This window comes from Microbulbifer pacificus (genome assembly GCF_033723955.1).
GTDB lineage: Bacteria > Pseudomonadota > Gammaproteobacteria > Pseudomonadales > Cellvibrionaceae > Microbulbifer > Microbulbifer pacificus.
Map to the genome: position 1 here is coordinate 1,322,501 of NZ_CP137555.1, position 57,671 is coordinate 1,380,171.

47 protein-coding genes (2 of these 47 running past the window's edge) are annotated in these 57,671 nt (G+C 59.0%); 16 read left to right on the top strand and 31 right to left on the bottom strand.

The window, feature by feature from the left end; all coding sequences use genetic code 11:
* From ilvC to R5R33_RS05955, 3 genes are all read right to left on the bottom strand, one after another.
* Positions 1 to 929: the 5' portion of a ketol-acid reductoisomerase gene (gene ilvC, locus R5R33_RS05945; protein ID WP_318955122.1), read on the bottom strand. 97 nt of this gene lie to the left of the window's left edge; only the first 929 of its 1,026 coding nucleotides appear in the window; its start codon is at positions 927 to 929; its stop codon lies off the left edge, out of view.
* Between the two features lie 83 nt (positions 930 to 1,012).
* On the bottom strand, positions 1,013 to 1,504 hold the full coding sequence (ilvN, locus tag R5R33_RS05950; protein WP_318955123.1) for an acetolactate synthase small subunit: 492 nt from the start codon (positions 1,502 to 1,504) through the stop codon (positions 1,013 to 1,015).
* Between the two features lie 15 nt (positions 1,505 to 1,519).
* On the bottom strand, positions 1,520 to 3,256 hold the full coding sequence (locus tag R5R33_RS05955; protein ID WP_318955124.1) for an acetolactate synthase 3 large subunit: 1,737 nt from the start codon (positions 3,254 to 3,256) through the stop codon (positions 1,520 to 1,522).
* Between the two features lie 576 nt (positions 3,257 to 3,832).
* Here R5R33_RS05955 and R5R33_RS05960 point away from each other — a divergent pair.
* A complete protein-coding gene (locus R5R33_RS05960) occupies positions 3,833 to 4,330 on the top strand; it encodes a DUF4124 domain-containing protein (RefSeq protein WP_318955125.1) in 498 nt (165 codons plus the stop codon).
* A gap of 8 nt (positions 4,331 to 4,338) precedes the next feature.
* Here the strand turns inward: R5R33_RS05960 and R5R33_RS05965 are convergent, their stop codons facing one another.
* From R5R33_RS05965 to rluD, 5 genes are all read right to left on the bottom strand, one after another.
* Positions 4,339 to 7,455, bottom strand: coding sequence for an efflux RND transporter permease subunit (locus tag R5R33_RS05965; protein WP_318955126.1), 3,117 nt, complete (start codon positions 7,453 to 7,455; stop codon positions 4,339 to 4,341).
* A 29-nt stretch (positions 7,456 to 7,484) separates the two neighbouring features.
* A complete protein-coding gene (locus tag R5R33_RS05970; RefSeq protein WP_318955127.1) occupies positions 7,485 to 8,684 on the bottom strand; it encodes an efflux RND transporter periplasmic adaptor subunit in 1,200 nt (399 codons plus the stop codon).
* 57 nt (positions 8,685 to 8,741) lie between these two features.
* A complete protein-coding gene (gene clpB / locus R5R33_RS05975) occupies positions 8,742 to 11,348 on the bottom strand; it encodes an ATP-dependent chaperone ClpB (protein WP_318955128.1) in 2,607 nt (868 codons plus the stop codon).
* Between the two features lie 212 nt (positions 11,349 to 11,560).
* A complete protein-coding gene (pgeF, locus tag R5R33_RS05980) occupies positions 11,561 to 12,322 on the bottom strand; it encodes a peptidoglycan editing factor PgeF (protein ID WP_318955129.1) in 762 nt (253 codons plus the stop codon).
* A 35-nt stretch (positions 12,323 to 12,357) separates the two neighbouring features.
* Positions 12,358 to 13,323 (bottom strand): 23S rRNA pseudouridine(1911/1915/1917) synthase RluD, encoded by a 966-nt coding sequence (rluD, locus tag R5R33_RS05985; RefSeq protein ID WP_318955130.1) that lies wholly within the window; start codon positions 13,321 to 13,323, stop codon positions 12,358 to 12,360.
* 124 nt (positions 13,324 to 13,447) lie between these two features.
* On the opposite strand from rluD, the gene R5R33_RS05990 reads away from it, so the two are divergent.
* Entirely contained in the window at positions 13,448 to 14,392 is a 945-nt protein-coding gene (locus tag R5R33_RS05990) for an outer membrane protein assembly factor BamD (protein ID WP_318955131.1), read from the top strand.
* 93 nt (positions 14,393 to 14,485) lie between these two features.
* On the opposite strand, the gene R5R33_RS05995 is transcribed toward R5R33_RS05990, so the two are convergent.
* Positions 14,486 to 16,114 carry an NAD+ synthase gene (locus R5R33_RS05995; RefSeq protein WP_318955132.1) on the bottom strand — a complete coding sequence of 543 codons (1,629 nt, stop codon included), beginning with the start codon at positions 16,112 to 16,114 and terminating at the stop codon, positions 14,486 to 14,488.
* Between the two features lie 102 nt (positions 16,115 to 16,216).
* Between R5R33_RS05995 and R5R33_RS06000 the strand changes: the two genes are divergently transcribed.
* The 3 genes from R5R33_RS06000 (at position 16,217) to R5R33_RS06010 (ending at position 20,026) form a co-directional block, all read left to right on the top strand.
* Positions 16,217 to 17,896: a sensor histidine kinase gene (locus R5R33_RS06000; protein WP_318955133.1), complete on the top strand. Its 1,680-nt coding sequence runs from the start codon at positions 16,217 to 16,219 to the stop codon at positions 17,894 to 17,896.
* A 44-nt stretch (positions 17,897 to 17,940) separates the two neighbouring features.
* A complete protein-coding gene (locus R5R33_RS06005) occupies positions 17,941 to 19,359 on the top strand; it encodes a sigma-54-dependent transcriptional regulator (protein WP_318955134.1) in 1,419 nt (472 codons plus the stop codon).
* Positions 19,360 to 19,456: 97 nt separating this feature from the next.
* Positions 19,457 to 20,026, top strand: a complete 570-nt coding sequence (locus tag R5R33_RS06010) for a GspH/FimT family protein (RefSeq protein ID WP_318955135.1) — start codon at positions 19,457 to 19,459, stop codon at positions 20,024 to 20,026.
* Between the two features lies 1 nt (position 20,027).
* Here the strand turns inward: R5R33_RS06010 and R5R33_RS06015 are convergent, their stop codons facing one another.
* The 12 genes from R5R33_RS06015 to murJ form a co-directional block, all read right to left on the bottom strand.
* Positions 20,028 to 20,483 (bottom strand): type IV pilin protein, encoded by a 456-nt coding sequence (locus R5R33_RS06015; RefSeq protein ID WP_318955136.1) that lies wholly within the window; start codon positions 20,481 to 20,483, stop codon positions 20,028 to 20,030.
* Positions 20,484 to 20,558: 75 nt separating this feature from the next.
* Positions 20,559 to 23,636 (bottom strand): PilC/PilY family type IV pilus protein, encoded by a 3,078-nt coding sequence (locus tag R5R33_RS06020; protein ID WP_318955137.1) that lies wholly within the window; start codon positions 23,634 to 23,636, stop codon positions 20,559 to 20,561.
* 9 nt (positions 23,637 to 23,645) lie between these two features.
* Positions 23,646 to 24,197 (bottom strand): pilus assembly PilX family protein, encoded by a 552-nt coding sequence (locus R5R33_RS06025; protein ID WP_318955138.1) that lies wholly within the window; start codon positions 24,195 to 24,197, stop codon positions 23,646 to 23,648.
* Entirely contained in the window at positions 24,197 to 25,279 is a 1,083-nt protein-coding gene (locus R5R33_RS06030) for a PilW family protein (protein WP_318955704.1), read from the bottom strand. Before R5R33_RS06030 ends, R5R33_RS06025 begins: the two co-directional genes overlap by 1 nt.
* Positions 25,280 to 25,281: 2 nt before the next feature.
* Positions 25,282 to 25,749 (bottom strand): type IV pilus modification protein PilV, encoded by a 468-nt coding sequence (gene pilV / locus R5R33_RS06035; RefSeq protein WP_318955139.1) that lies wholly within the window; start codon positions 25,747 to 25,749, stop codon positions 25,282 to 25,284.
* An 8-nt stretch (positions 25,750 to 25,757) separates the two neighbouring features.
* Complete coding sequence (locus tag R5R33_RS06040) at positions 25,758 to 26,264, bottom strand: GspH/FimT family pseudopilin (protein ID WP_318955140.1); 507 nt, start codon at positions 26,262 to 26,264, stop codon at positions 25,758 to 25,760.
* 184 nt (positions 26,265 to 26,448) lie between these two features.
* Positions 26,449 to 27,384, bottom strand: coding sequence for a 4-hydroxy-3-methylbut-2-enyl diphosphate reductase (gene ispH / locus R5R33_RS06045; RefSeq protein WP_318955141.1), 936 nt, complete (start codon positions 27,382 to 27,384; stop codon positions 26,449 to 26,451).
* 17 nt (positions 27,385 to 27,401) lie between these two features.
* Entirely contained in the window at positions 27,402 to 27,842 is a 441-nt protein-coding gene (locus R5R33_RS06050) for an FKBP-type peptidyl-prolyl cis-trans isomerase (protein ID WP_318955142.1), read from the bottom strand.
* A gap of 47 nt (positions 27,843 to 27,889) precedes the next feature.
* Positions 27,890 to 28,408 (bottom strand): signal peptidase II, encoded by a 519-nt coding sequence (gene lspA / locus R5R33_RS06055; protein ID WP_318955143.1) that lies wholly within the window; start codon positions 28,406 to 28,408, stop codon positions 27,890 to 27,892.
* Positions 28,401 to 31,205 carry an isoleucine--tRNA ligase gene (ileS, locus tag R5R33_RS06060; RefSeq protein ID WP_318955144.1) on the bottom strand — a complete coding sequence of 935 codons (2,805 nt, stop codon included), beginning with the start codon at positions 31,203 to 31,205 and terminating at the stop codon, positions 28,401 to 28,403. The genes lspA and ileS overlap by 8 nt, the downstream gene beginning before the upstream one ends.
* Before the next feature lie 430 nt (positions 31,206 to 31,635).
* Complete coding sequence (gene ribF / locus R5R33_RS06065; protein ID WP_318955145.1) at positions 31,636 to 32,613, bottom strand: bifunctional riboflavin kinase/FAD synthetase; 978 nt, start codon at positions 32,611 to 32,613, stop codon at positions 31,636 to 31,638.
* Positions 32,614 to 32,710: 97 nt separating this feature from the next.
* Positions 32,711 to 34,261, bottom strand: a complete 1,551-nt coding sequence (gene murJ, locus R5R33_RS06070) for a murein biosynthesis integral membrane protein MurJ (RefSeq protein ID WP_318955705.1) — start codon at positions 34,259 to 34,261, stop codon at positions 32,711 to 32,713.
* A 314-nt stretch (positions 34,262 to 34,575) separates the two neighbouring features.
* On the opposite strand from murJ, the gene R5R33_RS06075 reads away from it, so the two are divergent.
* The 5 genes from R5R33_RS06075 (at position 34,576) to rpsT (ending at position 39,071) form a co-directional block, all read left to right on the top strand.
* On the top strand, positions 34,576 to 34,716 hold the full coding sequence (locus tag R5R33_RS06075; RefSeq protein WP_318955146.1) for a hypothetical protein: 141 nt from the start codon (positions 34,576 to 34,578) through the stop codon (positions 34,714 to 34,716).
* Positions 34,717 to 34,920: 204 nt separating this feature from the next.
* The gene (locus R5R33_RS06080; RefSeq protein WP_318955147.1) at positions 34,921 to 35,631 is read left to right on the top strand and encodes an OmpA family protein; all 711 of its coding nucleotides are present in this window, start codon (positions 34,921 to 34,923) and stop codon (positions 35,629 to 35,631) included.
* A 234-nt stretch (positions 35,632 to 35,865) separates the two neighbouring features.
* The gene (gene pdsR, locus R5R33_RS06085; RefSeq protein WP_318955148.1) at positions 35,866 to 36,558 is read left to right on the top strand and encodes a proteobacterial dedicated sortase system response regulator; all 693 of its coding nucleotides are present in this window, start codon (positions 35,866 to 35,868) and stop codon (positions 36,556 to 36,558) included.
* Between the two features lie 20 nt (positions 36,559 to 36,578).
* Positions 36,579 to 38,645 (top strand): ATP-binding protein, encoded by a 2,067-nt coding sequence (locus tag R5R33_RS06090; protein WP_318955149.1) that lies wholly within the window; start codon positions 36,579 to 36,581, stop codon positions 38,643 to 38,645.
* A gap of 159 nt (positions 38,646 to 38,804) precedes the next feature.
* Positions 38,805 to 39,071, top strand: coding sequence for a 30S ribosomal protein S20 (rpsT, locus tag R5R33_RS06095; RefSeq protein WP_318955150.1), 267 nt, complete (start codon positions 38,805 to 38,807; stop codon positions 39,069 to 39,071).
* Positions 39,072 to 39,284: 213 nt separating this feature from the next.
* Here rpsT and proB read toward each other — a convergent pair whose 3' ends face one another.
* The 4 genes from proB to rplU all read right to left on the bottom strand — a co-directional run bounded on the left by proB (position 39,285) and on the right by rplU (position 42,400).
* Positions 39,285 to 40,418, bottom strand: a complete 1,134-nt coding sequence (gene proB, locus R5R33_RS06100) for a glutamate 5-kinase (RefSeq protein ID WP_318955151.1) — start codon at positions 40,416 to 40,418, stop codon at positions 39,285 to 39,287.
* 73 nt (positions 40,419 to 40,491) lie between these two features.
* Positions 40,492 to 41,694, bottom strand: coding sequence for an Obg family GTPase CgtA (gene cgtA / locus R5R33_RS06105; protein ID WP_318955152.1), 1,203 nt, complete (start codon positions 41,692 to 41,694; stop codon positions 40,492 to 40,494).
* A gap of 119 nt (positions 41,695 to 41,813) precedes the next feature.
* Positions 41,814 to 42,071, bottom strand: coding sequence for a 50S ribosomal protein L27 (gene rpmA / locus R5R33_RS06110; RefSeq protein WP_318955153.1), 258 nt, complete (start codon positions 42,069 to 42,071; stop codon positions 41,814 to 41,816).
* Between the two features lie 17 nt (positions 42,072 to 42,088).
* The gene (gene rplU, locus R5R33_RS06115; RefSeq protein WP_318955154.1) at positions 42,089 to 42,400 is read right to left on the bottom strand and encodes a 50S ribosomal protein L21; all 312 of its coding nucleotides are present in this window, start codon (positions 42,398 to 42,400) and stop codon (positions 42,089 to 42,091) included.
* Positions 42,401 to 42,713: 313 nt separating this feature from the next.
* Here rplU and ispB point away from each other — a divergent pair, with 313 nt between their 5' ends.
* Entirely contained in the window at positions 42,714 to 43,676 is a 963-nt protein-coding gene (ispB, locus tag R5R33_RS06120) for an octaprenyl diphosphate synthase (RefSeq protein WP_318955155.1), read from the top strand.
* A 405-nt stretch (positions 43,677 to 44,081) separates the two neighbouring features.
* Here ispB and R5R33_RS06125 read toward each other — a convergent pair whose 3' ends face one another.
* Positions 44,082 to 45,431, bottom strand: a complete 1,350-nt coding sequence (locus tag R5R33_RS06125; protein WP_318955156.1) for a phosphohexomutase domain-containing protein — start codon at positions 45,429 to 45,431, stop codon at positions 44,082 to 44,084.
* Between the two features lies 1 nt (position 45,432).
* Positions 45,433 to 46,269 carry a UTP--glucose-1-phosphate uridylyltransferase GalU gene (gene galU / locus R5R33_RS06130; protein ID WP_318955157.1) on the bottom strand — a complete coding sequence of 279 codons (837 nt, stop codon included), beginning with the start codon at positions 46,267 to 46,269 and terminating at the stop codon, positions 45,433 to 45,435.
* Positions 46,270 to 46,541: 272 nt separating this feature from the next.
* Here galU and fabA point away from each other — a divergent pair, with 272 nt between their 5' ends.
* Both fabA and fabB read left to right on the top strand, forming a co-directional pair.
* Positions 46,542 to 47,066 carry a 3-hydroxyacyl-[acyl-carrier-protein] dehydratase FabA gene (gene fabA, locus R5R33_RS06135; protein WP_318955158.1) on the top strand — a complete coding sequence of 175 codons (525 nt, stop codon included), beginning with the start codon at positions 46,542 to 46,544 and terminating at the stop codon, positions 47,064 to 47,066.
* Between the two features lie 60 nt (positions 47,067 to 47,126).
* Positions 47,127 to 48,350 carry a beta-ketoacyl-ACP synthase I gene (gene fabB, locus R5R33_RS06140; protein ID WP_318955159.1) on the top strand — a complete coding sequence of 408 codons (1,224 nt, stop codon included), beginning with the start codon at positions 47,127 to 47,129 and terminating at the stop codon, positions 48,348 to 48,350.
* Positions 48,351 to 48,437: 87 nt separating this feature from the next.
* On the opposite strand, the gene R5R33_RS06145 is transcribed toward fabB, so the two are convergent.
* From R5R33_RS06145 to R5R33_RS06160, 4 genes are all read right to left on the bottom strand, one after another.
* Complete coding sequence (locus R5R33_RS06145; protein WP_318955160.1) at positions 48,438 to 49,310, bottom strand: sugar nucleotide-binding protein; 873 nt, start codon at positions 49,308 to 49,310, stop codon at positions 48,438 to 48,440.
* 17 nt (positions 49,311 to 49,327) lie between these two features.
* Positions 49,328 to 49,906 (bottom strand): single-stranded DNA-binding protein, encoded by a 579-nt coding sequence (gene ssb / locus R5R33_RS06150; protein WP_318955161.1) that lies wholly within the window; start codon positions 49,904 to 49,906, stop codon positions 49,328 to 49,330.
* A gap of 199 nt (positions 49,907 to 50,105) precedes the next feature.
* On the bottom strand, positions 50,106 to 51,278 hold the full coding sequence (locus R5R33_RS06155; RefSeq protein ID WP_318955162.1) for an MFS transporter: 1,173 nt from the start codon (positions 51,276 to 51,278) through the stop codon (positions 50,106 to 50,108).
* A 127-nt stretch (positions 51,279 to 51,405) separates the two neighbouring features.
* Positions 51,406 to 52,809: a mannose-1-phosphate guanylyltransferase/mannose-6-phosphate isomerase gene (locus R5R33_RS06160; protein WP_318955706.1), complete on the bottom strand. Its 1,404-nt coding sequence runs from the start codon at positions 52,807 to 52,809 to the stop codon at positions 51,406 to 51,408.
* 139 nt (positions 52,810 to 52,948) lie between these two features.
* Between R5R33_RS06160 and uvrA the strand changes: the two genes are divergently transcribed.
* The 3 genes from uvrA to R5R33_RS06175 form a co-directional block, all read left to right on the top strand.
* Positions 52,949 to 55,783, top strand: coding sequence for an excinuclease ABC subunit UvrA (uvrA, locus tag R5R33_RS06165; RefSeq protein ID WP_318955163.1), 2,835 nt, complete (start codon positions 52,949 to 52,951; stop codon positions 55,781 to 55,783).
* A 412-nt stretch (positions 55,784 to 56,195) separates the two neighbouring features.
* On the top strand, positions 56,196 to 56,966 hold the full coding sequence (locus R5R33_RS06170) for a CheR family methyltransferase (RefSeq protein WP_318955164.1): 771 nt from the start codon (positions 56,196 to 56,198) through the stop codon (positions 56,964 to 56,966).
* Positions 56,963 to 57,671, top strand: the start of a protein-coding gene (locus R5R33_RS06175; RefSeq protein WP_318955165.1) for a non-ribosomal peptide synthetase. Its footprint extends 5,087 nt past the window's final position; only the first 709 of its 5,796 coding nucleotides appear in the window; it begins with the start codon at positions 56,963 to 56,965; the stop codon falls past the right edge of the window. Before R5R33_RS06170 ends, R5R33_RS06175 begins: the two co-directional genes overlap by 4 nt.

Consider the following 57,671-nt stretch of genomic DNA (forward strand, 5'->3'; position numbering starts at 1 on the left):
CTGCCAATGCGACGCTCAGCTTTCAGGCGGGGCTGACCTGCGAGGGACTCCAGCATGAAGTCTTTGGCGAATTTACCGGTCTGAATATCCTTCAGAACGCGTTTCATTTCTGCCTTGGTTTCTTCGGTAACAATGCGCGGGCCGGTGACGTAGTCGCCGTACTCTGCAGTATTGGAGATAGAGTAGCGCATATCCGCGATGCCACCCTGATACATCAGGTCGACGATCAGCTTAAGCTCGTGCAGACATTCGAAGTACGCCATTTCTGGTGCGTAGCCCGCCTCGGTCAGGGTTTCGAAGCCAGCCTGCACCAGCGCGGAAACACCACCACAGAGTACTGCCTGCTCACCGAACAGATCGGTTTCGGTTTCTTCGCGGAAGTTGGTTTCGATAATTCCAGAGCGACCGCCGCCGTTGGCGGAGGCATAGGACAATGCCAACTCTTTAGCGTTGCCGGAGGCGTTCTGGTATACGGCGATCAGGGTCGGAACACCGCCCCCTTCCATGTAGGTAGAGCGTACGGTGTGACCCGGGCCTTTCGGGGCGATCATGATCACGTCCACGTCTTGCGGCGGCTGGATCAGTTCGAAGTGGATGTTAAAACCGTGCGCGAACGCCAGGGCGGCGCCGGCTTTCAGGTTCGGAGCGACCTGCTCGCGGTAAACCGCAGCCTGGTATTCATCCGGGGTCAGGATCATCACCACGTCGGCATCTTTAACCGCGTCGGCCACTTCAGCAACACGCAGACCAGCCTTCTCAGCCTTTGCCCAGGATGCGGAACCCTTGCGCAGACCGACAACCACATTATTCACACCGGAATCTTTCAGGTTGTTCGCATGGGCATGCCCCTGGGAACCATAGCCTACGATGGCAACAGTTTTGGACTTGATCAGAGAGAGGTCACAATCTTTATCGTAATAAACGTGCATAACTTACTTCCTGCTTTAAGTACTTTAAAAGGTCATTCCGCGCTGCTTTTTCAGCACAGATGAATTCACTGTGGGTCCGACGTTCAAATACTGAGAACTTTCTCGCCGCGGGCGATTCCCGAGACACCGGTGCGAACCACTTCCATAATGGTGTGCTCTCCCAGCGCCTGTAAAAAAGCATCCAGTTTGTCGCTGGTACCGGCCACCTGTACCGTGTACATATTGCTGGTGACATCGACGATCTGGCCGCGGAAGATATCCACACTGCGTTTGACTTCATCCCGCTGGGCACCGGTCGCACGCACTTTAACCAGCAACAACTCGCGCTCAATGTGCGAACCTTCGGTGAGGTCCACCAGCTTCACCACATCGATCAACTTGTTCAGATTCTTGGTGATCTGTTCGATCTTATGGTCATCCCCAATGGTGGTCAGCGTCAGACGCGACAGGGTTGCATCCTCGGTAGGCGCCACAGTGAGGCTTTCAATGTTGTAGCCTCGCTGGGAAAACAGGCCCACTACCCGCGACAACGCACCGGGTTCGTTCTCCATCAGAACTGAAATGATTCTGCGCATTTTGTCTACCTCCCTTTACGTCCGTTCCGTCTTGCTGAGCCACATATCCCGCATGGAGCCATTCGGCATTACCTGCATGGGATAGACGTGCTCGGACGGATCGACGTAAACGTCGATAAACACGGTGCGATCCTTGATCGCGAAGGCCTCGGCCAGCTTGCCGTGCAGCTCATCGCGATGCTCGATCTTCATACCCAGATGGCCGTACGCTTCGGCCAGCTTGATGAAGTCCGGCAGGGACTCTTCATACACGCTGTTGGACAGACGGCCTTCGTACTGCATTTCCTGCCACTGCTTCACCATACCCAATGCCTGGTTGTTCAGACACAGAATCTTTACCGGCAAACGGTACTGGGTCGCAGTGGACAGCTCCTGGATACACATCTGGATACTGCCTTCCCCGGTAACGCACACAACTTCGGAATCCGGGAATGCCATTTTCACCCCCAGTGCCGCCGGCAGGCCGAAACCCATGGTGCCGAGGCCACCGGAGTTGATCCAGCGACGGGGCTTGTCGAACAGATAGTACTGCGCGGCAAACATCTGGTGCTGACCGACATCGGAGGTTACGTACGCATCCCCCTTGGTTATCTCGTGCACCGCACGGATCACTTCCTGCGGCATGATCATGTCGCCATCGGTGCGGTAACGAGAGGCCGTGTAGAGACCATGGCGCTCGCGCCAGTCGTCGATCTGGCGCCACCAGTCGACAATGGCAGACTGGTCCGGCATTTCCCGGGAAGCCTTGAGCATTTCCAGCATTTCTTTCAAAACAGACTGCACTGTGCCCACAATTGGTACATCGGCAGTGATGGTTTTGGAAATGGATGCAGGATCCACATCGATGTGGATAACTTTGGCACCGGGGCAAAATTTCCCTGGGGTATTGGTAACCCGGTCATCAAAGCGCGCGCCCACCGCAAGAATCACGTCCGCGTGATGCATTGCGGTATTCGCCTCGAAGGTACCGTGCATGCCGAGCATGCCGAGGAAGCGCTTGTCGGTACCAGGATAGGCACCGAGCCCCATCAGAGTATTGGTTACCGGGAAGTTCAGGTACTGCGCAAGCGCGGTCAGCAGATCCGCACCATCCCCCTGCACCACACCACCGCCGGCATAAATAACCGGGCGCTTGGCGGACAACAGCAGCGCAACCGCCTTGCGGATCTGGCCGGTGTGGCCTTTACCCGCCGGGGTATAGGAGCGCATGCGGAGTTTTTCCGGATATTTGTACGGAAAACGATCCACCGGGTTGGTGACATCCTTGGGGATATCGATCACTACCGGACCGGGGCGGCCAGTGGAAGCGATATAGAAAGCCTTCTTTACGACTTCAGGAATGTCTTCTGCATTCTTGACCAGGAAACTGTGCTTCACGATCGGCCGCGAGCAACCGACCATGTCGGTTTCCTGGAATGCATCCTCACCAATTTTGTCGGAAGGCACCTGACCGGAAATCACCACCATCGGGATGGAATCCATGTAGGCGGTGGCGATGCCGGTGATGGCATTGGTGGCACCGGGGCCGGAGGTCACCAGCACCACACCGGTCTTGCCGGTAGCGCGGGCATAGCCGTCCGCAGCGTGCGTGGCGCCCTGTTCGTGACGCACCAGCACATGCTTGATGCCCTTCTGACGAAAGATGGCATCGTAAATATGCAGTGCCGAACCGCCGGGGTAACCGAATATCAGGTCTACCCCTTCATCCTGCAGCGCGCGAACCAACATATCGCCGCCGGAGAGTAATTCCACTTGAGCCCCCTCAAAATTTCCCAATTCTTAGGACCTGCATCATCCACAGGCCACAGAAAACCATATAGCGCGAAAGCCAGACGGCGATTCTAAAGGAAAAGCGTGATAAATATCAGCCTTAAACGCAGATTTAGCCCGTTTTTTAGGATAGCTTCACGGGAACACCAAATTGCGCGGAACCCGACCGGCAGAAATCATAAGAGAGATACCGGGGTGCAGGTTCCAAGGCCTCCAGATGGGGAGGGCCTCCTCGACAGGAGGTGGTGGGCGCTTAACCCACCGGAGAGCGCATGCGCACCACAGGGGTGTTGTGGTGGCATCTACTTAGCCGAGTGAACAACAAATTGTCCAGCTTGAGCCTTGAGTGTCAATAGAAGATGAGAGTTTTGCTCCATTATGGAGCAGTGTTTTGAGCACAGTTCAGACTTTAAGCCTGGATCCTGTAGAACAAACTGTTAACCTCGTCGCGAGTTATCCCCCGCAGCCCGTTACAATCGGGACTTACAAGTTGCGCGCAATACGGTAGTGTTAGCCTCTGCGGGCACAATACAGAAAACAACACAAGGCAGTTCTTTCATGCGCAGCGTCATCGCAACCCTCGTCCTCGGCATAGGATTGGCGGCAACGGTTCAGGCCGACGGCATCTACAAATGGGTGGATGAAAACGGGGTAGTACACTTTGGCTCGCAACCGCCGAAGCAGGAACAGGTGGAAGTCGTCAAGCCACCCAAGTCCGACCGCTTTAAGCAGTGGCAGCAGGAGCAGAATGCACTGGTAGCCGAGCGCAAACTGGCCACTGGCGCAGAAGCGGGTGATAGCGACAATTCGGAAAGTACACCCGCATCGCAGTCGAAAACCGACGAAGATCAATCGGCAAAGCAAGCGGATGCCCGTGCCGCAGAGATGGCAGCCCGCGATCTGCGTTGTCGCAATGCCCAGGCCCGCCTGCAGGAACTCCAGTCGCGCCCACGGGTGCGCGAAGTGGATGCAAAAGGAAACTACCGCGTGCTTCCAGAGGAAGAGCGCCAGCAGCGTATCCGGCAGACCAAAGACCTGCTGCAGAACGACTGTTAAGACCGGAATTACTCTGTTGCCGGTGGGCCTCCAGTGCCCGCCGCTCCCTCACTCACAGAACTCTCGCTCCGCTTCTCCCGCGCATAATCCCGTCCCAACAATAGATACATTGCCGGCACCACAAACAGGGTAAACATGGTGCCGATGGTCATTCCCGAGGCCACCACAAGCCCCATGGCAAAACGCGCCCCGCCGCCGGGCCCCGCGGCAATAAGCAGCGGGACCATGGCGAGCACCAGCGAAGCGGTGGTCATCAGTATGGGTCGCAGGCGGATACTGGATGCCTCCTCGATGGCCTCTCGCTTACTCCTGCCCTGCAACTGCAACTGGTTGGCAAATTCCACGATCAAAATGCCGTGCTTGGAGATCACACCGATCAGGGTGACCAATCCCACCTGGGTATAGATATTCAGGGTGGTGAGACCGAGACTCACGAAGATCATCGCCCCGCATACACTCATGGGCACGGTAACCAGCATGATCAACGGGTCCCGCCAGGATTCGAACTGGGCCGCCAGCACCAGATAGATCACGATCAGGGCGAAGAAAAAAGTCACCAGTAGGTCAGAGCCCTCATTTTTGAACTGCCGCGACTGCCCCGAATAGTCCGTGGAATATTCTCGCGGCAAAATCTCCTTCGCCGCATTTTCTAGAATACCCAGCGCCTCACCGAGGGGCACCCCGGGGCGCGGGACCCCGGCAATGGTCACCGCGTTTAATTGCTGGAACCGCTTCAATTGTTGGGGCTCTACCGTTTCCTCCAGTCGTACCAACGTAGATAGCGGCACAAGGGTGCCGTCCCCGGCGCGGATGTAATACTGCTCCAACTGATCGCCGGTGAGGCGCTCCGCGCGCACCACCTGTGGGATCACCTTGTAGCTGCGGTTTTCCAGAGAAAAGCGATTGGTATAGCCCCCCGACAGCATCCCCCCGAGTTCCCGGGCCAGGTCGGCCATGGTGACACCGATGGAGGCCGCCTTGTCCCGGTCAATGACCACCGATAACCGCGGTTTATCCAGTTTCAGATCCGCGTCGAGAAAGATAAACCGCTTGCTGGCCAGCGCCCGCCCCATGATGTCATCGGCAAAGCTCGCCAGGGTGGAGACCGGTTCGGTGGTGCCAATGACAAACTCTACCGGCAACCGCCCCCCCGCTGTCGGCAGACTGGGCGGGACAAAGGTGGCAATTTTCAGACCGGCGATCTGCGAAACCTCATCGTTGATCACCGCCTGCATTTCCTGGGTATTCTTGTCGCGCTTATTCCAGGACGACAGCACGAAGCCGGCAATAGCACTGTTACTGCTGTTGCCAACGCCCCCCACGCCATTCAACAAAAACAGGTTCTCCACCTCCGGGTGCCGGTCGCGCACACCGTTGATTTCCTCGGTGTACTGCTCCATGTAATCCAGCGTGGCAAACGAATCACCACTGGCGATACCAAGTACGAAACCGCGATCCTCCTTGGGCTCAAGCTCACTGGGCGAGGTGGCAAACAAAAAATAGCAACTCACCAGCACGATCAAACCGAAGACTAGAATCACCAGCCGTTCATCCAGAGCCCGATGCAGCCACCGCGCGTACCCTGTCTCCAGCCGATGCAACTGCCGCGACAGCCAGACCTCGAGGCGGTTGCTGCGCTCCCCGTCCTTCGCCCGCAACACCTTTGCCGCCATCATCGGCGACAGGGTCAGCGCCACCACACCGGAAAGCAGCACCGCACCAGCAAGTGAAAACGCAAACTCCACGAACAGCGTGCCGGTGAGCCCGCCGAGAAAACCAATCGGGAGATACACGGCGATCAGTGTGGTGGTCATGGCCACGATGGGCCAGGCCAACTCGCGCGCGCCTTTTATGGCCGCATCCTGTGGCGTCATGCCCTCTTCAATATGTCGGTGGACGTTTTCCAGCACGATAATTGCATCGTCCACCACAATGCCGATGGCGAGCACCATCGCCAGCAGGGTCAACAGGTTGATGGAGAAGCCCATCAACAACATCAGGAACAGCGCCCCCACCATGGACAGGGGTACCGCAACCGCCGGGATGATTACGCTGCGCAGGGAGCCGAGAAAAAGGTAGATGACCAGAATGACGATCAGCACCGCCTCGACAATGGTTTTCACCACCTCGTTGATGGAATCCTGGATATATTCGGTGCTGTCGTAAGGAATTTCCCCCAGCATGCCTTCCGGTAATTGCGGGAAAATTTCACCATCCAGCTTGTCACGCACATCCGCAATCACATCCAGTGTGTTCGCATCCGGCGCCACTTCCACCGCGACAAAGGTTGCCGAACGCCCATTAAAGGTGACCGAGGTGTCGTAAGATTCCGACCCCAGCTCGACCTCCGCCACATCCTCCAGGCGCACCAACTGATCGCCATCGGCGCGCACCACCAGCTTGCGAAATGCATACTCAGAAAAGATATCCGTATCCGCGCGGATATCCATTGCTACTCGCGTACCCTTGGTACTGCCCACGGCAGCCAGTACATTATTCTGGCGCAACGCACTGGTGATATCCCCGGCCGTCACCCCCTGCGCCGCCATCTCGGCCGGCTTCAGCCATATACGCATGGCGAAGGTACGATTGCCCAGCAGCCGCGCGCGTTGTACACCGGCAATGGTGGACAGTTTGGGCTGCACCACGCGGGTGATGTAGTCGGTGATCTGGTTGTTAGTGAGAATCTCCGAGGAAAAGGACAGGTACATGGCGGCAATGGTTTGCCCTACCGCCAGATCCACCGTGGAGTCTTCCGATTCCAGTGGCAATTCGTTGCGCAGTTTGTTGACCTTGGCTACCACCTGGGTGAGCACTTCGTTGGGGTCGTAATCCAGACGCACATAGGCCTGGATTACAGAAATGCCCTGAATACTGGTAGAGACGATGTAGTCGAGGCCATCGGCGCTGGCGATTTCCTGCTCCAGCGGTGTGGTGATAAACCCCTGTACCAGATCCGAATCCGCCCCCACGTACACGGTGCTCACGGTGATCACCGCATTTTCCAGTTTTGGATACTGGCGTACGTTCAATTCGGAACTGGAACGCAGCCCCAGCAGGAAAATAAACAGGCTGACCACGCAGGCCAACACCGGTTTGTGAATGAAGATATCGGTAAATTTCACCCGGCGTCCCTGCCTGCGATGTTCATGCGCTAACTGTTGTCGGGTTTGGGGGCCAATTGATCCGGTGGCGGGTTGTCATTGTTGATGATGACTCCGCCCTCGTTGCGCAGTTTCAACAGACCGGTCGTCGCCACCTGCTCCCCCGCCTGTACACCTTCGATAATCTCAATCAGGTCACCACGCTCCTCGCCGGTCTTTACAAAGCGCTTGACCGCGACCCACTCTGGTTGCGGCTGGGGCTGCGCACCCTTTCCGTCTTTCTGACCTCCTCGGCCTCGTTGCTGATCTTTGTTCTGCGATTTTCGGATCACAAATACGGCATTGCCATAAGGCGCAAAACTGATGGCAGTGCGGGGTACCACCAGCACGCTGCGAAATTTCTCCACCTTTACCGCGACATCGGCAAACATACCGGGGCGCAGCTTGCGCTTGGCATTCTCCAGTGTCGCCTGCAGGAGGAAAGTGCGATTGCGTGGATCGATGGCAGGATCTATGGCAGTGATGCGCCCCTGGAAAACCTGTTCGGGGATGGCCGCTGCGGTGAGTTCAACGCCCTGCCCCTCCCTGACCCGGGAAAAATCCCGCTCCGATAGCGAGAAATCCACAAAGATGGGCTGCAGTTGCTGCAGGGAAACCACCGCATCTCCGGGCGCCACATTCTGCCCGAGGTCGACCTGGCGTATGCCCAGCTGGCCGGAGAAAGGCGCGGTGATGATGCGTTCATTGATGGTGGCGCGCTGCACGCTGAGATTGGCAACGACCTGATCGAGAATGGCCTGGGCCTGATCCAGTTCCCGCAGCGTGGCCACACCTTTTTTATACAGTTCGGCAATCCGTTTGTAGTCACGCTCCGCCAGCCGGTGCTCCGCTTCCAGCACTTCGATCTGCGCGGTTTCCGGCGCCGCAGCGAGCTCTGCCAGCACCGCGCCCCTGTCGACCGATTGGCCGGATTCAAAATAAATGGCTTTGACTTCGCCCTGGGCTTGGGTGGTGACGTTGACACCATTCACCGCGCGCAGGCTGCCTACGGCACTGAGTCGGGTCTGCCAGCGCTGCTGTTCAACGCGGGCGGTGGTGACGGTGGCGGGCGGCAGCGACATGTTGTCCATATGCTGGTTCATCATGTAGCGGCCGAAAAATTTGAAGCCAAAGATACCGCCAAACACGACAAGGCAGCCCAGCAGCATCCACAACATGCGCCGGTTAAACAGCTGCCTTGCCAGTGTCATACATCAATTCCATTGAAACCTGCCCATCCGTGGGACTCAGGTACTACCGATACGGTGCTACCTGTTGAATACCGCTTTGTCTCCTTCCAGTGTCGCGTGGATAGTATCGCCGGGGGCAAATTTTCCGGAGAGTACATCCTGGGCCAGCGGGTTTTCCAGCCACATCTGGATGGCGCGTTTCAGCGGGCGCGCGCCGTAGACGGGATCGAAACCGACGTCTGCCAGCTTGTTCAACAGTTCCTCGGAAACGTCCAGTTTCAGATCGCGATCCGCCAGGCGTTTGCGCAGGTTCTGCAGCTGGATTTCGGCAATGGAGCGGACTTCCGCACGATTCAGCGGGTGGAATACCACCACCTCGTCGATACGGTTGATCAGTTCCGGTCGGAAATGCTCGCCCACCACATTCATTACCGCGGCTTTCATCTGACGATAGTGGATCTCACTGTCGATCTCGTCGTCATCACGCGCGCTGGCATACTTCTGGATCAGGTCCGATCCAAGGTTAGAGGTCATCACCACCACGGTGTTACGGAAATCGACCGTGCGACCCTGGCCGTCGGTGAGTCGACCATCTTCCAGCACCTGCAGCAGGATGTTGAACACATCCGGGTGTGCCTTTTCCACCTCATCCAGCAGCAGCACAGAGTAGGGTCGGCGCCGCACCGCTTCGGTGAGATAGCCGCCCTCCTCGTAACCGACATAGCCGGGTGGAGCACCAATCAGGCGGGCAACAGAGTGCTTCTCCATAAACTCCGACATGTCGATGCGCACCATGGCGTCTTCGGTATCGAACAGGAAACCCGCCAGCGCCTTGCACAGTTCGGTCTTGCCCACACCGGTGGGACCGAGGAACAGGAAGGAACCGTTCGGGCGATTGGGGTCGGACAACCCAGCGCGGGAGCGGCGCACCGCGTTCGACACGGCTTCCACCGCCTCATCCTGACCGATAACGCGGTGGTGCAGCGCATCTTCCATCTTCAGCAGCTTTTCGCGCTCGCCTTCCAGCATTTTCGATACCGGGATTCCGGTCCAGCGGGAAACCACCTCCGCCACTTCCTCATCGGTAACGCGGTTGCGCAGCAACTGGTTTTCACTGGTATCGGAGGTATCCGAGGCAATCTTCAGCTGCTTTTCCAGCTGCGGAATCACACCGTATTGGATTTCCGACATGCGGGTGAGATCGCCGGCGCGGCGCGCAGCGTCCATATCCAGCTTGGCCTGTTCCAGCTTGTTCTTGATATCCGCACTGCCGGCGAGCTTGGCTTTTTCCGCTTTCCAGATTTCCTCCAGGTCCGCGTACTCTTTCTCGATCTTGTCGATATCCTCTTCCAGCTTCTGCAGGCGCTTTTTCGCGGCTTCGTCGTCCTTGTCTTTTTTAACCGCTTCGCGCTCGATCTTGAGCTGGATCAGGCGGCGCTCGAGTTTGTCCATCTCCTCCGGCTTGGAGTCGATTTCCATACGGATACGGCTCGCGGCCTCGTCGATCAGGTCGATGGCCTTGTCCGGCAGCTGGCGGTCGGTGATGTAGCGCTGGGACAGTTTGGTGGCGGCAATGATTGCGGAGTCGGTAATGTCCACACCGTGGTGGACTTCATAGCGCTCCTTCAATCCGCGCAGGATGGCAATGGTGTCCTCTTCGGTGGGTTCATCGACCAGCACCTTCTGGAAACGCCGCTCCAGCGCCGCATCCTTTTCGATGTACTGGCGGTATTCGTTGAGCGTGGTCGCGCCAACGCAGTGCAACTCACCGCGGGCCAGTGCGGGCTTCAGCATATTGCCCGCATCCATCGCGCCCTCGGCCTTACCCGCGCCGACCATGGTGTGCAGCTCGTCGATAAACAGGATGACGCGTCCTTCCTGCTTGGACAGTTCGTTCAGCACCGCCTTCAGGCGCTCCTCGAACTCACCGCGGAATTTCGCTCCTGCCAACAGCGAGCCCAAGTCCAGCGACAGCAGACGTTTGTCTTTCAGTCCCTCCGGCACCTCGCCATTGACGATACGTTGGGCGAGGCCCTCGACGATGGCGGTCTTACCCACGCCGGGTTCGCCGATTAGCACCGGGTTGTTCTTGGTGCGGCGCTGCAGCACCTGGATGGTGCGGCGAATTTCATCGTCACGGCCGATCACCGGGTCGAGCTTGCCCGCCTCGGCGCGGGCGGTTAAATCCATGGTGTATTTGTCGAGCGCCTGACGCGCCTCTTCGGCCTGCGGGTCATTGACCTTTTCGCTACCGCGCACTTTGGTAATGGCATCCTGCAGGTGTTTTAGATCACCGTGGGCATTCAGGATTTTCGACACTTCACCGGCGGCGGGGTCGAAGGCGGCGAGCAATACGGTTTCGCTGGCGATATAACTGTCGCCATTTTTCTGGGCCTTTTTATCCGCCAGGTTGAACAGGCGCATCAGCTCCTGCGACATGCCTACATCGCCGGTGGGAGTGCTGACGGTGGGCAGGTGGTCGAGGCGTTTGGCCAAGTCATTGCGCAGGCCGTTAATATTGAAGCCGGCCTGGTTCAAAAACGCGGTGGTACTGCCATTGGATTGATCCAACAGCGCCTGCAATAAATGTTCGGGATAAATCTGGTTGTGGTCGCGGCCAACGGCGATGGATTGTGCGTCGGCAATAGCGGCCTGCAGTGGGTTGGTCATCCGATCGATGCGCATTGTGCTTATACCCTCTCCTGATCATTGACGCGCCGGACAAGAAAAGAGACGACGCGCGGTAATGCAATGACGAATACAGTCTAGTGCTGATCAGTAATTTGCGGGCTCTCGGCGGGTTTTCAAGCTTAACGCGCTTGATCGAGATCAATAGGATCTTAAGTTGGTCCGGTGGCGGCCAAGCACTGGACCTGCTTAAGAAGAATAATCAGGGATCACTCGAACCAGATTAAAGTAGCCATGCGCCCGGTATCCCTATCGCGACGATAAGAGAAAAACTCAGAATCCTCGGTAACGGTACAGCGGTCACCACCAAAAACCTGGGTCACCCCCAACTCCGCAAGCTCCGCACGCCCAAGGGCATAGATATCCGCCAGGAAATGCAGCGGCTTTTGAGAATGGGGCACGAAACATCTGGCAATGGCCTCCGCATGGGCCTCGCTCATGGACGACTCGAATGCCGCCTCCAGCACATCCACCCCGCACTCGAATGCCTCAGGGCCGATGGCCGGGCCGAGCCACACCAGCAGATCTTCCGGCGCACTCCCCATGGCGCGAATGGTCTCGCGGATCACCCCGCCGGTCAGCCCGCGCCAGCCCGCATGAATGGCCGCCACTTCGGAACCTTCGCGATTGCACACCAGCAGTGGCAGACAGTCCGCGGTCATCACCGCACACACGACACCCGCTTCACTGGTGTAACTCGCATCCGCGGTACGAACCATGCCATCGCTGTGGGCGACCACCGCCTTGTCACTGTGAATCTGCTCCAGCCACTGGGGCTCGCTGGGCAGATTCAGCTCCCGCTTGAGCTGTGCGCGATTCGCCGCTACCGCTTCCGGCGCATCCCCCACATGGTCCGCCAGATTGAACGCCTCATAGCCGCCGGTACTTTGACCGCCGCGGCGCAGAGTGACAAAGGCGTGCACCCCGGCAGGAGCGGGCCAGTCGGGCTTGAGGTAGTGATCGGCAGCCATGGGATGTCCTGTGCAATAAGCGGTGTATGTAAACGTTATAGCGGGTGAGCGGCGCTGTCCGCGCGCAGTAGCGCCAACAAGTGCAGCATATCTTCCGGCATCGGCCTCACCCAGTGCATGGGTTCACCGGTTTCCGGGTGGAACAGTGCGAGCTCCGCCGCATGCAAGGCCTGGCGAGGGAATTGCTGCAGTGCCCGAATAAGCTCCGGATCGGCACCGGTTGGCAGTTTGCCGCGAGTGCAATAAAGCGTGTCCCCCACCAGAGGGTGGCGGATATGTGCCATATGTACACGGATCTGGTGGGTGCGACCAGTTTCCAGCTGACAGCGCACCAGGGTGTGTGCGCGGAAGCGCTCCTGCAGCCGGAAATGAGTGATCGCTTCCTTACCGCCCTGATTAAGTACTGCCATCTTCAGACGGTTGGTACGGTGCCGTCCCATCGGCGCATTTACCTTGCCGCCGCCACTCAGGTTGCCCTGCACTATCGCGTCATACAGACGGGTCACCGTGCGCTCCTTGAGCTGGTCCACCAGATCGGCCTGGGCTTGCAGGGTCTTGGCCACCACCATCAGGCCGCTGGTGTCCTTGTCCAGGCGGTGCACGATGCCGGCTCGGGGAATGTTCTGTTGCCCTGGGCAATGGGCCAGCAGGCCGTTCAGCAGGGTGCCGTCCGGGTTGCCGGCGGCGGGGTGAACCACCAGTCCGGCGGGTTTGTTGATGACCAGGATGGCGTCGTCTTCATAGACGATATCCAGTGCCATATCCTGTGCCACCCACTCACCCTGAGGCTCCAGTTCGGCGCGCAGGCTCAGCTTTTCACCGCCAAACAGCTTGTCCTTGGGCTTGGCGGTGCGGCCATCCACGGTGAGTTGGCCGCCTTTTATCCAGGCCTGCAGTCGCGCCCGGGAATAGTCAGGGATCAAATCCGCTGCGGCCTGGTCAAACCTGTGCCCGGCGTACTCCGCGGGGACTTCGATATCGAGTTGTATTTGATTGCTCATCTGAGAGGGTCTAATACTTTGGGCTGGCGGGGCGCTGTGGTTAAATAGCTGCCCTTCAGCCCCCGGTGATTTTTGGGCGGCTAGTTTAATAAGGTTGAGACAAATAATGATAGAGCGAGGGGCAATGCAGTCGTGGAATAAGCAGGCCTGGAAAACGCTGTTACTGGCAATGCTGGCGGTTTTCGTGGCCTCGTGCGCCAGCACCGACGAAGAGGAAGAGGGCCTGCCCTCCGGCAATCGCACCGAACAGGCCTTCTACGAAGCGGCACAGCGGCAGCTCAGATCCAGTCAGTGGGAGATGGCGATCAAGAACCTGCGGGCGCTGGAAGACAACTTTCCCTTCGGCAACTACGCCGAACAGGCCCAGCTGGAGCTGATTTACGCCTACTACCGCGACTATCAGAACGACGCCGCCATCTCTGCGGCAGACCGTTTTATCCGCCTGCACCCGCAGCACCGCAATGTGGACTACGCCTATTACATGAAAGGGCTGGCCTCTTTCACCGAGGGCAGCGGTCTGTTCGAGCGATTCCTGCCTACAGACATGACCCGCCGCGATCCGGGCTCTGCCCGCGAATCCTTCGCTTATTTCGCCCAGCTGATGGCGCGCTACCCCGACAGCCGCTATGCCCCGGATGCGCAGAAGCGCATGATCCACCTGCGCAACCTGCTGGCGCGCTACGAAATCAACGTGGCCAACTACTACTTCAAGCGCGGTGCCTACCTGGCTTCTGCCAACCGCGGCCGCTTTGTGGTGGAGAACTTCCAGCAGACCCCGGCGGTGCCGGACGCGCTGGCGGTCATGGTGCAGTCCTACCACCTGCTGGAGATGTCGCAGCTGGAGAACACTTCACTCGAGGTACTGCGCACCAACTACCCTGACCATCCCGCCTTCGAGAAGGACGGCAGCTTCAACTACAAATACTACGCCGGTGCCAAGGGCCGCAGCCTGGTCCACCGCGTGACCCTCGGCCTGTTCGAGAAGTCCGACCCGCGCGGCTTTGACAGCCGCGAGATCTACAACGCCGAATACCGTCCGGAAACGGCACCGCTGCCGCCCGAGCTGTAAGCCTCGGCGACAGGCAAACAAAAAGGCCCCGCTGTGGAAGCAGCGGGGCCTTTTTGTTTTGGGCAATCTCGTTGCCTGCGCAATCTGCCGGGGTTACTCCCCGGCCTTCCAGCCATTGGTGATGGGATATCGGCGGTCACGGCCGAAACCGCGCTCGGAAATCCGTACCCCCACGGCCGCCTGCCGGCGCTTGTATTCATTGCGATCCACCAATCGCACCACCCGCGTCACGGTTTCACTGTCGAATCCCAGCGCGATGATATCCGCGGCACTGTGGTCGAGATCGATATATTGTCGCAGGATCTCATCCAGTATCTCGTAGGGTGGCAGGCTGTCGGAGTCCACCTGATCCGGCGCCAGCTCCGCACTGGGCTCGCGGGTGATAACGGTTTCCGGAATCACATCGGACACCGTGTTGCGGTAGCGGGACAATTCGTAGACCAGAATCTTGGGCACATCCTTCAGCGCGTTGTAGCCGCCAACCATGTCCCCGTACAGGGTGGCGTAGCCCACAGACATCTCGCTCTTGTTGCCAGTGGTCAGCACCATAAAGCCCTTCTTGTTGGAGATGGCCATCAGCAGCATGCCGCGCGAGCGCGCCTGGAGGTTTTCCTCGGTGGTATCGCGCTCGCTACCGGCAAACTCACTCGCCAGCGCCGTCATCGCCGCGTCGAAAATACCCTCGATGCTGATGACGCGGTAGTGGATTCCCATGCGCTTGGCCTGATCCGCCGCGTCATTCTTCGACAGATCCGAGGTGTAGCGGAACGGCATCATCACCGCCTCCACCCGATCCGGGCCCAGTGCATCAACCGCAATGGCCAGGGTCAGGGCCGAGTCGATACCGCCGGACAACCCTAGTACTACGCCCTTGAATCCATTCTTGTTCACATAGTCGCGCACTCCCAGCACCAGCGCCTGATACACGGAGGCGAGTTCCTCCAGGGGTGCCGCGTCATTGCCCTGCACCAGGGACACGTCGTCGCCATCGACCTGCACGGTCACCGGCAACAGGCTCTCCACGAACTCGGGCGCCCGCGCGCGCAGCTCGCCATGCTTGTCCACCGCGAAGGAGCCGCCGTCGAACACCAGTTCATCCTGGCCGCCCACGGTATTGACGTAGACGATCGGCATTTTTCCCGCCTGGGCCTGGCGCCCCAGCAGCGCCAAGCGCTCCTCCGCCTTGCCGCGATGGAAGGGAGACGCGTTGATATTGAGCATCAACTTGGCCCCCGCGCGCTCCGCCTGTACCACCGGCTCCGGGTGCCAGATGTCCTCACAGATGGTGATGGCCGTGGGAATACCTTTTATATCCACCACACACGGTTGGTCCCCGGGCACGAAGTAGCGCAGCTCGTCGAACACCTGGTAGTTGGGGAGCTTCTGCTTGGCGTATTCCGCCACCAGTTCGCCATCCCGGATCAGCCCGGCCATGTTGAGCACCCGGCCAGCCACTACCCGCGGATAACCGATCAGCACCGCACAGGGCAGCGCGGCCTGCTTGAGCTTTTCCAGCGCGGCGTCGATGCGCTTTTGCATACTGGGGCGCAGCAGCAAATCTTCCGGTGGATAACCGCACAGGGTCAGCTCCGGAAACAGCACCAGGTCGGCCTCGTGCTCGCGGTGGGCTCTGCGGGCGACCTCGACCACCTGGTCGGTATTGCCGGGGATATCCCCCACCAGCAGATTGATTTGCGCCAGCACTAGCTGCAAAGTAGACATCGTTTTACCCCGTTGGACTGAGGCGGCTATTGTAGCCACGCCACCCGGGGGCACAACATCTGCCCGAAAACAGTCCCACTCACCCGCAAATGAGAATAAAAAGTGAGCAGCCCCCCTCTGGCCAGCACAGCGCCGAAAGACGTACCGCAAAAAGTGCCACAAGATGCGGCAGCACGCAGCAGTGCCACCGCTCAGCCATATTCCACCCTCAATGGCCCGCGCCTGCGACAGCGCGACCTGCTGAAAATCTACGCCTGGTACCGGGTCGCCATCGCCTTGGTACTGCTCGGGCTGTTCGCCTCGGGCATCAGCCGCGGAGCCGTTGGCACCCTGCACCCCGCGCTCTACCTGAATACAGCCATTATCTATGCGGTGCTCACCGTCGCCTGGCTGCTGTTTCTCTACCCGGGCGGCTTCCAGACCACCCCATTGCGCATCGGCAGCATTCTCGGTAGCGACATTCTCGCGTTTCTGCTGCTGATTCAGGCCAGCGGCGGACTCAATTCCGGTGTCGGCTACCTGATGCTCACGACCTGTGCCATAGGTTCGCTGTTGCTTGACCGGCGCATGGGCGCCTTCCTGGCCGCGATTGCCAGTATCGCGGTCATCGGCCAACAGCTGTTCGGCATTCTGGTGGGCCACGCGGATACCCAGGATATCGTCTCCGCCGGAAGCCTCGGTATCCTGCTGTTTACCTGTGTGACCGCCCTGCAATATCTCTCCACCCATATCCGCCTCGCCAACCAGAAAGCAGAGCAGGAGCGCCGGCAGGCACAGCACCTGCAGCGGCTGACCCAGCAGATTGTTGCTCAGATGCGCACCGGGGTACTGGTGCTGGACGGCGATAACCGACCGGAACTGGTCAACCGCGCGGCGCAGCAGTTACTGGGAATGAAATGGGGGAAAGCCGGTGAACTGGGCGCGGAACTGCAAAAGGCACTGGATGCGCTGAAGTCAAAGACCGATAGAAACAGCCGCATCATCAGGGGCGCCGGGCATAACGAGCTGCGCGCAAGCATCACTACCCTGGCAAACGACAACCGCACCAGCTCGCTGGTATTTCTTGAAGACAACCGCAAGCTGGTGCAACAGGCCCAGCAGCTGAAGCTCGCCTCGCTCGGGCGTCTCACCGGCTCCATTGCGCATGAAATACGCAACCCGCTCTCTGCCATCAGTCACGCCGCGGAACTCCTGGGGGAGTCCTCCGGTATTTCAGGGGAAGACAAACAGCTGACCGAAATCATCTGCCGCCACAGCCAGCGGGTAAACCAGATTGTAGAGAATGTCATGCAGCTCTCGCGCCGCCGTGTAACGGAACCGCAAAGAATGGATTTGTGCCGGTGGGCGGAAGACTTCCTGCAGGATTACCGCGCCGGTTCCGCACAGCAAACAGAAATTGTCCTCACCCTGCCCCCGGCATCGGTGTATGCACGTTTCGACCCGGACCAAATGGCGCAGGTCGTGACCAATCTCTGTAACAATGCTGTGCGACACTCACGGATTGCCACGGGGCGAGCCGATGCAGAACTTGCGATCCGCTACAACCGTGAGCGCGAGTGCGCCGAGCTTGATGTACTCGATCTGGGCACTGGTGTTCCCGAAGAGCACAAAGAGCAGATGTTCGAGCCATTTTTCACTACCGAAATCTCTGGCGCAGGCCTCGGGCTGTATATCGCCAGAGAATTATGCGAATCCAATCGCGCCAATCTTTATTACTGTCGCGGTCAAGACAGCCGCAGCTGCTTCAGAGTAGAATTTGCCCACGCCGAACAGATTTTCTGATAGCCACTAAACCAATAAGCTCGATAACAATAAGCTCGATCGCTATGGCCGACCGACAACCCATTGCCCTGGTGGTGGATGACGAGCCCGACATCTGCAACCTGATTTCAATGACCCTGCAACGCATGGACGTGCGCGCGGATATCGCCATGTCTGTTGCCGAGGCGCGGCGTCGCCTTGCGGAAAAACATTACGATTTCTGCCTCACTGATATGCGCTTACCGGACGGTGACGGCCTGCAGGTCGTGGAAGCCATTCAGGAACTACCCGCCGATCGCGCACTCCCGGTCGCCGTCATCACCGCCCACGGCAATATGGATACGGCCATTGCCGCGCTCAAACTCGGCGCTTTCGATTTTGTTAGTAAACCCGTCAATTTGGAGCGCCTGCGCAACCTCGTGCAGCTGGCACTGCGCCTCAACGAAGGTCGCTTTCTGGCACGCCAGGAATTCCCGGCGCTGTTTCAAGGCCAGTCGGATGCCATCCAGGCACTCCGGGTACAGATTGAAAAAATTGCACGCAGCGATGCACCGGTGCATATCACCGGCGAGGCGGGCTCAGGCAAGGAACTGGCCGCAAGGTGCATCCACGATCAGGGCCCCCGCTGTAATCGCGCGTTCGTCCCGGTGCACTGCGCAACCATCCCCGCCGAACAACTTGAGCCGCTGCTGTTTGGCGGCCCGATACAATCCGAGCGTGCCTCGGGGCTGCTGCAGACCGCAAACGGCGGCACTCTCTACTTCGATGATGTGACAGAGCTGCCGCAGGATATTCAGGTCAAACTGTTGCGCGCCATTCAGGAAAAAGGCTTTCGCTCTGCTGCCACCGGTGAAAATATAAAGCTGGACATTCGTATACTGACAGGTTCACGCAAACCGCTCACCGACGAAGTCCGCGCAGGCCGTTTTCGCAGCGACCTTTACTATCTGATCAATGTCATCGAACTCGCCATACCACCACTGCGCGAGAGACGCGAAGATATCCCGCTGTTAACACGCAATGTGTTGCGGCGTATAAGCAGCGAATCCCGAGGTGCGGCAGCAAAGGCATCCCAGGATGCCGTCCTCGCCCTGCAGACCTATTCCTTTCCGGGCAATCTGCGGGAGCTGGAAAATATACTCGAGCGCGCTGTCACCCTGGGGGAGAGCAGTACACTCTATGCGCGGGATCTTGTCATTCCTGCGGCGTCGCCAATTCCCTGCAATACGGGCACAAGGCAAAATGATCTTTCCCCATTGATTCCGCCCAGTGTATCCACAGGTACTCTCCTTGCGGCTTACCCCGGACAGTTTTCCTCTTCAGACTTTGAAACACTGGATGACTTCTTACAATCCATCGAACGGGAAGCGATTGAAAGCGCCCTCGGTGAAACCGGCGGGAACAAGACTGCAGCGGCGGAGAAGCTGGGAATCAGTTTTCGCTCCCTGCGCTACCGGCTGAAAAAGCTCAATATGGAAGAGTAAAAAACTGGCATTTAGTACGAAAGTACTGTAATGCCGTGTGATTGGCTTTTGAAGCTCAATCTGTATGCTGGTGTAAATTGTAAAAGGAATTTACACCATGCAAATACAACGCGGAATCACTTTGATAGAGCTAATCTTGGCTCTCGCGATACTGGCCATAATTTCATCTATCGCAATTCCCGGTATGGCCGATTTTTTTAAGCGCTATCGCTATGAATCCATCCGACACCATCTGTTTGACTTAATCGCACTTGGTCGTGGAAAAGCGTACGGCTACGGAAAAATTTATACTCTCTGCCCTCGCGGTGTGGGAGATACCTGCGATTCGAGCTGGGAGCAAGGAGCAATACTTTTTATAGATAATAACGGGGACGGCAGCAGAGATACCGATGATGTGATTGAGCGAGTATTACCGGCACTACCAAATGGCGCATCGCTGACCTGGAACAGTTTCGGCAATAAAAATTACCTTCAGTACCGCCCGAATGGTCGCACGCGCTCACAGAGTGGAAATTTTTCATTTTGCCCACCAGGAGATACAGCGGCAAACGGGTGGATCATTGTACTAAATGCGAGCGGTCGCCCTTATTTCGGCAAGGACCGCAACGGCGATGGTATCGTAGAAAACGGAAGCGGCCAGAATCTTACCTGCACCGCTGGTCAGTAAATCAACTACAGGTCTTGTTCCAGCAAAGGTCGCTTGCCTCTGTCAGATTTCCATCTCCATCTCGGTCCCAGACCTTTTCGCCACTGGATGACAACTGCAAAACTCCATCTCCAGCCTGACTACCTTTGGGCTGAGCCTGCAATGTGTAGGATGAATCGTCCGCAGCGGTGATTATCAAGTTATAGGCCTTGTTGTTACCATCCAGTGGTGACTCAGTGGGGAAAATTTGCGGAGCACCGGTATCTGCGTCAGCAGCAGCTGCCTCTTTATATGTACCATTTTCGGTAAAATGCCGCTCCATTGCCTGTGCCAGACCTAAAAGCGCTCCCTGCGCATCGGCACGATTTGTGGAGCGAACATGATTCTGATACGAGGGCCAAGCCACCGCGGTCAAGATCGCAATAATTGCGACCACGATCATTAGTTCGATTAGGGTAAAACCACGCTGTTGTTTCATTATTAACTCAATATATTAATTGATCAGGGCCGTGGCAAACGGCCCTTTTTACTTACATCGCACCTGGAAGTTGGGCTACCTAGGTGAGAATTCCTCCCACGACAAACGCCCCTCGCGCTCCTCGTTACCCACATCGATATCATCGCAGATCACATCACCACTGCTACCTGGGGTACAGCGCACATCACCAATAAAGCCCGATTGCCCCGGCATGCCTGGGTCACCGCCTGAAGCACCATCCTCTCCGCAATTTTTTGTACACGCAACAAATTGCTTGCCGATATACCCGTGATCCTGGGCATTGATTTCTCCATCGTTGTTGAAATCCGCTACGGCCTTATCATTAGCTTGCCCAGTCCGGAAGTCCAGACTCATCAGGTAGCCACTACCACTAGAAGCACAAGGCTGGGGGTTCGGGCTGACAGTGCTGAAAAATAGCGTGTTACGTCGCAACGATGGAGACGAAATTATCCGCTCGCCGGCGTATCCGCTACTTTCGACATTCCCTGTTGCCAGAGTCATCATCCAGCCTTTATGTTTACTCCAGTCCACAACAACACTATTTTCGTCATCGATAACACGATTGGCGCCTTCGGTTTTTAACATCTGGTTGGCCAGGTTATCAGTAACAACGGACGCACCAGCCACCGTTGTTCCGTTATCCCAAACAGCGTAAAAGGCCCCTGCGTTATTATCAGTAAGGTCACCACCGTTTAAATACTGACCAGTACCGAACATCACCAAAACATTAGCACCACTTGCGCTGGTTACAGCAGTATTGCGTGCAACCAAGGGAGCGGACAGGATAGCCGCACTCGGTTGACCGGCTTTACTATCTGAACTAAATAGGGGCTTGCCTCCATAAATACCCCAACTAGTATCCGTAGTAGCAGACAGGTCAAAAGACCACATATTCCCCATAAGGTCGCCGGCATACACCCGGTCTACTTTGCGGTCGCCATTCAGGTCAATCAGACGCGGGGAAGACAGGCCATTCTGTCTTACTGTTGTATCAGCGGTGCCAACACCGGTAGAAATAAATTTCCAGTCACCCGCATCCCAGGTGCCATCTACCCCTCGCTCAAGGTAAACAACAAATAAGCCAGCGATACCGTTCTTGCTGTTATAGCCGTTACCGAAGATCACGGCCCACTCATCGTTATTCAGCTTGGCGATTTGTGCCTCGGAATATGAGTAACCTAGATAATCCGAGTCTGTGGCACCATCAAATTCCCACATGGAAACCAGATCCGCATTGGCTTCGTCGAACTTGGTTGGATCGGTAATATTCAGCGCAAAATAACCCTTACCGCCGCCGCGCAGACCGCCGACCAACACCGAAACCCACTCATCTTTTTTACTACCATTCGGGTCAATGTAAACATCGGATACCGTCGGCGTCAGATCCACATAATAGTTATGCGGGTAATCCTTGTGGGTAAACGCGTGGAGGCCTTTATAGCGGTCACTATTCAGGACCAGCGCGGGAAGGTAGGCAAACTCTTCTTCGCCAGTTTTGGCATTGAAGCCGTGCAGCATGCCGTCATTTGCCCCCACGTAGACCATCGGGTCGCGACTCGCCTTGTCGATCTTGAATTGATCGTATGTCTCTGTGCTTTTATTTCCACCAAAGCTCGACGGCCAGTTGAGCTCCGGCTTACCCACGTAGATAGGGGTTGAATGCACTATGTCACCGAGCAGCTTGGGCCCGGTCATGTTATCGAGCAGAGAGGAGAAAGCACCGCGCTGACGGAAATCACCTTTTGTGTCGTTATCGGTGTTACCCCGCACATATTGCAGGCGGTCAACGGACAAAGTGTCAGTCGTATTATCCGTGGTATCGAGTACACTCAAATCCTCTTCGTGGGAAGAGCCCATCGCGGACGGGTCCCCATCCACTGCAACCCCCGTTGCGGTAAAAGGCACGCCCTTCCCGCCTCTGTAGGTAATGATTTCACGACTATTCGAGGATTCGTCGGCCAGCTTTTCAGACGCCTCCCACAATGTACTGGCGATACGCCCGGTATCCGGATCCAGAGAACGGGCATAGAGGCGGCCACTGAAATCGGAGGTATCGAACTTGGCCGAATAGATGACCGAACCAATATCCAGTGAGGTGGAGTTGAAAGCTACCGATGCCTGGGTGCCCACGGAATTGGAAATCGCGTTCACCGCATCATTGAGTGAGCTCAACAAAGTCGCCGCACTGTCGGCATATTTGTAACTGCCACCACCCTGCGCACCCGCGTTTTTCAATAACTGATTATTTGCCAACGCCGGATCGGCAAAGCCGATAAAGTGGCTGACAATATTATTCTTGTGACTGGAATTCTTCGGGTCGACCAGATACGGGCGCCAATTGATGTCGTAAAGCGCTGTTGCCACATCATCTAAATAGTCGGAACCATCGTCACTGTAGGAAAAACAACTGGCGTCGTCATCAGAGGCAGCGCAGTCATCGTCATAGTCCTTCAGCGTACTGCTAACCTCCTTATCCTCCGTGGGAAGGCCGTCGGTCAACGTGAGAATAAAATTCTTTTGACAATACTGCTGAATCGCCGGATTTGACGTCGTTGGTTTATCCCCAGCTGAAGCGTATGCTGGCTCATAGGAAAGCACACTACTGGCCAACACGTTGGCTTCACCGGCTTGCCCAGGATGAATGGTTACCTCATCCCCCTGGTATCCTTCGATATAATAGCGGCCGAGTTCGGATACGGCTTCAGCCAATGGAGTTTTACCACCGGCGTCGATCGCTTCAATTTTTGTAATCAAGTCATCCCTGACACCAGGCTCCGAAATACTGGTGAGACCTTTTAGCACTTTGGCGCCACTTGAGCCGTTAAATTGCGCCAGGCCGACCCGCAAATCACCAAGCCCCTTGACCACCGTGGTTGCGGCCACTTTTGCAATACCCAGTCGGCTGTCATCCTCGTTTGCTGGCTTGGAATTGGAATCGACTTCCCAAGCCATCGAGCCGGATGAATCCATCAGGATCATCAGATTCGGCTCCACCTTACCCGTGGCCTGTAACGGCACATTGGACAGGGTCAGCGGATCGGCACTGACACAGGTAGAATACGCAAATGAAAAGCCAAACAGTCCATACAGCAGCGGCTTCGGCGAGAATTTCTTAATCAGCTTATTGTTCATTTTTCTATCCTAGAAGCGCTTGCCATAGTGGCTGATGATGGTGCGGGTTGTGGTATCAGTTAGCCCACGCCCCTGGGCAACGATACGAAATACCCTGATTTCACCACCGCCCGTGGTCTGCCCATAACCACCAACGGTAATGTCGTTAGCAGGGTCTTCTTTATCGGCCAAGCCGGCAAGCTCGATGTAGTAGCGCCCGGAAAGTGCCGTTCCATCCGGCTTCTTCATGCTGACCACTTTCGCAGTGGAATCCCCGGAATCCCATGTTGTAGAGTCAAGCAAACTGTCGGGCCCTTCCCCCTCGGGATGCAGGTAGCTGACCACGCCAAAGTTACCGGTATTGGACATTCCTTCTACTTCTGCCTCGGCAGCTCTCACCAATGCTTCGGCAACCTCAAGTGCCACCTTCGCATCGCGCGAGGCGAAGGTCATTTTTTCTTCCAACTGTACCGTCCGTGCGGCCGACACGCCGATCAACGTCAGTACCAGCAGCACAATCAAGCTAATGACCAGCACTGCGCCGCGCTGTTGAGCAATCGATATCTGTAATTGCTTTCTCATTACAGCCGCCCCCGATTGCGTACCTTGGCCGTAGTTAGATAAACCTTGCGTAATTTACCGTCACTGTAAGTCGTGGTTACTCCATCCAGGTCAATTACATCAAAGCCATCAGCCCGAACATTGCTGTCACTCGCCGCCACAAGTTGTACCTTGATCGCAATTACCTGCTCCATTTGTGCCGCCGACAACCCTGCGGATGAGCTCCAGGTGTCCACTACCTCATCGTCATCAGTGTCGCGCCCGTAAAAAACCTGCATATCTTCAACGCCCGGAACCAGCTCCATGGCAGCACTACCTGTTTCGGTAACGTAAAGTGAAAACTCTCCACTGACGCTACTGGCGGCCACAAAATAGGTTTTTTGGTAGGGTTTTAGAATTCGCGCATCGGCGCCGTACTCTCTCTGCAAAGCTTTCGTGGCGTTGTTGACTGCACCGACGAGATTACAGCTGCCAGTATTGTGAGTGATCGTCTTTTTATCGGAGTTAGAATTGCTATCACCACCAGTGGTGTTACAGCCGCCCTCGCCCTGCACCGAGGTGATGGTCATCAGTTCGCCACTCTGGCAATTCGTCAGCAGCACAATATCCCCTGGATGTACATCGCACTGGGCACTCACGTGTAGGGCAGCGGCCTGGATACTAGGCACCATACGCCCGGTTCCAGCACAGGCATCATCGGCTCCACGAAGCGTCAGGGTATCGGTACCATCGAGAACATCGATCGCACCCAGCTTAATACCACTGGCATTGTCGATACCGCTCACACCATCCGCACCGATTTGGTCGTACAACTCCTTGGCAGATGAGCCGCTGTAGTCCGGATCAGCTGGATCGAGATGGTTTTGGATACTGTCTTTGTCCGGCGCACAACCCCAGTAATCCGCCATGCGAATTTCTTTGGTCAGCAGGTCAGTGGCGAAACGGCCGCTTTCCTGCACTCGCGCAAACGCTGTCTGCATTTGCATCGTATTGCGATTGCCATCAAATATTTGTAAAACTCCCCACAACAGCGTCGCACTGAGCACCAGAGCGATCATCAATTCGATTAGGGAGAGCCCGCGCTGTTTCGCAAAAGGTTTCATATTCACAGCTCTACCACCATCTCGAATTCCGACTCTTCTGTGCCGCCTGCGGCAGTGCCGCGATTTTCGCCCGTGTGTTGCTCATTCCAAGTAATGGTAAGGGTAACGGTTCGCCCCACGCGCTCGATCTCACCCTCTCCTCCCGGAAGATTATTTGAGATCACTTGACCCCAGTCATATAGATCCAAATCGGCAAGACTTGCTGCAGAGCATTTGGAGCTGCAGTCGACGCTGCTTTCAGACCCATCCACCGTCTTGCCGTCATAGCTTGCCAGTTCAAGACCATCAGGATTTGCCCGCATACGCTCAGCCATTTCATGGGCGGCTAGCGCGGCCAGATACCGATGATGGGAATTATTGCCATTCTTAAGGCTCATCACTTGCGTCGCTGCGAGCCCCAAAAGTCCAACGGCCAGCACCAGTATGGTAACCAGCACCTCAATCATGGTTGCACCCAGCTGCTTCTTCATCCGCCCCCCTAATTGCATGCGACCCCCGAAGACGTGCGCAGCATACCTGAGGCAAGTAGGCGAAGCTCCTTGCCATGGCTCCCGCTGCGGTCATCGCACAACGTGATTTTCAATTCATTGCCCGCGCCGCTAACCGAGCCCCGTGCGCTATACGTCATATTTAAGTTCGTAACACCAGCAGTGGCTGTAATCCCCGATGTCCCCGCAAGGCGTACCACGCGCATTTCCTCGCCGTCGTTGAAACTGCTATTTGAGTTCGTATCAAACCAAACCCGCAATCCATTGGCGATATCGTTATTCAGGGCCTGGACCTGAACCGAGCGACCGCGCCTAACCGCCTCGGCACGCGCAAAATGTAACGCGCCAGCCAGGTCGTTCACCGCGGCAGTAAGGCGGTTGTTCTTGATCATGGTGGTAAACGAGGGGATACCGATCGCCATTACAATGGCCAGTATCGTCACGACTATCATCAGTTCGATCAGCGTGAAACCCGCCTCTCGTCTAAGAAGGTTCATTTTGTTTTGCCCTAATACGTAATTGGCAGAATCACAGCCGGATTCTAATAACTGGGCATATATACCAATTTCCTACACGGATTAAAGCGAAATCAGTGTTGGATTTGGTGGATACCGATGGACGGTAGGGAGAAGGCGACAAGCGGGCTTATCCCGCTTGCTCACCAGAGAGGAGAGGAATTAGCTACTGACGCAGCTCTTTCGGCAGGCTGAAACTGATATTTTCCGGGATGCCCGCCACCTCGTTCGGCGCCTCAGCGCCCAGGTCGCGCAGCTTCTGGATCACCCGCTCCACCAGTACTTCCGGAGCCGAGGCACCCGCGGTAATGCCGATGGTCTTTTTGCCATTCAGCCATGCGGGATCAACACATTCCGGGCCGTCGATCAGATAAGCTTCGGTGCCACAGCGTTCCGCCAGTTCCCGCAGGCGGTTGGAATTGGAGCTGTTGGGGCTGCCCACCACCAATACCAGGTCGCACTCCAGCGCCAGCTGGCGCACGGCGTCCTGACGGTTCTGGGTGGCATAGCAGATATCGTCTTTGCGCGGACCACGGATATTGGGGAATTTGGCCCGCAGGGCGTCGATCACCCGAGAGGTGTCGTCCACGGAGAGCGTGGTCTGGGTGACGAAGGTGAGATTGTCCGGATCTTTGACTTCGAGCCTGGCCACATCCTGCTCGTCTTCCACCAGATAGATGGCACCGCCATTACCGGTGTCGTACTGACCCATGGTGCCTTCCACTTCCGGGTGGCCCTCGTGGCCAATCAGGATGCACTCGCTGCCGTCGCTGCTGAACTTGCTCACCTCCATGTGCACTTTGGTCACCAGCGGGCAGGTGGCATCGAAGACCTTGAGGCCGCGGTTCTCTGCTTCCAGCTGTACCGCTTTGGATACCCCGTGGGCACTGAAAATGACGATGACATCGTCCGGCACTTCATCCAGTTCGTCGACAAATACAGCACCGCGTTCACGCAGGCTGTCGACCACAAATTTGTTGTGCACCACTTCGTGGCGCACATAGATGGGCGCGCCGAACACGTCGAGGGCGCGGTTGACGATATCGATGGCTCGGTCGACGCCGGCACAGAAACCGCGGGGATTGGCGAGGCGAATTTGCATGCTGTTCTTTCCCTGACCTAGTTGATCGAGGCCACTTCGAGAATTTTTACGTGGAAAAACACGGTCTGCCCGGCGAGCGGGTGATTGAAATCCACCTCCACCTCGTCTTCGCCAATCTCGCGAATGATGCCGGGAAGTTCACCACTACCGTTGTCGAAAGAGACTACCAGCCCCTCTTCCAGTTCCATGTCCGGGGAAAAGGTATCCCGGCGCACAGTCTGAATATTGGCGGGATTGCGCTGACCAAAGGCCCCTTCCGGGGGAATCTCGATCTCCGCTTCGTCGCCGGCTTTCAGTCCGAACAGGGCGTGTTCGAAGCCCGGCAGCAGGTTGCCGTCGCCGACAATAAAGGTGGCGGGCTCACCGTCGAAATTGGAGTCCACTTCGGAGCCGTCATCCAGCTTGAGACTGAAGTGCAGGGTGACGCGGCTGTGTTCGCCGATAACGTTGTTGCTCATATTACTGCTCTAAATGGTACTGCTTTAAACGGTACCGTTCTGAAACCTTACACTTCCGCGCCGTCTTTGCCGGTCACTTCGCCTTTGTCTTTGAAAAACAGCAGCTCGATCACCAGCATGGCGGCGCCGATGGAGATGGCCATGTCGGCCACGTTGAATACAGGAAAATGCCAGCTGCCGTAGTACACGGAAATAAAATCGCGCACATACCCAAGCAGCATGCGATCCCAAAAGTTACCCAGTGCACCGCCGAGAATCAGGGCCAGCGCGGCAGGCTCCCAGCGCTTAGCCACAGGGAGTCGCTTGATCCACATGACGACCACGACACTGAAGACCAGTGCGATGGCGCCGAAGAACCAACGCTGCCAGCCGCCGGCATCGGCGAGAAAACTGAATGCGGCCCCGTAGTTTTCCGCATAGGTAAACTGCAGCAGTCCGGGAATGATCTGCAGCGCGGGGCCGTACATAAAGCGCTCCACCGCCCACACCTTGGTGGCGATATCCACCAGAATCACCAGCAGCGCCAGCAGATACCAGCGCACCGGCGAGGACAGGAGTTTAGGCATAGTGGCGCACCTCGCCATCGCCGCTCACGTTCTCCACACAACGGCCGCAGAGTTCCGGGTGCTCGCTGTTGCTGCCCACATCTTCACGGTAGTGCCAGCAGCGTCCGCACTTGGGCGCGTCCACCTTGTGCACCGCCACCCGCAGGCCGGCGAGCTCGGTCTTCTCGGCACCCGCGGCATCGGTCAGAGCCTGTACGGAAGTCGAGGAGCAGATCAGCACGAAGCGCAGTTCGTCCTTGAGCGCCTCCAGCTTCTGCTGCAGCGCTTCATCGGCGAACAGGGTGACGGAGGCCTGCAGGGATCCGCCGATGTGGCCGGCCGCACGCTGTTCTTCCAGCACCTTGTTCACCGCGGTTTTCACATCGGCGATGGCATCCCAGAATTCCGCGTCCATCGCATTGTCCAGCGGCAGCTCGGGGAACTCGTGCCACTCGGCCAGCATTACACTGTCTTCGGTGTTGCCGGGAATAAACTGCCACAGCTCTTCCGCGGTAAAGCTCAGGATCGGCGCAACCCAGCGCACGAAGGCCTGCACGATGTGGTACAGCGCGGTCTGCGCGGAGCGACGGGCGACACTGTCGGCCTGGGTGGTGTACTGGCGATCCTTGATGATATCGAGGTAGAAACCGCCCATCTCCACCACGCAGAAGTTGTGCAGCTTCTGGTAGATCTGGTGGAACTGGTAGCGATCGTAGGCGGCGATGATTTCCTGCTGCAGTTTCGCGGCCTGCTCGATGGCCCAGCGGTCCAGTGCCAGTAGTTCTTCTGCCGGCAGCAGGTCGGTGGCCGGATCGAAGCCTGCCAGGTTGGACAGGAAGAAGCGCGCGGTATTGCGCAGGCGGCGATAGGAGTCCGCAGTGCGCTTCAGGATTTCGTCGGAAACCGCCATCTCGCCACTGAAGTCGGTGGCAGAAACCCACAGACGCAGCACATCCGCACCCAGCTTGTTGATCACATCCTGGGGCGCCACGGTATTGCCGATGGACTTGGACATCTTACGGCCCTGGGCGTCCACGGTGAAACCGTGCGTGAGCACCTGCTTATAGGGTGCGCAGTCGTTGATGGCGATGGACGTTTTCAGGGAGGACTGGAACCAGCCGCGGTGCTGGTCGGAACCTTCCAGATACAGATCCGCCGGGAAACGCAGGGCTTCGCGACGCTTCAGCACCGCGTGGTGGGTCACGCCGGAATCGAACCACACATCCAGAGTGTCGGTAACTTTCTGATAGCTGTCCGCATCGTCGCCGAGCAGCTCTTTGGCGTCCAGTTCAAACCAGACATCCATACCCGCCTTTTCCACCTGCTGCGCGACTTTTTCCATCAGCGCCGGGGTGTCCGGGTGAATTTCGTGGGTCTCTTTGTGCACGAACAGCGCGATGGGCACACCCCAGGTGCGCTGACGGGAAATACACCAGTCCGGGCTAGCGTTAAGCATGGAATCAATGCGCGCCTTGCCCCAGCCGGGGATCCACTGTACTTCGTCGGCGGCTTTCTGCGCGTGATCCAGCAGGTCGTTCTGTTGCATGCTGATAAACCACTGCGGGGTGGCGCGGTAGATCAGCGGGGTCTTGGTGCGCCAGCAGTGCGGGTAGCTGTGCACCAGCTTGCCCTGGTGCAGCAGCACGTTGTTGTCCTTCAGCAGTTCGACAATCTTGTCGTCTACTTTGTACACGTGTTCGCCGGCAACCAGCGGCGTGCTGTCGCGGTAGACACCGTTGTCGTCGACATAATTCAGCGTATCGATGCCGTAGCGCTTGCCCACATTGAAGTCGTCCGGACCGTGGTCGGGCGCGGTGTGCACGCAGCCGGTACCGGCATCGGTGGTGACGTGGTCACCGAGGATGATCGGCAGCTCTTTTGCGTAGAAGGGGTGGCTGACTTTCAGGTGTTCCAGTGCAGCACCGCGGATATGGCCAACCACTTTGCCTTCGAGGCCGGTCTGCGCCAGCACCGCATCTTTCAAGGCTTCCGCCAGCAGCAGGCGCTTATCGCCGACCTGCACCACCACGTATTCCAGTTCACCATTTACAGAAACTGCCTGGGAAGACGGCAGGGTCCAGGGTGTGGTGGTCCAGATCACCACGGACAACTGGCCCTCACCAGCATGCCCGCCAGCTGCATCGGCGATGGCAAGTGCGGTTTCTTCGGTAGCTGGGTAATTCACATAGATGGAGTAGGAGGTCTTGTCCTGGTACTCCACTTCCGCTTCCGCCAGCGCGGAGCCGCCCACCACACTCCAGTACACGGGCTTGAAGCCGCGAGACAGGTGGCCATTCTTCACCACGCCAGCGAGGGCGCGGATGATGTCGGCTTCAAACTCGAAGTCCATGGTGCGATAGGGGTTTTCCCAGTCGCCGAACACGCCGAGACGGATAAAGTCTTTCTTCTGACCTTCTACCTGCTTGGCGGCGTATTCGCGGCACTTCTGTCGGAAGGTTTTGTGGTCCACTTTGGTACCGGCCTTGCCGACCTTCTGCTCCACCTTGTGTTCGATGGGCAGGCCGTGGCAGTCCCAGCCGGGCACGTAGGGGGCATCTAAACCACTCAGGGTTTTAGACTTGACGATGATGTCTTTGAGAATCTTGTTAACCGAGTGACCGATATGAATATCGCCGTTGGCGTAGGGAGGGCCATCGTGCAGGATAAACTGTTCGCGACCGGCGCGGGCCTCGCGAATTTTTTCGTAGAGCTTGCCTTCTTGCCATTGTTTCAGAATTTCCGGCTCCCGACTCGGCAGGTTGCCGCGCATGGGGAAGTCGGTTTCGGGCAGGTTCAGGGTCGCTTTGTAGTCGGTCATTGGTTATCTACTTCGGTTGTAGCGCTAAAACAATTCATAGTTCGTGCAGCTGAACTTCGAAACCCAAAGGCTTACGAAGCACAGAAATAACATTTGAAGCGGGAGTAATGGGGATCAGGTTTCAAAACCGTCGGTGACAGGGACGTCACCGACGGAGCGTACATGGATGTACTCGCAGCGATTTTGAAACCTGATACCCATTGCTTCCGCGCCACCGGACTTAGAACAGAGCTCCGTTACCAAATATCGGGGACCCTATGAAGCTGGTCTGGTGGCGGCAGAGCACCGGGTACGAGTTTTCAGGACCGCTGTGAATACGTCCCTGTAAGCTGCGTCGGCAACATCCCTGTTGCCGACGCTCCTGAAAACTCGTACCCGATGCTCTGCCTTCGCATCTGGGTTTTGTGCCATTCAGATGCGAAGGAGTAACTTAATTTGGTTTGCAGTTGGCAAACCACGCTTTCGCGTTTTCGATGTCTTCGGCGATTTTCTGTTTGAGGACGTCGAGGGACTCAAACTTTTCTTCGTCGCGCAATTTATGGTGGAAGGTGACGGCGATTTCGCGGCCGTACAGGTCGCCGCTGAAATCGAATAGGTGCACTTCCAGCAGTGGTTTTGCACCCTCGCCTTCCACCGTGGGGCGGAAGCCCACATTGGCCACACCCGCCACTTCCATACAGCTGCCGCTCATGGGGCTGCCATTGGTGCGCTTTGCGGTCACCGTGTACACCCCCACCAGCGGAGAGCGGTAGCGGTGTAGTCGAACATTCGCCGTGGGTGCACCCAGCTGCCGGCCAAGAGCTCGGCCTCGTGCCACCAGGCCGGTAATTCTATAGGGCTTGCCCAATAACTGTTGTGCCAGGGCAAAGTCCGCGTTCTGTAAGGCCTCGCGGATGCGGGTACTGCTCACTCGCTCACCGGCGATTTCCAGGGTGGCCGTGTCTTCAACACTAAAGCCCGCCTCCGCACCAGCTTTCTGCAGCAGCACATAGTCGCCACTGCGATCGCAACCGAAACGGAAATCGTCTCCCACCACAAGATGGCGCACCCCGAGGCCGTCTACCAGCACCTGCCGGATAAACGCCTCCGCACTCAGGCTGCGCAAGCGCTCGTTGAACTGCAGGCACAACACACGGTCGACACCCGCCGCAAACAGCGCCAGTACCTTCTCCTTGAAACGCATCAGTCGCGCCGGCGCTTTTTCGCCGGAGAAGTACTCATGGGGCTGGGGTTCGAAGATGATCGCCACCGAGGGCAGCTTGCGCTCGGCCGCGCGCGCCCGTAACTGGGTGATGATGGCCTGATGCCCCAGGTGCACGCCGTCGAATGAACCGATAGTCGCCACGCATCCGTGGTGGCGCGGCCGCAGGTTATGCAACCCGCGAATCAGCTCCCGTTGCTCGGTCACAGTGCTTCACTCACCCTTCTAGTCACCCTTGATTGCCCTTGCAAAATCAAGCGGCGCAGTATAACGGATTTGGCCGCCTTCTGGGGATTTCGGTCATTCATGAGGTGGCGCGGAAATGGCGCGGGCGCAGACCGCTGGCCAGCAGTACCAATCCGTAGGTGGCGCCACCGGCGGCGACCAGCGCGCTCATGCGCCAGGCCCGCTGCCACCAGGGCCAGTCGTGCCAGCTCGGCCAGTAGTGGAGTACCGCCAGCAACACCGCCGCCATAGCCAGGTTGGCCAGCAACAGCCGCGTAAGGAAAGAGCGCCACCCCGCTTCGGGCGCGTAGACCCCGCCCTGGCGCAACCCCCGGTACAGCAGCCAGGCATTGATTGCCGCCTGCCCGGCGGTGGCCATGGCGAGCCCCATATGGCCGAGCTGGAAATACATATGCAGTGGCACCACGAACAACAGGCTCAGCACCATCTTTGAGGCAATGGCGATCAGCCCGAAGCGCACCGGTGTCGTCGTATCCTGGCGGGCGAAGTAGCCCGGCGCCAGCACCTTGATCAACATGAACGCCAGCAGGCCGAAGGTATAGGCTCGTAGTGACCAGGCCGCCATCTGCATATCGCGGGAGGTCATGTTTCCATATTCAAACAGGCTGGTGAGCAGCGGCTCCGCCAGTACGAACAGCGCCACTGCCGCCGGCAGCGCGATCAGGGTGACACTGCGCAGCGCCCAGTCGATGGTGTGGCGGAAGCGTTTCGGGTCGCCACCGGCATGCTGCCGCGACAGGTTCGGCAGGATCACCGTGGCCACGGCGACACCAAACACCCCAAGGGGCAGCTCGGTGAGGCGATCGGAAAAATACAGCCAGGTCACCGACCCGGTAGGCAGGAAAGACGCCAGTACCGTGTCCAGCACCAGGCTGATCTGGGTGACCGAGACACCAAAGATCGCCGGCGCCATCAATCGCAGGATCTTGCGCACCCCCGGGTGCTGCCAATCCCACCTGGGTCGTGGCAGCAAGCCCTCCCGCACCAGAAACGGAATCTGGAACAGCAGCTGAACCATTCCCGCAACAAGCACCCCCCAGGCCAGGGACATGACCGCCGGCTCAAACCAGCCAGCGGCCACCGTGGCCGCACCGATCAGTACCAGATTCAGAAAGATCGGCGTCAGCGCCGGGATGGCAAATCGGTCGAAACTGTTGAGAATGGCACCGGCAAACCCGGTCAGGGAAATCAGCATCAGGTAGGGAAAGGTGATGCGCAGCATATCCGTCGCCATGGCGAACTTCTGCGGCTCATTGCCGCCCCACCACCAGCCGAAGGCAAAGATGCCCGTCACGAGCGGTGCGCACAGTACGCCGAACAGGGTCACCAGCAGCAGCGTACCGCCAAGCGCTCCGGCTACCCGGTCATTCAACTCTTTTACCGCTGCCAGCCCGCCATTCTGACGGTATTCCGCCAGCACCGGCACAAACGCCTGGGAAAAGGCCCCTTCCGCAAACAGGCGACGGAAGAAATTCGGAATCTTGAAGGCTACGAAGAAGGCGTCGGCAGCATCGCCAGCACCGGTGAGTCGCGCAAATACCACATCCCGTGCCAACCCCATAATCCGCGACAACAGAGTGGCGCCGCCGACTACCGATGTTCCGCGCAGCAGCCCCCGCTGCGGACTATCTTTCTTTGCTTGTGATTGGGGGCCTTGCGACTCTGAGCCCTGCCCCTGAGGGACCGGCTTGGACTGTTCCTGTTCGGGCGAAGGTGCTGCCACGTCCCTGCTTCCTGATGATCGGCGCCGGATACCGGCCAGAAGTTTGAATGTAGAAGGAAAGAATGGGCGGCAAGTCTACCTCAAACCGCGACCACGGGGACATGCTAATCCCGCACCCTACGGTTGGCGCAATACGGAACTATACTCAGTTTAAGCCGTTGGCTAGCCGCAGGGACTGGCGGCCACAGAGGAGAAACGGAATGACCATTAACGCGCTGATCATTGCGCTGATACTGGCGGCACTGCTGTACGCGGTTGTCGCCATGGGCCCACGCCCCCAGCGAGTGCGGGTGAGGATTGACCAGGCCCGCGACAGCCGCTACCGGCGGTCGATGGAATGATTGCACAGCGACTTGCGCGGAGGCTGAACTGAGTCACAGGGCGGACCGCCACATTTCGCCATAATTGCTGCGAGATTTGCCCCACTGGCGCCACGCCAGTGCCTCCTTGCGGGGTTTAAATGACACTCAACCGAGACGGAAACACCAACCCGATCGGAACCGAAGAGCAGTCATCCAAAACCCGAAATCGCAAGGAAAATGAGCATGAAAAAGATGTTGTTGGCAGTTACCCTGAGCAGCCTGGCCCTGAATAGCTTCGCCGCCCCCGAGGGCGCCAAAAACACCGAGAATAAAGCCCAGGGCTCAGCCCTGACCCCGGCCAAACAGGCCACAGTATTTACCGGCGCCGCAGTTGCAGGTGCCGCCGTAGGTGGCCCGGTCGGATTCATTGCCGGCGCCCTCGGTGGAGCCTGGCTGGGCGAACAGATCAAGCAAGCGGAAGAGGCTGACATGCTCGCAACACAACTGACCGATAGTCGCGCGGAACTCGGCAACCTGGCACAACAACTGGACGCGGCGCGACTTTCCGCCAATGACGCCCGCGAGCTGGCGATGGAAAGCCTGGAGTTCCAGATGCTGTTCACCACCGGCGACGACCAGCTGCAGGAAGCGCAGGAGCGCCAGGTAGCGGCGATGGCCGACTTCCTCAACCGCCACCCGCAACTGCAAGTACTCCTTGAAGGTCACTCCGACCCGCGCGGTAGCGACGGCTACAACAACGTGCTCTCCGACCAGCGCGCCCTCAGTGTGCAGCGCGCCCTGGAAGCCTACGGTGTAGCGCCGGAACGTATCGCGCGCCGCGCCCTCGGTGCCCGTCGCTCCACGGCCACCAAGGGTGATCTCGACGCCTACGCCCTCGAACGCCGGGTAGACATCCACTTCGGCCTGCCGGAATCCACGGCCGGTACCTTCTAAACCTCAATCCCGCGGCCGCCGCTCCACAAAAGCGGCGGCTGGGCACTCACCGGCGGAAGCCATACACCTCCGGTAAATGACCTGCCAATTCCCGAGCAACCCCTGTAAGCCGTAACCTTGCGCGCGCCAAAAGCAGCGCGCTTTTTTGTATAGGCATCTTTTTTGCCAGCAGCCCCGATGTTCAGGCATGATTTTCCGCCACACACAAAACAGATAATCGGTGCCGAAGCCCGCATGAACAGCCCCACCATCGCCATCGTCGAAGATGAAATCGCCATCGCCGAGAACTACCGCGATGCCCTGCGCCGCACCGGTTACCAGGTTCAGCTCTACCACACCCGGCCCGAGGCGCTGGCCGCGTTTCAGCAGCGGCTGCCGGACCTGGCAGTCATCGACGTTGGACTGGGAGCCGAAATCGAGGGCGGGTTCGACCTGTGCCGCGAGCTGCGCGCCATGGCCCCCACCCTGCCGATCCTGTTCCTGACCGCGCGGGACTCGGAACTGGACATCATTTCCGGCTTGCGGCTCGGCGCGGACGACTACCTCACCAAGGACATTTCCCTGCCGCATATGCAGGCCCGCATCAGCGCCCTACTGCGCCGGGTGAGCATCATGCAATCCAAGAGTGACGACAGCGAAATCCTCACCCAGGGTGACCTGAAGCTGGACGTGTCGCGCCTGCACTGCCACTGGAAAGGCGAGCCGGTAGATCTCACGGTGACAGAATTCTGGATAGTGCACGCGCTGGCGAAACGCCCGGGGCATGTCAAATCCCGCACCCAGTTGATGGAAGCGGCCCGGGTGGTGCTGGATGACAACACCATCACCTCCCATGTGAAGCGCATCCGGCGCAAATTCCAGACCATGGACCCCGGCTTCGACGCCATCGGCACCGCCTATGGCATGGGCTACCGCTGGCAGGTTTAAGAGCGAATTAAGGGCATCTTATGAACCTGCGCCGCCAACTGGTATTGCTGAGCCTCTGCGCCCTGGCCCTGCCCTGGGCCGGCTGCCAGTATTTGCGCCAGGTCGACCAGGCCCTCGCCCAGGGCCAGATGCAGACGCTGGAGGCCACTGGCAACGCCATCGCCGCGCGACTCGCCAGCGCGCCAGAACTGATTGCACCAGACCCCCTCCGCAACGGCCGGCCGCCTGGCGCCCAGCTCTACCTGAACACCCTGCAACAGGCACCGGTAGTGGACGGCTACGGCGAAGAGTGGCGCGCGCTGCGCCTGCAACCCAGGCAGCTGCTCGATCAGGATGGGGAGCCCCTCGCCCAGATCACCCTGGGCCACCACGGCAACCAGGTTTACCTGCTGCTAACCGCCAGAGACCGCAGCCCCAGCTACCACGACCCCCGCAGCAGTGGCATTTCCAGCGGCGATACCGTGGAAATCTACACCGCCAGCCAGCAGTACACACTGCCGGTAGCGAGCCAGGGGCCGGTGCAGGCCATGTGGTACAACCCCCGCCGCAGCCAGTACGAACGGGAACTGCGTATCCGCGGCCGCTGGACTGCTTCACCACAGGGTTACCAATTGGAACTGAGCCTTCCCGCCGCATTGAGCGGCGGCGAACTGGGGGTCCGCGTACTGGATCGCACCCACAGCGACGGCGGTGTCCCGGCACGGCTCTCCAGCACCCTCCCCAATGACGGGCGCCCCGGCGCTTTAGTGGAACCACTGCCGCAACTGCAGCGGGAGCTGGAACACTTCGCCCGCCCGGAGCTGCAGCTGACGGTGGTGGACCAGGAGGGCTTCGTGCTTGCTCGTACCGGCGGAGACTGGTATGCCGAACGAGAAGAGGTCGAACAACCAGCGGGCGCGGCACAACCCTGGTTGCGGGAATGGTTCTACCGCCAGCTACTGGCCAACGATACATTACCGCCACTGCCCAGGGACCAATACCCGGAAAATTTGACCCAGAATCGGGAAACCACCGGCCAGTGGTTCAGTGCCCCTGAAAACAATGCGCATAGCGCTGGCGACGAGCGTATCGGCGTGGCCAGCGTGCCGGTGGTAACCCGCGCCGACGATATTATCGAGCGACCACTGCTCGGGCGGGTGATCGCCGCCCAGTCCGCTAGCGCCCTGCAGTCGCTCACCGAATCCGCCGCCCGCCGCCTGTGGCTTACCACTGCCGCTGCCGCAGGCCTGGTACTGCTATTACTGCTGGGCTATGCCAGCTGGCTGTCCTGGCGCATCCGCCAGCTGCACCGCGCCGCCAGCAATGCCGTGGATGCCAGCGGCCGCCTGCGGGGGGATTTCCCACAACCCTTCATCCACGATGAACTCGGTGCCCTCAACCGGGCCTTTGCCAGCCTGCTGGCGGAGCTGGATCACTATCACCAGTACCTGCGCAGCCTGGCGAGCAAGTTGTCCCACGAATTGCGCACGCCGCTCGCGGTGATGCGTTCCTCCCTCGACAACCTCGCCGCCGGCGAGCTGGACAGCGACAGTCGCCGCTATGCCGAGCGCGCTGCCGACGGCGGCGCGCGCCTGTCATCGATCCTGAACGCCCTCTCCGCCGCCAATCACCTGGAGGCGAGTATCAGCCAGGCAGAACGCGAAGACTTCGACCTGGCAGACCTGATGCAGGCCCTCACCCACAGCTACGCGGACGCCCACCCCGACCACCATTTCGAACTGCAGTGCCCGGAAACGCCACAGGTATACCACGGTGCGCCGGAACTGCTGGCGCAATTGTTGGACAAGCTGGTGGACAACGCCGTGAGCTTCGCCCCCGAGGGCAGTACCATCCACATGGCGCTGGCGGCAGAGCGCAGGGAATACCTGCTGAGGGTCAGCAATAGCGGGCCACGGCTACCCCAGGGGTTCGGCCAGAAACTGTTCGACTCCCTGGTCTCCGTGCGGGACGACGGCGGCAAGGCCGGTCACCTCGGGCTCGGGCTGCATATCGCGCGGCTGATCGCCGACTTCCACCGGGGCGAGCTCAGCGCCGCCAACCGCGAGGATGGCAGCGGCGTCACTTTCACACTGTGCCTGCCCCGCTGATAGGCCGCTCAATCGAGCGCTGAATCCACCACCGACAGGGCAGTCACAAACTCACCGCGCAGGCGGTTGACAAACAAACAACGCTGGGGATAATGTCGCGTCCCAAACGGGCCCCCGGCCCGATTGTTCGAGTTATCAAGATCCAGACAGGAGCAACCGGTGGCCAACTCACCTCAAGCGAAGAAACGCGCGCGCCAGAACGACAAGCGCCGCAATCACAACGCCAGTCTGCGCTCCATGGTGCGCACCTACATCAAAAAGGTAGTTGCAGCCATCGATGCAGGTGATACTGAAAAAGCCAAATCCGCTTACGCGGCTGCTGTGCCGGTCATCGACCGCATGGCCGACAAAGGCATTATTCACAAGAACAAGGCTGCTCGTCACAAGAGCCGCCTGAACGCCCAGATCAAGAAACTGGCCGCCTAAGCCAATTTCTGACTGAGCATAAAAAACCCCGCACATGCGGGGTTTTTTATTGCTCGAAAAAACCTACTGCCCCTTCTGCGAAGGTTCCGGTATCGGGAATTGCTTTGCGAGACCTTCCGCGAGAGGGACCTCGCGGAAGAGCCCCCATGGATGGGTTTACGGCGTGTCTCGCAAAGTAATTCCCGATGGCGGGACCGCCACTCAACGACGTAATCAGAGAAGGATTAGGTTGTCACGGTGGATCAGCTCGTCGTCATCGCGATAGCCCAGTAGCTCCACAATACGCTCCGACGATTGACCGCAGATCCGGGCGGCCTCACCGCTGTCATAATTCACCAGTCCGCGCGCAATCTCCTCGCCGCCAGCATTGAAGCAACTCACCAGATCACCGCGATGGAAGCGTCCGTCGATTCCCACCACACCCACCGGCAGCAGGCTTTTACCCTGACTGCGCAGCGCGCGCTCGGCACCACCATCCAGGTAGAGCTTGCCGCGCACCTGCAGCTGCCCCGCAAGCCAGCGCTTGCGCGCGGTCAGCGGATCCGCCTCCGGCATCAACAGTGTGCCGAGACACTCACCCGCCGCCACACGCTCGATGACCGCTTCCGTACTGCCGCCAACAATGACCGTGCGCGCCCCGGAGCGCGCCGCCAGCTGCGCCGCGCGCACCTTGGTGGACATACCGCCGCGACCGAGGCCACTGCGGGAGCCGCCGGCCATCGCCACCAGCCGCGGATCCGTGGCCACCGCCTCGCGCACCAGCTCGGCATTGGGATTGTCCCGAGGATCTTCGGTAAACAGGCCGTCCGCATCGGTGAGAATCAACAGCACGTCGGCCTCCACCAGGTTGGCCACCAGGGCTCCCAGGGTATCGTTGTCGCCGAAGCGGATCTCGTCGGTTACCACCGTGTCGTTTTCATTGATGATCGGCACCGCCCCCAGCGACAGCAGCGTACGCAGGGTACTGCGGGCATTGAGATAGCGGGTGCGATTGGAGAGGTCGTCGTGGTCCAGCAGGATCTGCGCGGTGCGGCAGTCATACTGGCCAAAGGCGTGCTCGTACACCTGCACCAGATGGCTCTGGCCGACGGCGGCGGCAGCCTGCAGCTGGTGGATGGACTCCGGGCGCTTGCGCCAGCCCAGGCGGTCCATGCCCGCAGCCACCGCACCGGAAGAAACCAGCAGCACTTCGATGCCCTGCCGGCGCAGGGTGCCGATCTGCCCCGCCCAGTTGTGGATCGCGGCGCGATTGACGCCGCGACCGTTGTCAGTGAGCAGAGCACTGCCGATTTTGATCACCCAGCGCTTGCTGGTGGAGAGTTGCTGACGCGACGAGATGGAATCCATTTCTTCCTCATATCAGGACGCACCCCTGCGGGTCGTACCTGTGCCAGGACAATCCTCTGTAAGGGCGGAAAACTTAACGACGATATTCTACATCGACGTCGTAGTCATCGTCGTCCCAATCTTCATCATCCTCGTCTTCTTCCTCGCCCTTGCGTCTGGCGCGCTGGGCCAGACGCACTTCCTCGATACGCTCACGCGCCTCGCGCTGCATCTGCCGCTGGGCCTCCTGCTCCGCCTCGAACAGATCGGCATCCACCTCTTCGCGATGCTTCACATCTTCGAGGTACTCCATCAGCTGGCCGCTCAACACATCGGTTCCTTCGCCACGGATGGCGGCGACGCGGAAAACCGGCCCCTGCCAGCCGAGCGCACTGACAATCGACTGGCAGCGCTCTTCCAGCTCGGCCGCCGGCACCAGATCGGTCTTGTTCAGTACCAGCCAGCGCTCGCGCCCCGCCAGGGTAGGACTGAAGGATTCCAGCTCGCGCTCGATGGCGAGTGCATTCTGCACCGGATCGGAGCCGTCAAACGGCGCCAGGTCCACCAGGTGCAACAGCACGCGACAGCGGGTCAAATGCTTGAGGAAACGGATTCCCAGACCCGCACCCTCTGAGGCACCTTCGATAAGGCCGGGAATATCGGCAATCACGAAGCTGCGATATTTCTGCACCTTCACCACGCCCAGGTTCGGCACCAGCGTAGTAAACGGGTAGTTAGCCACCTTCGGCTTGGCCGCGGATACCGCACGGATAAAGGTGGACTTGCCCGCATTCGGCAGACCGAGCATACCCACATCCGCCAGCACCTTGAGCTCCAGCTTGAGATTGCGAAACTCGCCGGGATAACCCGGGGTAGTCTGGCGCGGCGCGCGGTTGGTACTGGATTTGAAACGGGTGTTACCGATGCCGTGGAAACCACCCTGGGCCACCAGCAGCTTCTGACCCGGCTCCAGCAGATCGCCGAGGGTCTCCCCGGTATCCACATCAATGGCGGTGGTACCCACCGGTACTTTCAGGATCAGGTCTTCACCTTTGGCACCGGTGCAGTTGCGGCCGCGCCCGGCCTCGCCGCTCTGGGCCTGGTGGTTGGGCTGGAAGCGATAATCCACCAAGGTATTCAGGGAATCGTCGGCCAACAGATACACGGAGCCGCCGTCGCCGCCGTCACCGCCATCGGGGCCACCCTTGGCAATGAATTTCTCGCGCCAGAAGCTGCAACACCCTTTACCGCCGTTGCCGGCCTGCACCTTGATCGGTGCCTCATCTACAAATTTCATGACTCTACTTACCGGTTACCCGGTCTTCAGTGTAATTTGCCCGGGATCAATCCAAAAAAACGGGCAAGATACAAAAAAGCCCCGCAATTGCGGGGCTTTTTATCGGACGCTGTGACCGCTTAGGCAGTTTCGATAGAAACAAACTTGCGGTTATTCACGCCTTTCACCTCAAACTTCACTACGCCGTCGGCGGTAGCGAACAGGGTGTGATCTTTGCCCATACCAACGTTCACACCAGCGTGGAACTTGGTACCGCGCTGACGCACGATGATGCTGCCTGCAGAGACAGCCTGGCCGCCAAAGCGCTTCACGCCCAGGCGTTTACTTTCGGAATCGCGACCGTTGCGCGTACTACCGCCAGCTTTCTTGTGTGCCATGAGTCGTTACTCCTCTCTTATGCCTTGATGCCAGTGATCTTAACTTCGGTGTACCACTGACGGTGACCCTGACGCTTCAGGGAGTGCTTACGACGACGGAACTTGATGATTTTCACCTTGTCACCGCGGCCGTGGCCCAGAACTTCTGCAGTCACCTTGGCGCCTTCAACAACCGGCGCACCGATGCTGATGGTTTCGCCGTTAACTACCATCAGAACCTTATCGAAATCGACAGATTCGCCGGTAGCTACTTCAATTTTTTCCAGGCGCAGAACTTCGCCTTCTACTACACGGTGTTGCTTGCCACCGCTCTCAAAAACAGCGTACATATTTCTATGCTCCAACAAAATGGACGACACGAAGCAGCGGCCGGGCCCAATCACCAGTAATTGGTGACCACCTGGCCAGCATTTTGGGAGCTTGCGCCGTTTGGTTAAAACGTCTTCCCGGCCCGTGGACTACCCCATGATCGAGCATGGCAGGTAAGCCCGGATTGAGCGGGGCGCAGATTCTAATCAATTCGGCCGTCTGGCACAATAGCGCGTTTTTCGGACAACCTTTGCCTCGCGCCTTTCCGCCCGGGGCCAAAACCGCTAGTCTTGCCGCCGACAGAAAACCAAAGCGCAGTATAAGGAATCCTGCATGTTGCCTTTCCACCAGGTAGCCGCCGACGATTTTGCGGCGGTCAATCAGACCATCATCGACCAACTGCACTCGGACGTTCCCCTGGTGGAGAACATTGGTCACTATCTGGTCGAGGCCGGCGGCAAGCGCCTGCGCCCACTACTGGTGCTGCTGTGTGCCCGCGCGGCGGGATACCAGGGCGGCGATCATATCAGTCTGGCGGCGATCATTGAGTTTATCCACACCGCGACCCTGCTGCACGACGATGTGGTGGACACCTCTGACATGCGCCGCGGCCGTATCACCGCCAATGCCCAGTGGGGCAATGCGCCGGCGGTGCTCGTTGGTGACTTCCTGTACTCGCGCGCGTTCCAGATGATGGTGGCACTGAAAGACATGGACATCATGGCGATCCTGTCTGACACCACCAACACCATTGCCGAGGGCGAGGTGCAGCAGCTGGTGAACGCCGGAGATCCCGCGGTCACGGAGGCCAACTACCTCAATGTTATCCACAAGAAGACCGGCGCGCTGTTCGAAGCGGCCTGTGAAACCGCGGCGGTACTCGCCGGCTGCAGCGCGGACGAGCGCGAATCCCTGAAACTCTACGGTCGCCATCTGGGCTCTGCGTTCCAGCTGGTGGACGATGCGCTGGATTACCGCGGCAATTCGGAAGAGCTGGGCAAGAATGTGGGCGACGACCTCGCCGAGGGCAAACCCACCCTGCCGCTGATTTACGCTATGGCGAATGGCACCGAAGAACAAGCGGCGCTGGTGCGGGAGGCGATCGAGCAGAAATCGGCGGATAAGCTCGCCGAGATTGTTACGGCTATCGAGGCTTGTGGTGCGCTCGATTACACCTTTGACCGCGCCAGGAAAGAAGTAGAACTTGCGTTGGAAAAACTGGAATTTTTGCCAGATGGGGAGCACAAGACTGCGCTTCGGCAGTTGGCGGAATTTTCGATCCAGCGGACCACTTAATGAAAAGCCCCGGAAAATTCCGGGGCTTTTTGTTTGTGGTTCTGATTGTTTGTGGTTCTGAAGCAGGTCCTGTGGCGGCTGGGTACCGGGTGCGGGTTTTCAGGACCGCTGTGAACCCATCCCTGGGCGCTGCGGCGCAAACATCCTGTTTGCGACGCTCCTGAAAACCCGCACCCGGCACCCCGCCTTCACATCGCACTTTGGTACTTCGACGCTATTGCCATAAACGAAGTGCGAAAGCTCGAAGCGAAGGCCCTGATATCGGGGACTGCCTCGCGAGACCTTCTAAAACAGGGATGTTTTAGAAGAGCCCCCATGGATGGGTTCACGGCGTGTCTCGCGAGGCAGTACCCGATAGCAGGGTCGCCACCATTCTCAACTACGAAGTCCCAACCAAAAAACCACTTAACCGCGAATCAGCGCCAGCAACTCTTCGGTCTTGGCCTTCATCAACGCCTCATCCCCACGGGACTCGACGTTCAAGCGTACAACCGGCTCGGTGTTGGACATACGCAGGTTGAAGCGCCAGTCGTCAAACGCGATGCTCAGGCCATCCACATGCTCAACGCTGTTGGCGCCGGCCGCGTATTTTTCTTCCGCCGCCTGCAGCAGTGCTTTCGGGTCTGCGACCTTGGAGTTGATCTCGCCACTGCACGGGAAGGCTTTCATGCGCTCACCCACCAGCTGAGACAGGGACTTGCCGCTGTGGCTCACCAGCTCCGCCACCAGCAGCCACGGAATCATGCCGCTGTCACAGTAGGCGAAATCGCGGAAGTAGTGGTGCGCGCTCATTTCGCCGCCGTAGATGGCGTCTTCCTTGCGCATGCGCTCCTTGATAAACGCATGGCCAGTTTTGCTCTGTACCGGCTCGCCGCCCGCGGCTTTGACGATATCTTCGGTATTCCATGTCAGGCGCGGGTCGTGTACCACCTTGGCACCCGGGTGTTTGGCCAGGAAGGCTTCCGCCAGCAGGCCGACCACGTAGTAGCCCTCGATAAATTCACCGCTCTCATCGAAGAAGAAACAGCGGTCAAAGTCGCCGTCCCAGGCGATACCGAAGTCCGCGCCGCTTTCACGCACCGCAACTGCGGTGGATTCACGGTTTTCCGGCAGGATCGGGTTGGGGATACCGTTGGGGAAGTTGCCGTCTGGCTCGTGGTTTACGCGCACGAACTCAAATGGTAGGTGCGGGGCCAGGGCGTCAACAACCGCGCCGGCGCCGCCGTTACCGGCATTCACCACCAGTTTCAGCGGTTTCAGAGCGGGCACATCCACATAGCCCAGCAGGTGTTTAACGAAGTCGTCGCGGTGCGCGAAGCTGTGCAATTCACCGCGTTTTTCCACCGCGGCGAAATTGTTGTCTTCCGCGAGTTTTTTGATGTCGAGCAGGCCGGTGTCACCGCTGATAGGACGAGAGCCCGAGCGCACGAACTTCATGCCGTTGTAATCCATGGGATTGTGGCTTGCAGTCACGCAGATGCCGCCGTCGAAATCGCCATGGAATGTGGAGAAATAGATTTCCTCGGTACCGCACTCGCCGATATGGTACACATCGGCGCCGGCGTCGCGCAGGCCGTTGGCCAGGGCGTCGGTCAGTTCGCCGCTGGTGAGGCGAATATCGTGTCCCACCACCACGCGGCGCGCGCCCAGGAACTGCGCGAAGGCGCGGCCTACACGATAGGCCACGTCGGTATTCAGTTCATCCGGCACACGGCCGCGCAGATCGTAAGCTTTAAAGCAGGTCAACTCTGTCATATCAACCTTTTCCCCCAGGTAAATAAATTGTTTTGTATACGTGATTGGTGGCTTCGATAAAGCCGTCGACTGAACCGCAGTCGAAACGGCGACCTTTGAATTTATACGCGAGAACACAACCTCTCTGCGCCTGCGTCAGGAGCGCATCGGTGATCTGCACCTCACCGTTCTTCCCCGGTGGCGTTTCGCGAATCAATTCAAAAATATCTGGCGTGAGAATATAGCGACCGATAATGGCCATATTGCTCGGCGCGTCCTCTGCCGCCGGCTTTTCCACCATGTCGGTGACCTGAAACAGGCCCGGTTTGATTTCGTTGCCGGCAATGACCCCAAACTTGTGGATCTGGTCCTGTGGCACTTCTTCTACCGCGACAATGCTGCAGCGGAACTGGTTGAAGAGTTGAACCATCTGCCCGAGAACCCCGAGCTCGTCATTGAGACAGAGGTCGTCTGCAAGGACCACGCCAAAAGGCTCATCGCCGATCAGGCGCTGCCCCTGTAGGATGGCATCACCCAGTCCGCGCATTTCTCCCTGGCGGGTGTAGGAAAAACTGGCGCTGTCGATGACCTTGCGCACGCTGTCGAGGTAACGCTCTTTGCCGGTACCGGCAATCTGGTGTTCGAGCTCAAAATTGGTATCGAAATGGTCCTCGATGGCGCGCTTGCCGCGACCGGTGACAAAGCCGATCTCGGTCAGGCCGGCCTCGATGGCCTCTTCCACCCCGTACTGCACCAATGGCTTGTTGACCAGTGGCAGCATTTCCTTGGGCATGGCTTTGGTCGCGGGCAGGAAGCGGGTGCCGTAGCCCGCCACCGGGAAAAGACATTTTTTGAGCATTACACCTCCCTCACTAGAATTCCGCAGCAACGCCCATCATTGCGGTCCGGCCGCAACTTATCACAATTCTATTGCAAGATTCAGGCAATAATCGGTCGACCTCGCCGGACCGGGCAAACTGGCAAGATGTACGGAGTTTCGCGCCACAAGCCGAGGGTCAAGGGCCAATTGAGACAGTTTCGGTCACAAAAAGGGGAATGACCGACTGGACAAGCTATCCCCAGACTTTAGAATGCCGGCTCGTGTAAAGAATGCCCAAAATCGGGGACCCAATGAGTAATTTCGTTCAAAAAAGCAGCTACACCCGCGAAGAACTCCTGGCCTGTGGCCGTGGAGAGATGTTCGGCCCGGGCAATGCCCAGCTGCCCACCCCCAACATGCTGATGCTGGACCGCATCACCCACATCGCTAAAGACGGCGGTGAGTTCGGTAAAGGCGAGCTGATTGCCGAGCTGGATATCACCCCCGACCTGTGGTTCTTCGACTGCCACTTCCCCGGCGACCCGGTGATGCCTGGCTGCCTCGGCCTCGACGCCATGTGGCAGCTGCTGGGCTTCTTCCTGGCATGGAAAGGTAATCCCGGTCGCGGTCGCGCGCTGGGCTGTGGCGAAGTGAAGTTCACCGGCCAGATCCTACCGACCAACAAGAAGGTTACTTACCATATCGAGATGAGCCGCCTGGTGGAGCGCAAGCTCGTCATGGGTATCGGCAATGGTTCCGTATCCGTAGACGGTCGCGAAATCTACACCGCCAAAGACCTGCGTGTCGGCCTGTTTACGCGCACAGACAACTTTTGATCCGACCGTCTGTCACATAAAAAAATAACAATTCACCAACAAGTTTTATTGGAGATCACTATGCGCCGGGTAGTCATTACCGGAATGGGCATCACTTCCTGCATCGGCAACAACACGCAGGAAGTGCTGGCCTCCCTGAAGGCCGGCCGCAGCGGCATCCGCTTTATGGACGAATACGCCGAGCTGGGCCTGCGCAGCCAGGTCGCCGGTGTCGTCGATATCGACTTCAAGGAACACATCGACCGCAAGCATCTGCGCTTTATGGGCGACTCCGCCGCCTACGCGTACATTGCCATGGCCGAGGCCATTGCCATGGCAGGCCTGGAAGAGTCGGATATTTCCAATCCCCGCACCGGCCTGGTGATGGGCTCCGGCGGCACTTCCACCGCGGCCATCATCGAGTCCGCCGAGATCACCAAGACCCGCGGTGTGCGCAAGGTCGGGGCCTTCCGCGTGCCCCAGGTGATGGGCAGCACCGTATCTGCGTGTCTCGCCACCCCGTTCAAGATCAAGGGCGTGAACTACTCCATTTCCTCCGCCTGCGCCACCTCCGCGCACTGTATTGGCAACGGTGCCGAGCTGATCCAGATGGGCAAGCAGGACATCGTGTTTGCCGGCGGCGGCGAGGAACTGGCCTGGAGTCTGACCCACCTGTTCGACGCCATGGGCGCGCTGTCCTCCAAGTACAACGACACCCCCACCAAGGCCTCCCGCCCCTACGACGCCAACCGCGACGGTTTCGTGATCGCCGGCGGCGGCGGCTGTGTGGTACTCGAAGAGTACGAACATGCCAAGGCCCGCGGCGCCAACATCATCGCCGAGCTGGTGGGCTATGGCGCCACCTCCGACGGCTATGACATGGTGGCCCCGAGCGGCGAAGGCGCGGCGCGCTGCATGCAGCAGGCACTGGCGGGCATGGACGGCAAGGGCCTGGAAGGCAAGGTCGATTACATCAATACCCACGGCACCTCCACCCCGGTGGGCGACGTGGCCGAACTGCGCGCGATGAAAGAAGTGTTTGGCGACAAGGTACCGGCATTCGCCTCCACCAAGTCCCTCACCGGCCACTCCCTGGGTGCCGCCGGCGTGCAGGAAGCCATCTACACCCTGCTGATGATGCAGAACGGCTTTATCGCCGCCTCGGCCAACGTGGAGACCATCGACGAAGCGGCCGTGGGCCTCGACCTGGTGACCGAGCTGCGGGAGACAGAAGTTCGCCGGGCGCTGTCCAATAGCTTCGGTTTTGGTGGCACCAACGCCAGCCTGATCTTCGACAAGATCTGATCGCTCTGGCTTTCCGCCAAACAAAAAGGGCGAGTCGCACTGCGACTCGCCCTTTTTGTTTTTGACCCGCCTGGATCTCACATGCGATCAGGTCTCTGCCTTCTGCAGTCGTTCCAGCCACAGCTCTACCTGACGCGTCAGCCCCTGGCGCCAGCTGCGCTGCTGGATACCGAATACGTCCCGCAACCGCGCGCAACTCAGCACTGAAGAGCGGTCTTCCGGCGCGGGATCCACAGGCCGCAGGTCCGCTGCGTAATCCTCACCGTAGAGGGAGCGCACCCGGTCTACCACTTCGCGACCGAACTCCATGGCGCTGCAGTTATCCGCCGAACCGTAGTGGTAAATACCGGATTTCGGTGCACCACTGGCCAGCTGCTGGGCCATGGCCACCACGACCCGCACCAGGTCGGCGACGGTTACCGGGTTGCCGCGGCTCACATCATCCAGGGTAACCGGCTTGCCGTTGAGCAGGCCGCGGATGACCCGCGCCAGCAGTGCACGCTCACTGCGGTCCACCTGCCAGCCGAGACGCAGGATGCTGACATTGTTTTCAGCAAGGCTTTCCTCAACGCTCTCGCCGGCCAGAATCTGCTCGCAGGCCAGCCAGTGCCGTCCGATTTCCGAACTGGGCGCGGGTACGGTTTCCTCGTCGATTTTCTTGCTGCGGGCACGCCCGAACACACCGTAAGAGGAGAGGTGCAGCAGCGCAGTATACGGCTGCCCCCGCAGGGCCTCGCACACCGCACGGGCCTCGCTCATATGCACGCTGCCAGCACAGCTGGCGGCGTTGATCACGAGGGTACCCGTGCGCGCCGTAAAGGAGGCCGCCGCGAGCTGCTCAAGCCCCAGCAACTGCACCCGGAAGCCCACCTTCTGCAACCCCTTCTGCAGGGGAGCGTCGATGGCATTGCCGGCACCGATCAGGACCACGGTGTCGGGTTGATAACCCGTGTGTTGCATGGAGGAGCCAGCCAGAATCAGAAGGGGATATCGTCGTCGAAGCTGTTATCGAACCCGCCCATAGGCGCCGGATTGTTCGCCGGGCGATTCTGCGGCTGGCCCTGGGACTGATTGGAATGGTTGGAGGGCGCCATGGGAGAAGGCGCAGAGCGGCCCTGGGCGTATTCGTCCTGATAGCCACCCTGGTTGTAACCGCCATCCTGCTGCTGGTAGCCGCCGCCCTGGCCGCCCTGCTGGTAACCGCCGCCCTGCTCGCCACGACCGTCCAGCATCTGCATTTCACTGGCGACGATCTCGGTGGTGTAGCGGTCCTGGCCAGATTGCTTGTCCTGCCACTTGCGGGTGCGCAGGGAGCCTTCCAGATAGACCTTGCTACCCTTGCGCAGGTACTCGCCGGCAATTTCCGCCAGACGGTTGAAGAACACCACGCGGTGCCACTCGGTGCGCTCCTGGTTTTGACCGGTCTGCTTGTCTTTCCAGGTCTCGGAGGTCGCCAGGGTCACATTGGTGACGGCACCGCCGCTGGGCAGGTAGCGGGTTTCCGGGTCGCCGCCCAGATTGCCAATCAGAATTACTTTGTTAACGCCCCTGGCCATACGCCTCTCCTCTCGCGGCCCGTCGACGGGCCCGTTAAATGGTCAATAGTTCAAATTCGGTAAAGCGACATCGCGACCGGTCATTCGCCGGGGCGCCTGCATCGCCAGCAGTGTATTTTTATCCAGCAGCATACAACACTCGGGCGGGAGCCGTCACCGCCGCTCCGTATCGCCCGGCGCCTGCGCAAAAAGATCCCCTTCAGAGGCTTGCAAGCGGTACACGAGTACCGCGCATCTGCCACCAGGCAATGGACCACACCAGCAGAATTCCCAGCGCCAGCGTCGCCACGGCACCGGCGCCACCCTGGCCGTATACCAGACCACCGAGGCTGCCGCCGGCGAAGGCGCCGAGGAACTGTAGGGTCGCATAGAGGCCGGTGGCGGCGCCGCGGCACTCCGCCGGCGCCACGCGGGTGAGCTGGGCGGGCAGCAGTGCTTCCAGCAGGTTGAACGCGAGGAAGAACACTCCCAGACAGGCGACAATCCAGCGCCCATGCACCTGCGGCATCAACGCCACCCCACCGAAGACCAGCCCGAGCAACGCCAGGCGCATGGCCGCGGGAACCCGCTGGCGCTTCTCCGCCGCTCGCATCAGCGGCAGCATCAGCACAAAGGCGCCCAGCATCAGCGGGCCGTAGAGTTTCCAGTGCTGTTCACTGGGCATATGCAACTGATCCACCAGCAAGTGTGGCAGCGGCACAAACATCATGGTCAGCAGCAGATGCAGGAAAAATACTCCACTCACCAGCCGCCATACATCCCCCTGGCGCAGAAGGCGGGTGAAGTCCCCCTGCCCCGGGCCGCGCCTCGCCGAGTGCTGTGGATTCGGTACCAGGCGCCACACCAGTAACATCCCCACCAGCGCCAGCAAAGCGGTCAACCAGAAGATGGCGGACAGGCCGCCGAGGCCCGCCACCAGCGGACCCAGCACCACTGCGAGCACAAAGGCGACCCCGATGGAGGCGCCGATCACGGCCATCGCCTTGCCGCGATTTTCATCCCGGGTCAGGTCCGCCGCCAGCGCCATGGTGGCCGCGGCAATGGCACCGGCACCCTGCAGCATGCGCCCGGCAATCAGGCCGAAGACGGTATCCGTCAGCGCCGCCACCACGCTGCCGATGGCAAAGACCGACAGCCCGAGAAAGATCACCGGCTTGCGCCCCCAGCGATCGCTCAGTATTCCCAGCGGAATCTGCAGCAGCGCCTGGCTCAGGCCGTAAGCGCCCAGCGCCAACCCCAGCAGCGCCGGCGTGCTGCCGCTGTAATCGGCGCCGTACAGGGACAGCACCGGCAGCACCATAAACAGGCCCAGCATGCGGAATACATAGAGGGATGCGAGACCGGCAAGTGCGCGGCGTTCAGTGGAATTCATGCAGGAGGATCCGGAGACGGCATAAAACGGGGCGCATTGTAGCAGCGGAAGCGACGGAGTTAGATCCCCCGTCGCCTAACGACCATATAGCGCAGATTTATCGACACATCAATGTCGATTTTTCCCATCAATTGCGCCCGTATTTGTCCTCGAAGCGGACGATATCGTCCTCGCCGAGATAACTGCCGGACTGCACCTCGATCAGCTCCAGGGGAATCGCGCCCGGGTTTTCCAGGCGGTGAACCACACCGAGGGGAATGAAGGTGGACTCGTTTTCGGTCAGCAGCAGCTGGTCGTCCCCGCGGGTCACCTTGGCGGTGCCGCGCACCACAATCCAGTGCTCGGCGCGGTGATGGTGCATCTGCAGGGACAGCTGGCAGCCGGGCTTGACCACAATACGCTTCACCTGGAAGCGCGGGCCGGCGTCAATGGAGTCGTAGTAACCCCAGGGGCGGAACACCTTGCGGTGATTTTCCGCTTCGCTGCGCGCGCTCTGCTTCAGGCGTTGCACCAGTTTTTTCACGTCCTGCACCCGGCCCTTGTGGGCGACCATCAGGGCGTCGTCGGTGTCTACCACCACCAGGTCCTGCACCCCGAGAATACCTACAAGACGATCGCCGCCGTGCACCAGGCAGCCGCTGGCATCTTCCGCCAGTACATCGCCGCGCAGCAGGTTGTCATTCTCATCCCGCTCCGCCAGTTCCCACAGCGCGGACCAGGAACCCACATCGCTCCAGCCCGCCTGCATCGGTACCACGGCGGCGGATTCGGTTTTCTCCATCACCGCGTAGTCAACCGAGACCGAGGGGCAGCGGCCGAAGGCAGCGGCGTCGATACGGGTGAAATCCAGGTCGCGCGCAGCGCCGGTCAGCGCGGCGCGGCAGGCGTCGAGCATCGCCGGGTTGTGTTGCGCCAGCTCTTCCAGGTAGCGCGAAGCGCGGAACAGGAACATGCCACTGTTCCAGTTGTAGTCGCCGCTGGCGAGATACTGCTCGGCGGTGGCGAGATCGGGCTTCTCCACGAACTCCGCCACCTTCCAGCCGCACTCCAGCGCATCACCACTGCGGATGTAGCCGTAGCCGGTCTCGGCGCAGGTGGGCACGATTCCGAAAGTGACCAAGAGGCCATCTTCCGCCAGTTTCTTTGCCGCACTCACGGACTGCTGGAACGCCGCGGTGTCGGCCACCACGTGATCCGCCGGCAGCACCAGCAGCAGCGGATCCTGCCCCTGCTCCATGGCACAGAGCGCCGCCAGCGCGATGGCCGGGGCGGTGTTGCGGGCACAGGGTTCCAGCAGAATGGACTGGGCAGCGCGCCCCACTTCCTGCAACTGCTCGGCCGCGGCAAAGCGATGGGCCTCATTGCAGACCAGAATTGGCGCTTCCACTTCCGGCAGGCCGTCAAGCCGCAGGGCCGTGGCCTGGAGCATGGTCTGGTTGCCGGCGAGAGAGAGGAACTGCTTGGGGTAGGCTTCGCGGGACAGCGGCCACAGGCGCGAGCCGGTGCCACCGCAGAGAATGACGGGAATCATGCTTTCCTTATCCACACTGGGTTATTCAATGGAATTGGGTTGCCGGCATTTTGGCACAATCGCCCACCGGATTATACTTGACCGTTTTCTTCCGCCCGGTCTTTCCGCCGGGTAAAACCACAGCAGAACAGGACGCCGAGTGGACACGATTTACGTCAGAGGTGCACGCACCCACAACCTGAAGAATATCGACCTGGATATTCCCCGCGACAAGCTGATCGTGATTACCGGGCTGTCCGGCTCTGGTAAGTCCTCACTCGCCTTCGACACCCTGTATGCCGAGGGCCAGCGCCGCTACGTGGAGTCGCTCTCCACCTACGCGCGCCAGTTCCTGTCGATGATGGAAAAGCCGGATGTGGATACGGTGGAGGGGCTGTCACCGGCCATCTCCATTGAACAGAAGTCTACCTCCCACAACCCCCGCTCCACCGTGGGCACCATCACCGAGATTTACGACTACCTGCGCCTGCTGTTTGCCCGCGTCGGTGAGCCGCGGTGCCCCGAGCACCACGAGCCGCTGCAGGCGCAGACCATCAGCCAGATGGTGGACCAGGTGCTGGCGCTGCCCGAGGGCACCAAGATCATGCTGCTGGCACCGGTGGTTCGCGACCGCAAAGGCGAGCATTTGCACGTGTTCGAACAGCTGCGCCGCGACGGTTTTGTGCGCGCGCGCATCGACGGCACCGTGTGCGATCTCGACGACACCCCCAAGCTGGACAAGCGCAAGAAACACACGGTGGAAGTGGTGGTGGACCGCTTCAAGGTGCGCGACGACCTGCAGCTGCGCCTCGCCGAATCCTTCGAGACCGCACTCAACCTGACCGACGGCATCGCCGCCATCAGCTATATGGACGGCGACCGCGACGACCAGATGTTCTCCGCCCGCCACGCCTGCCCGGTGTGTGATTACTCACTAGACGAACTGGAACCGCGCCTGTTCTCGTTCAACAACCCCGCCGGTGCCTGCCCCAGTTGTGACGGTCTGGGCGTGAAGCAGTTCTTTGACGAGGACAAGGTGATCCTGGATCCGGAGAGCAGCATCTCCGAGGGCGCCATCCGCGGCTGGGACAGACGCAATATCTACTACTACCACATGCTCACCTCACTGGCGGAGCACTACGGCTTCGATATCGACAAGCCATGGCAGAAGCTCGCGAAAAAATATCGCGAAGTCATCCTGCATGGCAGCGGCGATACCCCGGTCGACTTCAGCTACGTGAACGACCGCGGCGACGTCACCATCCGCCGCCACACCTTCGAGGGCATCATCCCCAACTTCCAGCGCCGCTACCGGGACACCGAATCCCAGTCCGTGCGCGAGGAGCTGGCGAAATACCTGAGCACCCAGCGATGCCCGGATTGCGAGGGCACCCGCCTGCGCCGCGAGGCGCGCAATGTATTCGTGGACAACCGCACCCTGTCACAGATCACCGAACTGCCGGTGGGCGACGCGTTTGACTACTTTGCCAACCAGCTGAAGTTCCAGGGCGCGCAGAAAGAGATTGCCGACAAGATTCTCAAGGAGCTGCGCGACCGCTTCCGCTTCCTGGTGGATGTGGGCCTCAACTACCTGACCCTGAACCGCAGTGCCGAAACCCTGTCTGGCGGCGAAGCCCAGCGTATCCGCCTGGCGAGCCAGATCGGCGCCGGCCTTGTGGGCGTGATGTACATCCTCGACGAGCCTTCCATCGGCCTGCACCAGCGCGACAACGAGCGCCTGCTCGCCACCCTCACCCACCTGCGGGATATCGGCAACACCGTGATCGTGGTGGAACACGACGAGGATGCGATCCGCGCTGCGGATTTCCTGATCGATATCGGCCCCGGTGCCGGCGTACACGGCGGTGAAGTCGTCGCCGCCGGTACCCACGAGCAGGTGGCCAGTTGCGAGCGCTCACTTACCGGCCAATACCTGTCGGGCAAGAAGCAGATCGCGGTACCGGATAAACGTATCGCCGCCGGCGACAAGCTGCTGCGTATCGAGGGTGCCACCGGCAACAACCTGAAGAATGTCGATCTGGAAATCCCGGTGGGGCTGTTCACCTGTATCACTGGCGTGTCCGGTTCCGGCAAATCCACCCTGATCAACACCACCCTGTACCCACTCGCCGCCACCGCACTCAACAAGGCAACGACGCTGAAAGCGTCGCCGCACAAGGCAATCAAGGGCCTCGATCATTTCGACAAATGTGTGGATATCGACCAGAGCCCTATCGGCCGCACCCCGCGCTCCAACCCTGCCACCTACACCGGTATTTTCACGCCGATCCGCGAGCTGTTCTCCGGCACCCAGGAAGCGCGCTCCCGCGGCTACAAACCCGGGCGCTTCAGCTTTAACGTCAAGGGCGGCCGCTGCGAGGCCTGCCAGGGCGACGGCGTGATCAAGGTGGAAATGCACTTCCTGCCGGACATCTACGTGCCCTGTGACACCTGTAAGGGCAAGCGCTACAACCGCGAAACGCTGGAGGTGCAGTACAAGGGCAAGAGCATTCACGAAGTGCTGGAAATGACCGTGGAAGACGCGCGGGAATTTTTCGATCCAGTGCCGGCGATCGCCAAGAAACTGCAGACGCTGATGGATGTGGGACTCTCTTACATCAAGCTCGGCCAGGCGGCCACCACCCTGTCCGGTGGTGAAGCACAGCGGGTGAAACTGTCTCGCGAACTGTCCAAGCGGGATACCGGCCAGACCCTGTACATTCTCGACGAGCCCACCACCGGCCTGCATTTTGCGGATATCCAGTTGCTGCTGGATGTACTGCACCGCCTGCGGGACCACGGCAACACCATCGTGGTGATCGAGCACAACCTGGACGTCATCAAGACCGCCGACTGGATTGTGGACCTCGGCCCCGAGGGCGGCTCCGGCGGCGGTGAGATCATTGCCACGGGTACTCCCGAGCAAGTCGCAAAAATAAAGGCATCCCACACCGGGCGTTTCCTGAAATCGATGCTCGCGACTGCGCGCAAATAAACCCGAGATTCCGACAATTCCCTTCCGGTGCGCAATGTTTTTACACTGCGCACCTCGCCATCGCATAGCGGCCCAACCCTGTTGGGCTGATTCGATGGGCCAGTTCCCATTTCCCTCCCGCTCAATTAATTGTCCGGTTATTCATCGAGAAGTCCGGTGAATCCTCGACCAATACCTATAATTTCCGCGGTAGACCGGATCTCGATCGGATGCAGGAATAGGTTTTCCCGCAGCTTCCGAACCAGCAGCAAGATCAAATTCCGGAACAAACCATACGCTTTAGACCTTTATTTCTTACTGCAGCCAAATAAAAGTAATTTCCGGCTCAGAAAGGCATTGCTCCAGTATTACCAGAACAAGGAAGTTCCCCGAAATGGATAGCCCATCTCGTTTCAAGAATTATTTGCGGCACATGAAACATTGGCTCGTCGTAAAAACCACACCCCGTACCAACCGTGTTTACACCCAGTTCTATCGCTTCCCTCACCAGTACCGCGCACTGGTGGAACAGGTGTTACCACAGATGATCGGCAATACGGCACCGCCACTGCGCATTCTGGTATTCGGCTGCTGCAGTGGTGCCGAACCCATTTCGCTGTCTGCGGTTCTGCGCCATCACTTCCCGAAACTGGACTACCGCATCGAGGCATATGACATCGTTCCGGAAGTCATCGAGCGCGCACAGGATCCGCGTTACAGCCGCGAGGAGGTTTACCAGGGGCCCTTCGTTACCGAACAGTTTGTCAGCGAAACCTTTGACCTCGCCGGCGACGTCTACCGCGTAAAACCGGAGATATTGCAGCCGATTACGTTCAAGGTCGGCGACATGCTGGATACCAATTTCATTACCAAGCTCGGACAAGCCGACCTGGTATTTGCACAAAACGTCCTGTTCCACCTACCGGCACCAAATGCACGCCGCGCCTTTGCCAATTTGCAGCGGCTGTTGCACCCGGGCGCCGCGCTGTTCGTGAATGGCATGGACATGGGCATGCGCGTGCACCTCACCAAAAAATTCCATCTCCAGCCGGAAGAATACCTGATCGAGGAAATTCACAACGATGCCCGCCAGGATCGCGGCGATGCCTGGGCCAGCGCTTACTGGGGCAGAAAGCCTTTCAGCCGTCGTTCCCGCGAATGGATTCGCGAGCATTGCACCATTTACCGTAAGGCCAGCGTATGAACACTGTGGAAGAATCCCTGCTGATTTTTAGCGACTTCACCCTCGAGGAAACAGAAAAGTCCGTCGCCCAACGATTTGAAAAACTTGTCGCCATCTACGGCGACCGGCTGGCGATCACCGATGCCAACGCATCGGTCAGTTACAGTGCACTCAACCAGTTGGCCAACCGCATGGCGCGGGAAATTCTCGCGCTGGCACCGGCTCAAGAGCCGGTGCGCATTGCCCTGTATCTGGAAAAGGGTATCCCCCAGATCGCGGCGATACTCGCCGTGCTGAAATGCGGCCACGCCTATGTTCCCATCGACCCGGCGTTTCCCGCCGAGCGCAACAGCTACATATGCCGCGAGTCCGGAGCGGCGCTGATCCTGAGCAATAACGCCAACTACGCCGATGCCCACGCGCTCGCCGATAGCGATGCTCACATTCTCAATCTTGACACCATTTCCGACCGCACCTCCAGCGACAATCTTGATCTCGAGATAAGCCCCGACGCACTGGCCTACATAATCTACACTTCCGGCTCCACCGGCCGGCCCAAAGGTGTAGTGCAGAACAACCGCAACCTGTTGCACGGCTGTATGCGTCGCAGCAACCTGCAGAACGTGGTTCCGCAGGATCGCATGACCCTGTTCTACTCCTGCAGCGTCATCGCGTCGGTCTACTGTATTTTCGGCGCGCTGTTGAATGGCGCCGCGCTCTTTCCCT

Coding starts and splice junctions, on each gene's coding strand:
- R5R33_RS05960 (WP_318955125.1), top strand. CDS start 3,833: ATGCGCAGCGTCATCGCAACCCTCGTCCTCGGCATAGGATTGGCGGCA.
- R5R33_RS05990 (WP_318955131.1), top strand. CDS start 13,448: ATGCAGTCGTGGAATAAGCAGGCCTGGAAAACGCTGTTACTGGCAATG.
- galU (WP_318955157.1), bottom strand. CDS start 46,269: ATGCTCAAAAAATGTCTTTTCCCGGTGGCGGGCTACGGCACCCGCTTC.
- R5R33_RS05995 (WP_318955132.1), bottom strand. CDS start 16,114: ATGTCTACTTTGCAGCTAGTGCTGGCGCAAATCAATCTGCTGGTGGGG.
- proB (WP_318955151.1), bottom strand. CDS start 40,418: ATGGATTCCATCTCGTCGCGTCAGCAACTCTCCACCAGCAAGCGCTGG.
- lspA (WP_318955143.1), bottom strand. CDS start 28,408: ATGCCTAAACTCCTGTCCTCGCCGGTGCGCTGGTATCTGCTGGCGCTG.
- R5R33_RS06015 (WP_318955136.1), bottom strand. CDS start 20,483: ATGAAACAACAGCGTGGTTTTACCCTAATCGAACTAATGATCGTGGTC.
- R5R33_RS06080 (WP_318955147.1), top strand. CDS start 34,921: ATGAAAAAGATGTTGTTGGCAGTTACCCTGAGCAGCCTGGCCCTGAAT.
- fabB (WP_318955159.1), top strand. CDS start 47,127: ATGCGCCGGGTAGTCATTACCGGAATGGGCATCACTTCCTGCATCGGC.
- R5R33_RS06090 (WP_318955149.1), top strand. CDS start 36,579: ATGAACCTGCGCCGCCAACTGGTATTGCTGAGCCTCTGCGCCCTGGCC.
- pilV (WP_318955139.1), bottom strand. CDS start 25,749: ATGAAGAAGCAGCTGGGTGCAACCATGATTGAGGTGCTGGTTACCATA.
- R5R33_RS05970 (WP_318955127.1), bottom strand. CDS start 8,684: ATGACACTGGCAAGGCAGCTGTTTAACCGGCGCATGTTGTGGATGCTG.
- ispB (WP_318955155.1), top strand. CDS start 42,714: ATGTTGCCTTTCCACCAGGTAGCCGCCGACGATTTTGCGGCGGTCAAT.
- R5R33_RS06160 (WP_318955706.1), bottom strand. CDS start 52,809: ATGATTCCCGTCATTCTCTGCGGTGGCACCGGCTCGCGCCTGTGGCCG.
- R5R33_RS06040 (WP_318955140.1), bottom strand. CDS start 26,264: ATGAACCTTCTTAGACGAGAGGCGGGTTTCACGCTGATCGAACTGATG.
- ilvN (WP_318955123.1), bottom strand. CDS start 1,504: ATGCGCAGAATCATTTCAGTTCTGATGGAGAACGAACCCGGTGCGTTG.
- R5R33_RS06155 (WP_318955162.1), bottom strand. CDS start 51,278: ATGAATTCCACTGAACGCCGCGCACTTGCCGGTCTCGCATCCCTCTAT.
- R5R33_RS06020 (WP_318955137.1), bottom strand. CDS start 23,636: ATGAACAATAAGCTGATTAAGAAATTCTCGCCGAAGCCGCTGCTGTAT.
- clpB (WP_318955128.1), bottom strand. CDS start 11,348: ATGCGCATCGATCGGATGACCAACCCACTGCAGGCCGCTATTGCCGAC.
- rplU (WP_318955154.1), bottom strand. CDS start 42,400: ATGTACGCTGTTTTTGAGAGCGGTGGCAAGCAACACCGTGTAGTAGAA.
- R5R33_RS06050 (WP_318955142.1), bottom strand. CDS start 27,842: ATGAGCAACAACGTTATCGGCGAACACAGCCGCGTCACCCTGCACTTC.
- ispH (WP_318955141.1), bottom strand. CDS start 27,384: ATGCAAATTCGCCTCGCCAATCCCCGCGGTTTCTGTGCCGGCGTCGAC.
- cgtA (WP_318955152.1), bottom strand. CDS start 41,694: ATGAAATTTGTAGATGAGGCACCGATCAAGGTGCAGGCCGGCAACGGC.
- R5R33_RS06170 (WP_318955164.1), top strand. CDS start 56,196: ATGAAACATTGGCTCGTCGTAAAAACCACACCCCGTACCAACCGTGTT.
- R5R33_RS06125 (WP_318955156.1), bottom strand. CDS start 45,431: ATGACAGAGTTGACCTGCTTTAAAGCTTACGATCTGCGCGGCCGTGTG.
- rluD (WP_318955130.1), bottom strand. CDS start 13,323: ATGAGCAATCAAATACAACTCGATATCGAAGTCCCCGCGGAGTACGCC.
- R5R33_RS06030 (WP_318955704.1), bottom strand. CDS start 25,279: ATGAAACCTTTTGCGAAACAGCGCGGGCTCTCCCTAATCGAATTGATG.
- R5R33_RS06025 (WP_318955138.1), bottom strand. CDS start 24,197: ATGAGAAAGCAATTACAGATATCGATTGCTCAACAGCGCGGCGCAGTG.
- ssb (WP_318955161.1), bottom strand. CDS start 49,906: ATGGCCAGGGGCGTTAACAAAGTAATTCTGATTGGCAATCTGGGCGGC.
- ileS (WP_318955144.1), bottom strand. CDS start 31,205: ATGACCGACTACAAAGCGACCCTGAACCTGCCCGAAACCGACTTCCCC.
- R5R33_RS06145 (WP_318955160.1), bottom strand. CDS start 49,310: ATGCAACACACGGGTTATCAACCCGACACCGTGGTCCTGATCGGTGCC.
- rpmA (WP_318955153.1), bottom strand. CDS start 42,071: ATGGCACACAAGAAAGCTGGCGGTAGTACGCGCAACGGTCGCGATTCC.
- fabA (WP_318955158.1), top strand. CDS start 46,542: ATGAGTAATTTCGTTCAAAAAAGCAGCTACACCCGCGAAGAACTCCTG.
- R5R33_RS06005 (WP_318955134.1), top strand. CDS start 17,941: ATGGCCGACCGACAACCCATTGCCCTGGTGGTGGATGACGAGCCCGAC.
- pgeF (WP_318955129.1), bottom strand. CDS start 12,322: ATGGCTGCCGATCACTACCTCAAGCCCGACTGGCCCGCTCCTGCCGGG.
- R5R33_RS06075 (WP_318955146.1), top strand. CDS start 34,576: ATGACCATTAACGCGCTGATCATTGCGCTGATACTGGCGGCACTGCTG.
- pdsR (WP_318955148.1), top strand. CDS start 35,866: ATGAACAGCCCCACCATCGCCATCGTCGAAGATGAAATCGCCATCGCC.
- R5R33_RS06010 (WP_318955135.1), top strand. CDS start 19,457: ATGCAAATACAACGCGGAATCACTTTGATAGAGCTAATCTTGGCTCTC.